The sequence below is a fragment of the Roseovarius nanhaiticus genome, assembly GCF_900156535.1.
In the GTDB taxonomy this organism is placed as follows: Bacteria; Pseudomonadota; Alphaproteobacteria; order Rhodobacterales; family Rhodobacteraceae; genus Roseovarius; species Roseovarius nanhaiticus.
On the sequence record NZ_FTNV01000002.1, the window covers coordinates 1 to 57,671 of the forward strand.

The following is a 57,671-nucleotide window of genomic DNA, read 5'->3' on the forward strand; positions in this document are numbered from 1 at the left end:
GCGAGACGCTTTGACGCGATATCTGGCAACCCACTCAGCGGGTAGTTTCCGTCTTCCATATCAGCGTCCCATTGTTCCAATGGAGTGCGGCCACCGAGGCCACGGTGCGGCGAGTTGTGGTAGATATCCACGACCCAACGCACCAGAATGAATGCGACATCCTCGGCGTTCAGGCAGGCCCTGTCTTGCGATTTGTAGTCACCGCGCTCGATCGAATTTGAGAAGGTGCGCCCCGACAGTCGCGGCATCAAATCGGTGCTGAAAGTGCCGAAAATCCGCTCACCTGTGCCGCGCATGCCCGGAACCCCCGCATGGGTCCGCAAAGTCTGAATGCGCAGATCAAGGCAACAATTGGTGAACGCCTCCGCTTTGAACGCCGGCCCATTGTCCGTGACCAGCACTTCAGGTTTCACGGCCATCGACCATGATGTTGGAGCGCCCGAGGCAGCGGCCAACTGGCCCTTATCACTCACGATCATGCGCAGACATTCCTGTGCCGCACTGGTGCAAGGGTTCCGCGTCAGTTTCATACCGAGGATGATTTTGGTCCGACAATCAATCGCCAGAACAAGCCACCAGCGCGCTTTGTCTCCATCAAGTCCGATTTGATCCAGAAGCTCGGCGCCGAAGAACTCTTTAAGATTGGCAGAATGGATGATCGACTGCAGGTCAATGCACCATTCATCCATTTCAACGCGTTCACCGGGGCGCGAAACCTCCAAGCCTGTGCCGACCGGACGCAGCTTCTTGATCGCATACTCCCGGCCGTGGCGGGCGATCATGACGCGCAAAGGATCCAGTTTCTTGATGGCGGTGCGGACAGCGTCGCGTCCGGGGACACGAAGAGCCAGTTCACCTTTTTTAAGGCCTTTATTTGCATTATGGAATGCCCGCTGGACATCAACAACGGTTGCTTTCAGCGTTTTCCGCTCCAGCGTCAGGTAGCTTGCACGGATCGTCGACATCAGAAGCGATTGCTCTGCCGGGCGAAACCCACTGCTCCGGTTTCCACACTTGGACAGCGTGTCAGCGAGGGCAGACAGGCCATGTTTTTGATACCGGTTGTAGAGTTTGCGGAGATAATCCGCTGAGTAGAGCACAACGCCGTTCTTGCTGCCGCCGCCGCGACCTTTGCGCACCGATTTCGCAACCGACTTCGGCAACTGTTGATGTTCCAAAGCATGATTCAACAGGTCGCGCTCGGTGACCTCTTGCCTCAAGTAGGCGGTCGCCCGGGTTTCAATCTCCTTCTCCGATGCCTCGATATCTGCCGCATTTGGAAGGATGAGACCTTCTGAAACCATGTCTTCAATTGCCATGATCTGGACATAGCGATTGTAAAACCTCTTCTTCTGAGAAGAGTTCAGATCTGACACCTGAAACAAAGCGCCTTTCGCCAAGGGCGCGGGCTTCAAGTCATCCGGCAGATAATACCCCACCTCATGCTTGATTGCCCCGGCCGCGCTGAGACGCGAGAGCATCCCCATGCTGAATTGCTCGGTCAACCCCTGCCCGTCCGCAGGTTGCAGAAAGATCGTGTCACCCGACTTGCCGGCCCAGTCGAAACGTTTGCCCTCGATTGTCAGGCGGTCGGCCTGCTCGATCCGAAAGCCAGATTTGACAGAGGTGGATTTTGCGAAGGTATCGCCTTTAACAATAGCGTTCATGACTGATGGCCTTTCCATTGGATGAGAGTATTGGGGGTCGTGCGCTCGTGGTGAACGGGCTGAAGTTCGCGCTTCGAGATCAACCGCAGGATCGCGCGATATCCGCGCTCCTTCAGGCCGACCTCATCTGTGAGGTTTTTGATGCTGATAGCGCCGCGGAGGGGACTCGCGACCTTGCGTACAGCGGCTTCCGCGTCGGGATCGCTGTCATGCAAAGCCGTGTTCAGGTTAGCGTTGTGCAGAGTGATGGGATCGATATCTGCCTCGGTCAGCAGACGCACCGAAGAGGCGAATTTCTTCTCCTGAACCCACCAGGCCACGACTTCCATCTTTCCGAGAAAGTCTTGCGACTCCAATCCTGACGTGGGCTTGACGGTGCATGCGACCCTCTCGCCGCTCGTCTTGGTGACCATCATGTCAAAGACATGGCGCTTCTCATTCCGCCAGCCGAACTTGAACAGAACCTGCTCGACGATATCCGCGACATCAGGCTGCGCATACTGGATTGACTGGTGATCCATCTCCAGCTTGCTTTCGCCCTGCATGCGGATGCCGGGGCCCGCCCCACGGACGGCATGCGTGGTGCAGTGCCACTTGGAAACGTTTTGAATTTTGCGGTCTGCCCGCGATGGTGCAGGCAATACGATGCCCTCCGAAAAAATCGGCATTTTTTGTCCTTTTCACATGACGATACCGCCCGACGGAGAGACCTCCGACGCTGCCCGCAGGCTGCGATATTGATTTTTGGTTTTGTGGGTAGAGCCGCTTGTCGTCAGGCGGCTCCGGGTGCAGATGTTACGTCCTGCGGGGTGTCTGCTGCGTTACCGCTGGGTTTCGACCATGTTCTTCTTCTCCTCGGTGGCCGGGTTCTTCCCATCGCCCGCCGGGATTCGACGCAGTCGATGATAAGGTTGGCCCAATGGCTATTTCTCGAAGTAAATTATGCGTCCTGCCGGGTAACCTCCGGCGCTCAGCCCTCGCTTGAGAACCAGAAACTACCCGTCAGACCCCATCGAACAACCGTTGATTTCGGCCAAAATTTATTTGCTGCGATCCTTTCCGTCCGCTGCGGAATGAACCCAGAGAAATTGAGGGGTAATTTAAGCATCTGGTAAATATAACCTTTTATGATATCCGATCATTCACCCTTCCAAGTGCCTGAAGGTTTTATGTTGCAGGGCCGACCGTTCATTCGAATTTGGCACAAAACCCCGCTTGTACGCGCGCCATTTTTGCAACGGATCAGTACGATCGAAATCCGGGGTGTAGGTTCGAAACACTGCCACAGGCCAAACGAGTGATTCGCAACATTGCTTCACGGGGGGCTTGAACCGTGGAAAGGCTATGCCAAGGCTTTGGCACACCCTGCGTCGAAATCTACGGCACGATGTCTCTTGCCATCGACGCGAAGGTCGCAGTGCCCAGTGTGCAATCACATGCGAGACCTTATCGCCTTGACCCTCCCTTTTTGAAGAACTAGCAGAGGGCCTGGCATACATACAAAAAATAAACTTTTCCGGTGCCGCTCTATCACTTCCATATATCTGACAGGACGGACGCACAGCACATGTCGGCCTTCTTGGAATTCCATTTTGCTTACGGAAAGGAGGCAAGCAAGCCGGTCAGTCTCGATTGAGTGACCCGGCGCAAAGACATTCGATGATCATCGCTGACCAACAGCGCGCTGTGGGGACTGATCACTCCCTCGATGCGATGATCTCCATGCCCAGGTGGCTGGAAGTCGAAATTCCAAGTGGAACCGAACCCGCTCAAATCCATCCCAGGAGACTGACCATGGCAGCCTCCGCCCCATCAACCGCCGACGAAGCGTCCCGATTTACACACAGTAGAGGCCTTCGACGAAAAAGAGAGCGAAGCAGACCCAGGAACTTCCGGAATCCCCTTACAACGCCGTCCACGATGCGAACGGCGCCTCGAGTCAATGCCTTGGCGCAGGGGTAAGCATGCTATCGGTGTCGAGTGACAGCGCGGACTGCCATAGCGGAGTCTTGAAGCACATGTGTGCTGCCCGCCGCTTTTCGGCTGTCTCATGGATGGACAACAAGCCAGACCATTCGAGAGGCTTCAGCACGCAATGAGAGAATGCTGCCACCTCCCGCCAGCCGTCATTGTCCCAATCAGAGTCCTCGCCATAAAATGCTTTGAAAAGGGCGCGCTCGCTGGCGCCGTTTTCCACTTCAAGATTCATGACATTCAGCCACACGTCCCAGCCGCCGACCGGGCGATCCTGCAAGCGCCCATATGATGCGTGATCGACGTCCAGAATGTAAAATGGGATCAGGTGCCGAAATAACGCGCCGGGTGCCTGTGCCATTTGCAGGCCCCGCTTCGTCAGCCGGAATTCCTCGCGGTAATGTCGCCCGAGCTTTAATTCGACAAGCAGGAAGTGAAGAAGCTCCAGCGGCGGGAAGTCATACTCGTTGAACACTTGTGATAGCGCATCAGGTCATCATAGCTTCTACCCGGCCACTCAAAATGCTCCGCAGCCCATCGTACAAAGTACCGCTTGAATGCCTTGGTCTTCGTGATGCCGATGGGTCCGGTCTCAACCATATAGCCCAGCGTCAACCGTGCCGCGCGAAGCAGCGGGGAGTAGATGAAATCCGGATGGTCGTCGGGCAACTGGCGAAAACTGATCATATGATTTTACTGCTCATGCTGTTCACCGGCGCCAAATCAGCCTCCCCTCCCCCCGCAAGGCCGCCACGTCGGCTGCGCAATGACCACTTTGCCAAACTAATCGATGTTGGCACCTGCTCCTTCTGTTCTATTCCGGCACTGCTACCGCCTTTCGACTGCGGGTATTGCCAATATTCCGCGGCGCATGCCGATGGGTCACACTAAGGAAACTCGTCTCACCTATGGATGCCACCGCACGTGACAGCCCGGGCCGCCACACGATCCCTCAGCCAACAATAACCAACATGGCAGCAAGATTGAGTTTGTCCTCAAGGAATTTGCTGACGTTACGAACAGAATTTACCGCGTGGGGAGGGAAAGGTATATCAACAGACATAGCCTCCCAGCGGCATGAAGGGCCTTGCTGTCAGCGCTGGTGATAGGGCGCACCTTCTGGATCCGGCGGATCGATACCGAGCTTATCTTGATATTTTCGTTAACCCTCTCTTCCAAGGCAATCTCCGATTTCAGAAGATGCGTCTAAGGTGAAGAGGACCATGTGAGGCGGATGCTAAACGAGTAGCCGCCAGACCATCACTTGGGCATGAAGGGCGGGAGGACTAAGCCGCTCCGCGGCATTGGCGTTCTTGGCTGATGGTGTGAATTTCCCCCAATGATGCGCATTTTGCGATCTTCCTGACCTGCCTGACGATTGGGGCCTTCTCACTCGATAGACAGGAGGCTTCCATGACAGAGGAAAAAGTAACACCGCTGCGTCAGCGGATGATCGAGGATATGAACATTCGGGGTTTGGCCGAGAAGACCCAGAAAGCTCATATCCGCAACGTGAAGCATTTCGCGGCGTTTCTCGGGCGGCCACCTGACACGGCCACGCCAGAGGAATTACGCTCGTATCAGCTCAAGATGACCGAGGACGGGGTGTCGGCCAGCACGTTCAATGTGCGTATTATCTCGCTTCGCTTCTTTTTCGGCACCACCTGCGGACGCGAAGACATGAAGCGGTTCATGCAGTTTCACCGCAAGCCCCGCAAATTACCCATCGTCCTAAGCGTCGAGGAGGTGGCCGATCTGTTGGCCCGCCGTTCCCGGGCCCGGGCTCAAGTATCGCGCTGCTCTCGGCATCAGCTACGGTGCAGGGCTGCGCGCCTCGGAGGTATGCCATCTCAAGGTCACCGACATCAACAGCGATCGGATGCTGATCCACGTCGATGACGGCAAGGGCGGACGAGATCGCAAGGCAATGCTGTCGCCCAACCTGCTTGCGTTGTTGCGCGAGTATTGGCGCGAGTCCCGCCCGGAGGGCTGGCTGTTTCCAGGCAAGCCCAAGATCAACCCGCTGTCGCCGCGGCAATTGAATCGGGCGTTCACCTCGGCAAAACAAATGGCGGGTATCAAGAAGGCCGCAACGCTGCACACGCTCCGCCACAGCTTTGCGACGCATCTTCTGGAGGCGAACACGGATGTCCGGGTCATCCAGGTTTTGCTCGGGCATGCCAAGCTGACCACGACGGCGCGCTATGCCCATGTGGCCACCAAGACGATCCGTAGCACGGTCAGCCCCTATGAGCAGATCAAATTGCTGCAAGACGAGACCCTTCGACGAGGGTTGGCATAACGCTCGGGGGCCGTGGCTCGGCCCAAGCTGGAGATCGCTGACATCTTTCGCGCTCATGGCCCTGCATGGCGGCGGGCCAATGCAGGGCATGTCAGCCTGTGTCAGCTCAAGGTAATGTCGGCGATCGAGGCCTGCCGGACCGAGGCGCTCGGCGGGCATGTGGCGGGCTGCACCAAATGCGGCCACCACCACATCGCCTACAATTCCTTCAAGAACCGGCACTGCCCGAAGTGTCAGGGGCCGGCGGCACGCGACTGGATGGATGCGCGCGCCGAGGATCTGTTGCCGGTCGAGTATTTCCATGTCGTCTTCACGCTGCCAGCAGAGATTGCCCGGGTCGCCTATTGGAACAAGCGGGCGGTCTACGGCCTGCTGTTCAAATCTTCGGCGCAAACGGTGATGACCATCGCCGCCGATCCCAAGCGCATGGGCGCGCGGGTCGGCATGACCAGCGTGTTGCACACCTGGGGATCGGCGCTGACGCACCACCCGCATGTCCACATGATCGTTCCCGGTGGCGGCCTGTCGCCGGGCGGGAGCCGCTGGATCGCCTGCCGCCCTGGCTTCTTCCTGCATGTGCGGGTGCTGTCCCGCCTGTTCCGGCGCCTGTTTCTGGATGGGCTAATGGACCTGCACCGCGCGGGCAAACTCACCTTCTTCGGTAATCTCGAAGGGCTGGCTGAAGCAGATACATTCGCTTCTTGGCTCGCCCCGTTCCGCAAATCCGAATGGGTGGTCTACGCCAAACCGCCCTTCGGTGGCCCCGAGGCGGTGCTGGCCTACCTGAGCCGCTATACCCACCGGGTGGCGATCTCGAACGCCCGCCTGGTCAGCGCTGATGCCGATATCGTGGCCTTCCGCTGGAAGGATTACCGCATAAAGCGCGGGGATCGCCAGAGGGTGATGCGGCTGGCCACCCACGAGTTAATCCGCCGCTTTCTCATCCACGTCCTCCCGAACGGCTTCCACCGTATCCGGCACTACGGCCTGCTGGCCAGTTCGACCCGCAAGGCCAACCTTCCGAAGATCCGCGCCTTGCTCTGCCTACAACGCCCAGAAGACACCGTTGCGCCAAGTGCCGAGGCGGAGGCCGCCCCGCTCACCCTGCGCGAGCCATGCCCCTGCTATGGCGGCCCCATGCGCATCATCGAGATCCTCCGGCGCGGGCAGAAACCGATGTCGCGCGCACCACCCAGGGAACGGTCCGCATGATAAATCTCCTGTCATCGATCCTCTTTTACAGAATGGCACCGGCTGCTCCCTGCAAACCCTGCCAGGCTGGATTGTGCCTGCCGTCACCGGCCAGGCCGCTTGGGTGCATTCGCCCCCAATCCCTCCGTGCTGTTGGAGCAATCAGAGGGCGGATCGGTCGCCAGCCACGCTATCAGCCGCAACCAGATCCAATGGTTGCCCCAAGCGTCCGCGCACTTTCCCCATAGGCTGATCCCAGACCCCCGCGGCTTCCTCCTTCCGAGGTTTGTCAACGCGGGCCGCCACTGCAGGATGGCCACCGGTGCGCCGCGGCCCGCATCGAAAAACCTTCAGGACAGCAGACCTTCGCTGCGCTCTGGACCAACGGCAGCTGTGCGCAGGGAGCGGACATTGGGTCAATCAGCATTTTGCGGATTGCCTTTTCCCGCTAGCAGGCGAACCTATTTTAAAGAGATGGACTTCAATACTTTTTGAAATTTAGGCCGCAGGGTCTGCTTCGTCCGCGTCACGGTCCTTGATTTGTGGAGGCAAAACCCACGAAGACCTAAGGAGGTTCGCGGCAGGTTTTTACAATTACAGGGCTGATCTTCCGCGAGCCACATGAGACCGACAATATGACGTTTATTGAGTCAATCAGCTATGCTGTTGCCAAGTCGTCACTCCGCAGGGATAAATGCAGACACCATTGGGAGCGTGACCCGGCTTTGTGCCTTGAGGGACTCGCAGCCGAACAAGTTCCATGCTGATAGCGCCTTCTCCGCCCTGGTCTTGAAATGAGTTCTCCATGATCGACAAACTTGAAATGTTCATTGCTCTCTCCAAGGAGAAGCACTTCGGAAAGGCCGCCGAAGAACTTGGGATCACACAGCCGACCCTGTCGACGGGCATCAAGAATCTGGAGGACCAACTGGGCGTTAAACTTGTCTTTCGTGGCTCGAAATTCGGGGGGCTGACACCCGAGGGCCACAGCGCGCTCGAGTGGGCGCGGCGGATCGTCGGCGATGCGCGGCAGCTGCGCGAGGAGATGCGATTCACAAGGAATGGGTTGTCCGGCCAGTTGCGCGTCGCGGTCATTCCGACCGCTCTTACCTGGGCCGCGCAGCTCTCGGCGCGGTTCAGCGAGAAGAACCCCAATGTGCGCCTCACGCTTTTGTCCCGCACATCCATCGAAATCCTGTCGATGATCGAGAATCTGGATGTCGATGCGGGCATCACCTATCTGGACAATGAGCCAACGGGCAGGCTGAGCACCGAACCGCTCTATCGCGAGCGCTACATGCTAGTCTGCAACAAGGCTTCGCAGTTCTACAGCCGCGACGCCGTCGGCTGGAAGGAGTTGGAGGGTGAGAGGTTGGCGCTATTGACACCTGAAAACCAGAACCGGCGGATCATCAACGGACATTTTCGCGACGCCGGTGCGACACCGGATGCCTGGATCGAATCCGATTCCGCCGTCGTGCTTGTCGCCAATGTCGAGCGGGGCGACTGGCTGACTATCCTGCCGGCCGATATCGCGCGTTTTCTCAGTCAGGGCAAGGCGTTGCGGCTGGTGCCGTTGTCGGGCAATCTGCGCCACCCGACCGTGGGTCTGGTCGCCCCCTACCGCGAGCCGCACACCCCGACACTTCAGGCGCTTCTCAGGCACGCGGCACAACTTGCCGAAACGAGTGATTGATTTTTTCAATCGGTAGACGGGAAACCGATATTGATTGGCTGACAAAGCTGCGCTTACCCTTGAGGCAACATAGCCAAAAGGTCAGCCATGCAAGAGACGCCCCCCCTCCCGAACGATGACGAGATCGACGCGATCCTTGCGCAGCACAAGCACCGCGAGGGCCCGCTCTTGCCGATGCTGCATAATTTGCAGGCCCGATACGGACACATTCCCGCCGGCGCGGTAGCGCGCATCGCCCATGTGCTGAACATGACCCGCGCCGAGGTGCATGGCGTAGTTTCGTTTTACCACGACTTTCGCGAACTTCCCGCCGGTCGCCATGTTATCAAGATTTGCCGCGCCGAGGCGTGTCAGGCTGTCGGCGGCGATGTCATGGCCGAAGAAACGCTGGCAAAACTGGGCCTTGACTGGCACGGGACCACCCCGAACGGCGCCCTGACGGTCGAGCCGGTCTATTGCCTTGGCCTGTGCGCCTGCGGACCCGCGGCGATGGTGGACGGCAATGTGGTGGGCCGTCTCGATGCCCCCCGTCTTGAACGCATCGTGACGGAGGCGGGCGCATGAAAATTTATGTTCCCATGGACAGCGCCGCCAAGGCGCTTGGAGCCGATGAGGTGGCGGAGGCCATCCGCGCCGAGGCAGCCGCGCGCGGCATTGACGTGACGCTGGTACGCACCGGCACGCGCGGGATGATCTGGCTAGAGCCGCTGGTCGAGATCGACCGAGGCGCAGGCCGCGAGGCCTTCGGTCCCGTCGGCGCGGATGATGTGTCGGCGCTGCTGGACGGGACGCTCGAAGGGCATGGACCGGTAGAGGGCATCCCCTTCTTCGCACGCCAGACGCGTCTGACCTTTGCGAGATGTGGCGTGATCGACCCGCTCAGCCTAGCCGACTACCAGGCGCATGGAGGCCTCGCCGGTCTGCGGCGCGCGCTTGCCATGACCGCGCCCGAAATTGTGGGAGAAGTCACGAATAGCGGGCTGCGCGGTCGCGGCGGTGCAGGCTTTCCCACCGGCATCAAGTGGAAGACAGTGCTGGAGGCCGAGGCGCCGCAGAAATACATCGTGTGCAACGCTGACGAGGGCGACAGCGGCACCTTTGCAGACCGCATGATCATGGAAGGCGATCCCTTTACCCTGATCGAGGGGATGGCGATTGCCGGTCTCGCCGTCGGTGCGACGCGGGGCTACGTCTATCTGCGCTCGGAATATCCCGACGCGATCGCCGTAATGAACGATGCGATCCGCATCGCGCGGCAGAAGGGTGTACTGGGCGCGAGAATCCTCGGCTCGGACCGCATCTTTGACATGGAGGTGCGCGTGGGCGCGGGCGCCTATGTCTGCGGCGAGGAGACGTCCCTGCTCAACTCGCTCGAAGGCAAGCGCGGGGTTGTGCGGGCCAAGCCCCCTCTGCCTGCGCTTGAGGGATTTCTTGGGCGTCCGACCGTTGTGAACAACGTCATCAGCCTTGCCACCGTGCCAGTGATCTTTGAGCGCGGTGCGAACCATTACGCAGATTTCGGCATGGGCCGCTCACGCGGGACCGTGACCTTGCAGATCGCGGGCAACGTGGCGCGCGGCGGCCTTTTCGAGACGGCGTTCGGCATCAGCCTCGGTGAGATCGTGAATGATCTGGCCGGCGGCACACGATCGGGTCGGCCGGTCAAGGCGGTTCAGGTGGGCGGCCCCTTGGGCGCCTATATCCCCGTCTCGAATTTCGATGCGCCACTGGGCTATGAGGAGCTGGACGCCAAGGGCGGGCTTTTGGGCCATGCGGGGCTGGTCGTCTTTGATGACAGCGCGGACATGCTGCGAATGGCGCGCTTTGCCATGGAATTCTGCGCCATCGAGAGTTGCGGCAAATGCACCCCTTGTCGGGTTGGATCGGTGCGCGGCGTCGAGACGATCGACCGTATCGCGCGCGGCGACGCCGACGCGATCCCGCTGCTCACCGACCTCTGCGAGACGATGACCGACGGCTCGCTCTGCGCGCTTGGCGGATTTACCTCGTTCCCGGTCATGTCGGCGCTGACCCATTTCCCCGATGACTTCGCCACCCAGAAGGAGGCAGCGGAATGAAAGATTTTATCATCCCCACGTCCAAGGACGACCGCGACATGGGCACGCACGCCAAGACCGGCGCGCCCGTCACCCTGACCATCGACGGCTTTTCGGTGACCGTGCCCGAGGGCACATCCGTAATGCGCGCCGCCGCCGAACTTGGAATGCAGATTCCCAAGCTCTGCGCGAGTGACAACTTGGAGGCATGGGGGTCGTGCCGCCTTTGCGTCGTCGAAATCGAAGGCCGCCGCGGCACGCCCGCCTCCTGCACCACGCCGGTCGCCGAGGGCATGGCCGTGCGCACCCAGTCCTCGAAGGTCAAGAAGATCCGTAAGGGCGTGATGGAGCTCTATATCTCGGACCACCCGCTGGATTGCCTGACCTGCAGCGCCAATGGCGATTGCGAATTGCAGGATATGGCCGGCGCTGTGGGTCTGCGCGATCAGCGGTTTGAAGCCGGGCGCAATCACTACGATCCTCTGGGCATCGGCACGCTGGCGGCGGGCGACATTCGCGCACGCGCACGCCCCGGCACCGGCGATTTGGGCAACCCCGAATACATCCCGAAGGATCAGTCGAACCCCTATTTCACCTATGATCCCAGCAAATGCATCGTCTGCTCGCGCTGCGTGCGTGCCTGCGAAGAGGTTCAAGGCACCTTTGCACTCACCATTGAGGGCCGCGGATTCGAGAGCCGCGTGTCGGCAGGTGCTGCGGGCGATGATTTCATGGCCTCAGATTGCGTCAGCTGCGGCGCGTGTGTGCAGGCCTGCCCCACCGCATCGCTACAGGAAAAATCCATCGTCGAGCTGGGTACGCCAGAGCGATCCGTCATCACCACATGCGCCTATTGCGGCGTCGGCTGCTCCTTCAAGGCCGAGTTGAACGGCGACGAGCTGGTGCGCATGGTTCCCTACAAGCACGGCAAGGCCAATCGCGGTCATAGCTGCGTCAAGGGACGGTTCGCCTATGGCTATGCAAATCACAAGGACCGTATCCTCAATCCGATGATCCGGGACAGCATCGACGAGCCGTGGCAGGAAGTCAGCTGGGACGAGGCGCTGAGCTTTGCCGCGCAGCGGATGCGTGGGCTGCAAGAGCGGTATGGCAAGAAATCTGTCGGCGTCATCACCTCCAGCCGCTGCACCAACGAAGAAACCTACCTGGTGCAGAAGCTGACCCGTGCGGTGTTTGGCAATAACAACACCGACACCTGCGCGCGCGTGTGCCATTCGCCCACCGGCTATGGCCTTGGCCAGACCTTTGGCACCTCCGCCGGCACACAGGATTTCGACTCGGTCGAGGATAGCGATGTCATCATCCTGATCGGCGCCAATCCGACCGACGCGCACCCCGTCTTTGCCAGCCGGATGAAGAAGCGCCTGCGCGCGGGGGCCAAGATCATCGTGATCGATCCGCGCAAGATCGACCTTGTGCGCTCGGCCCATATCGAGGCATCGCACCACCTCCCGCTGCGTCCCGGTACCAACGTGGCCGTCGTCTCGGCCATCGCGCATGTGATCGTGACCGAAGGGCTGATGGACGAGGCGTTCATCCGCGAGCGGTGCGACTGGGAGGAGTTCAGCGAATACGCCGAATTCATCAGCAATCCGCGCCATAGCCCCGAGGCAACCGAGATGCTGACCGGCGTTCCTTCTGCCGATCTGCGCGCCGCCGCGCGCCTCTTTGCCACCGGCGGCAACGGCGCGATCTATTACGGCCTCGGAGTGACCGAGCACAGCCAGGGCTCGACCACCGTCATCGGTATCGCAAACCTTGCCATGCTGACCGGAAATGTCGGACGCCGCGGTGTTGGTGTGAACCCGCTGCGCGGGCAGAACAACGTTCAGGGCTCCTGCGACATGGGGAGCTTCCCGCATGAATTGCCTGGCTATCGGCATGTCAAGAATGACGACGTGCGCGAAATCTATCAAGAAATCTGGGGCGTCCAGATCGACAACGAGCCGGGGCTGCGCATCCCCAACATGCTGGACGCCGCCGTCGACGGCACTTTCAAAGGGCTATATTGCCAAGGCGAGGATATTCTGCAATCCGACCCTGACACCAAGCATGTCGCCGCCTGCCTTGCCGCTATGGAATGCGTCATCGTGCATGACCTCTTCCTGAACGAGACGGCGAACTACGCGCATGTCTTCCTGCCCGGCTCGACCTTTCTCGAAAAGGACGGCACCTTCACCAATGCCGAGCGGCGCATCAACCGCGTCCGCGAGGTGATGAGGCCGCTCAATGGCTATGCCGATTGGGAGGTTACACAACTTCTTGCCAATGCCATGGGCGCGGGCTGGCACTACACGCATCCCAGCCAGATCATGGGTGAGATCGCGGCGACCACGCCCAGCTTTGCCGGCGTGTCCTATGACGTGTTGGAGGAGAAAGGCTCGGTCCAGTGGCCGTGCAACGAGGCGCATCCGGACGGCACGCCGTTGATGCATGTCGATGGCTTCATGCGGGGCAAGGGACGGTTCATCGTCACCGAATATGTCGCGACCGAAGAAAAGACCGGCCCGCGTTTCCCCCTCCTGCTGACCACCGGGCGGATCCTGTCGCAGTATAACGTGGGCGCACAGACGCGGCGGACGGCCAACAGTGAATGGCATCACGAGGATTTGTTGGAAATCCACCCGCATGACGCCGACGTGAGGGGTATCAAGGACGGGCAATGGATCAAGCTGGCGTCCCGCTCGGGCGAGACGACATTGCGCACAAAGATCTCCGAGCGGATGTCACCAGGGGTGGTCTATACGACCTTCCATCATCCCGACACACAGGCCAACGTCATTACCACCGACTATTCTGACTGGGCCACCAATTGCCCCGAGTACAAGGTGACGGCAGTGCAGGTCTCGCATTCTAACGGGCCGACCGACTGGCAGGAGGCGTATAACGCGCAGGCGGCACAATCACGCCGCATCCTGCCAGCGGCGGAATAGCGGCATGAGGGCGCACCACCTTATCCAAAGCGTGCCGGGCGTCACCGTCCGGCACGAGGGGATGCACGACATTCGGCGCAGCCTCCCCGAGGAAACGCCGACCGCGCTGGTCTTTGACGGCACTACCGCAGCCGTGATGATGACCAGCCCAAGCGATGTCGAGGATTTCGCGATAGGCTTTGCCCTGACAGAGGGATTCATCTGCAACCTTGAGGACGTGATGGATTTCGAGGTGGTAAGCCACGCGCATGGCATCGAGGCGCGGTTCTGGCTTGCGCCCGAGCGGGCCGAGGCGGTGCATCAGCGCCGTCGCAACATGCTGGGGCCGGTTGGCTGTGGCCTTTGCGGCATCGACAGTCTCGAGCAGGCCTTGCGGCCCCTGCCGGTGCTGCCGGCGGGGGGGCTTACATTCAGCTGCGCCACAGCGCGCCAGGCTACCGATGCGCTGCGCGTGCATCAGCCGTTGCATGACCAGACCCGTGCGGTCCACGCCGCCGGGTTCATGGATGCGAGTGGCATGATCGTGCTGGCCCGCGAGGATGTCGGGCGGCACAACGCGCTGGACAAGCTGATCGGCGCGATGCTGCGCAGGGGGATCGACCCCGCCACCGGCGCCATCGTGCTGACCTCGCGCGTGTCGGTCGAGATGGTGCAAAAGACTGTCATCGCCGGCTGTCCTGTGCTCATCGCCGTGTCGGCCCCCACTGCCCATGCGCTGCGACTGGCCGAGGGCGCGCGTCTTACGCTGGCCGCCTTTGCGCGCGGGGGCAGTTTCGACATCTACGCGCATCCCGAGCGCATCCAGACAGGAGCCTGCCATGCAGCCTGACAAACTGGTCATGATGGCCAACCAGATTGCCACCTATTTCGCCACCCAGCCCGGCACCGATCAAGCCGAATGCGTCGCGGCCCATCTGAATGATTTCTGGGAGCCGCGGATGCGAGCTGCCTTGGCGAATTATCATGAAAACGGGGGAACCGGCCTGTCAGAGCTTGCCAAAGAAGCGATGCCACTCATGAGAGTGCCTGCGGCCTAACTTGCGAGGCCGTCCGGTTCATAGTGGATCAAAGCATAGCGCGAGTTCCGCTGGGCCGTCATGTAGCGTGTCAAAGAGCGCCGAGCCGTCGGGCCACCGCATCGCTCGATGTGCTTCAAAATAGTCTCCGCGCGCGCAAGAAGCACTTTCGCGCTCTCAAAAGTTTGCAGGTTGAGACCCCCTGCGGATCTGGCCTCACAGATTTACGTCATGGAGGGGCTCGGAGACGCATTTGGCGACTTGGTGCATCGTTAGAACGATCGTGTCCAAATAGGTGGTATCGGACCTACTGTTCGACTTGAGGTGCCGACTATTTCGATCGTCATCATACAGACCATCGTCAGGTAAGATGTGCTGCGACGCGGCGCCGTCACCTCTTACAAAGGTCCGCTCTGGGCCGATCTCGAACAAAGATAAGGCTTTTAACTATCCTGCAAGGAGTTCAAAACGCCCCGAGCAGCATAGCTGCTTGGGGCGTTCATCATGTTTCTCATCTGTTCATGATGTCCAGCAGACACCGGTGCGCCGCAACTTGATCAAGCACACTGTCACGGCTGTTGAGGAAGTCCTGGAACAGGCATCGCAACTCAATGAGCTCATCGCCGCGATCAGAATAGACCGGCGTTTCACGGGTTTCGCCGTGCGGGCCAAATTCGTCGTACCCCGTCTCCTCGAAGCGGTCTTCGCTGCCGAGGCATTCGGCAGCGATACTGCGCTCCAGGATGTCCATGACGGCTGCGAAGCCGCCCTCGTCCGCCTCATCGAAGGGTTGGCGTTCTTTGAGCCGCGCGAGGCAGCGCGACACGAAAGCCACGTCTCTGGCATTGTCGCCAAGGTGGAGCGACTTGGCCCTGTCGGCTACCTGACGGCCCAGACCCACGGTCTCCGCAGCCAGGTCATCTATGTTTATTTTATTGGAAAGTAAGTGCATCGTCGGGAATCCCCATGGTTGATAGTCAATCGTTGGGGCGACCAGTTCGGCGGCCCCTTCAAGACAGCCGACCCTTGGCAGGGTCGGCTTTGGTTGGGGAATTCACGCAACTTGCGAGATGATGTGCGATGCTTTGCAGCGGATGTCGCTGGTAGGATCATTCTCAGCGATCAGCTTCAGCAATGCGCCGAGCTTGTCCGAGAGCAGACAGCACTCCGTGACAAATCCGGAAGCGGGGTCGATCTGGGCAAAAAGGCCGCTCTCAATCCGATCTGGATCGCCGACATGCTCCAGAGTCAGCAACCGGTGAAAATCGACCAGCTGACTGCTTTGTGCCCGGGTCAGGCGCCGTGTATGGCGCACGGCCTCACACAGCAAAAATACGCGGGCACTGGCCGCTGGGCCGCCGAGCCTGTGGGCGGCCTCGGCCAACGCCGTCCCGTGGTCACGCAGGAAACCGCGCACATGCTCCAAGTTCGGGCAAGGCAGCTTGGTGAGTGTTTGGTAATAGGTCATGGGTTTCGTCCCGGGGTTGCGCTGCACCAAAGCGGCAGCTTCAAGATGCCTGTCTCCTCCTTTCCAAAGGCAATCTGGCCAGGCCCGTTGTAGCAGCAACTGGGTCCGTCGGTCTGGCTCATGTTAATGTTTGTTTGGATTCCGCCGCACCGGAGTTTCCGGATCTGCGCGGCCTCATGAGAGGGCCCGCGCAAGATCTGGAAATCGGGTGACGCGGGGCGTCGTCCTACGACCCACCTTCAACGCTCGTTCTCTCGTCCTCGTTTGGACGAACCTCAGTATTGCATCGCCTTGCGCCATGCATTTGCAGGCCCGGCACTATCCGGGCCCGCCCGATGTGGAGGGGGACGGCGTTCGAGGGTTTCGTACAGCATGTCCAGCGCCATTCCGGAAAAGATCGCCAAGGAAATCCGATGATAATCCTCGGCGGCTGGTATCGTGGCGCGACCGCTTGCTTTCATCAATTGAAAAGCCAGCGAGTTTCAAATGCCGGAGCATCCGGCACCAGCACGCGATCTCTCAGGTGCTCAAACCGATCATCCACGACGGCGCAGGCAACTGGTGCCTCTTGAAGAACCTCCAGCGCGATGCCGTGGACGGCAGCGCTCTGAGGCGCCCAGTCAGCAAGATCCCAGCCCGGTGCAGGCCGGATCAACGTGCTCCAAGTCCGTACCTCGTCGTTTTCCAGCCATGACAGACCAACTTCGATTGGCCAGCTCTCTCGCGACAGGCTCGACGCTTCAAAGTCCAGGGTGGCGAACCTCTCCATGTCTGTATCTGGTTGCATTGCTGATCTTCCTCGAAAAATGTGATGTGCCAGTGTCACGCGTGCACGTTACCCAGACGCAATCCGCATCTCACCGCAGATTCCGGATCTGAGCGCTCTCACAAAGGGAGCCGCACAAGAACCGGGCATCTTGTGAATCATGGGACACAGAATTTGGCTGATTTCGATGCTGCGGCTTTGAGTGCCCGCAGTCATCGGCCCAATTTTTTACCGACTGGAAGCGATGGACACTGCGATATTTTCAACAGATCATGACCTCAGCGCCGCAGCCCGGGGTCATTCCGCGAATTTTGGCCGAAATATTTCGTTCGGCCAAAATCGTTCTAATTCAGGTTGTTAATGCCACGTGGCAAAACTAACCCCGCTTCGTGGCAAACCAAAACAGCGGTTTTGGCATAACTACGCCCGTCCCGATATAATCCTATGTGGCGGCAGTCATTGACATTTCGAATGACCGCAACTGGCGCATGTCATACAGCCCTCAACCATCCGCATCGCGTAATCGCCACAGCTGCTGCAGGCGGGACCCCGCCCGGAACCAAGGTTGACCACCTCTGCCGTGGGATCGGCTTTGAGGCCCAAGCCCTCGCCCGCAAGAAAGCCCGTCTTGACCATGTGCTGCTCCAAAATGCCGCCAATCGCCGCGAGGATCGAGGGCACGTATTTGCCCTGCATCCAGGCGCCGCCGCGCGGATCGAAGACGGCTTTCAGCTCTTCCACGACAAAGCTGACATCGCCGCCCCGCCGGAATACGGCCGAAATCATCCGCGTCAGTGCAACGGTCCAGGCGAAATGTTCCATGTTCTTGGAGTTGATGAAAACCTCAAAGGGCCGGCGGCGGCCGCCAAGGATCACATCATTCACGGTGATATAGATGGCATGGCTGCTATCGGGCCATTTCAGCTTGTAAGTCATCCCCTCCAGCTCGGTCGGGCGGTCCAGCGGCTCGGACATGTAGACGATCTCGGCGCTGTCGCCGGTCTGGTCCGCGATTTGCGCAGGCGCCTCACCCGGCGCCACATCGGCGCTCTCACTGACGCTCAGGACGCTGCCGGTTATGTCATTGGGACGATAGGTGGTGCAGCCCTTGCAGCCGCTTTCCCATGCCTGCATGTAGACATCCTTGAACGCATCAAAGCTGATATCCTCAGGGCAGTTGATCGTCTTGGAAATACTGCTGTCGACCCATTTCTGCGCCGCCGCCTGCATGCGCACGTGATCGGCGGGGGCCAACGTCTGGGCATTGACGAAATAGTCCGGCAGTTCGGCATCGCCGAAACGGTCGCGCCACATCTGCACAGCGTAATCGACCACCTCTTCCTCGGTCCGCGTCCCGTCCTTTTGCAGCACCTTGCGGGTGTAGCTATAGGCAAACACAGGCTCAATCCCGCTGCTGACATTGCCCGCATAGAGGCTGATCGTGCCAGTGGGCGCGATCGAGGTCAGCAGGGCGTTGCGGATGCCATGCTTGCCGACGGCGGCGCGCACATCCTCGTCCATGGCTTGCATTGTGCCGCTGGACAGATAGGCCTCGGCGTCAAAGAGCGGAAACGCACCCTTTTCCTTGGCCAGATCGACCGAGGCCAGATAGGCGGCCCGCGCGATGGCCTTCAGCCACGCCTCGGTCTGCGCCGCCGCCTCTTTCGAGCCATAGCGCTGCCCGACCATCAACAGAGCATCGGCCAGGCCGGTGACGCCCAGACCGATGCGGCGCTTGGCCTGCGCCTCTGCCTCCTGCTGCGGCAGCGGAAACTGGCTGGCATCGACGACATTGTCCATCATGCGCACGGCCGTGGCCACCAGGTCCGCCAGCGCATCCTCGTCCAGACCTGCGGTGTCGCCGAAGGGATCATTGACCAGCCGCGCCATGTTGATCGAGCCCAGAAGGCAGGCGCCATAAGGCGGCAGTGGCTGCTCGCCGCAGGGGTTGGTCGCGGCGATCGTCTCGCAATAGGCCAGATTGTTTGCCTGATTGATGCGGTCGATAAAGATCACGCCCGGTTCGGCGTAATCGTAGGTCGCCTGCATGATCCGATTCCAAAGGTCACGCGCCTGAACGGTGCGGTACACCTTGCCGTCGAACTCCAGATCCCAAGGCCCATCCGCCTCGACGGCGGCCATGAAAGGATCCGTCACCAGAACGCTCAGGTTGAAATTTCGCAGCCGTGCCGCATCACTTTTGGCGGCGATGAACTCCTCGATATCGGGATGATCGCAGCGCATGGTCGCCATCATGGCCCCGCGGCGCGCGCCCGCGCTCATGATGGTGCGGCACATCGCATCCCAAACGTCCATAAAGCTGAGAGGCCCACTTGCATCGGCGCCCACGCCCTTGACCACCGCACCCCGCGGGCGGATGGTCGAGAAATCATAGCCGATCCCGCCGCCCTGCTGCATGGTCAGCGCGGCCTCGCGCAGCGCGTCGAAAATGCCGCCCATATCGTCCGGCACGGTCCCCATAACGAAGCAGTTGAAGAGCGTGACCTTCCGCTCGGTCCCCGCGCCGGCGGTGATGCGCCCGGCGGGCAGGAACTTGAAATCCTCAAGCGCGCCATAAAAACGGTCTTCCCATTTCTCGGGCTCCGCCTCGGGCGCGGCCAGCGCGCGGGCAATCCGGCGCCAGCTATCCTCGACACTTGCATCGCCGCGCTTGTCCGCGCTGCCGTCCTCGCCAGGCTGGAACCGGTACTTCATGTTCCAGATCTGTTCGGAAATAGGGGCAGCGAAACGGCTCATGGCACGGGACCTCGGCAGGGGAATAAAGGCGAAAATGGGCGAAGCCTCACACTACGCCCGGCACCCCGCCCGGTCAACGGCACAAGCGGGCAAGAACGCCCTGCCCCAGCGGCAGGATCGCACGCCGCTGAGCGTACTCTCCGCCCGGCAGCGCGCTCTTTTCATCTTAGCAAAAATACTCAAATCTCGCCACGGCCAAAACACGCTGGTCGCGCCGCAATCCGCGCCCCATTGAACATCCCGCAGAGCGCCATAGAATAGGGGCATGACACCCGCCCCCCTTAATCTGATCAAGCTCAGCGTCGGCTCGGACAGCGTTGAAAGCATGGTCGCCTGGCAATCGACGCGCCGCGCACAGGGCGCTGATGGATTGCCGCGCCACGTGACGCGCATGTGGCCCAAGCGCGAGGCTGAGCTGATAGAGGGCGGCGGCTCGATCTACTGGATCATCCAGGGCGTCCTGCAATGTCGCCAACGTATCCTGCGACTCGACGAAACGGTGGGCGCCGACGGAATCAGGCGCTGCGCCATCGTGCTCGATCCGCACGTCATACGCACGGCTACGGCCCTGAAACGGCCCTTTCAGGGCTGGCGCTATCTTCCGGGCGCTGATGCGCCCGCGGATTTACCCGCGCAGCGACAGAACGAAGAGGCACTTCCCCCCGATCTCAGCGCGGCCCTGTCGGAGATAGGTGTGCTTTAAAGGCAACAGCCGCGCGGACTCGCGCGGCTTTCCGCACGTCCTGATCTGGCAGGTCAGGCACTTTGCCGCCGACCCCCAAAAGCCAGCATAGCCCTGTAATTAAAACACAAAAACGTCCCAACCACCCTTTTTGGAACGTGCGGTTTTGAACTTGGCAATTTACCGCCGACCTCATTCACATTTTCTTGAAACCAAGCGATTGCGCAAGTCGTTGCATCCGGTAAGCTGATCCTAAATAGGGGCTTATGAGGCGCGTGTCCGGCAGTCCCGCTGGCGCGTCTGAGACAACGAAAGGACGATCACATGAAATATCTGCTCTCCGCAGCCGCAGCTTCGGCCCTGATGGCCGGCACCGCATTCGCAGGCAACATCGAGCCCGCGCCCATGGAGCCCGTCATCGCACCGGCACCTGCGCCTGTCTTCACGTCGCCCAACTGGACCGGCTTCTACGTCGGCGGCCAGCTCGGCTATGCAAATGTCGACACCAGCATCGCCAACGTTGACGGCGACGGCCTCATCGGTGGTCTGACCGCCGGTTACGACTATGACCTCGGCAACTGGGTCGTCGGTGCAGGCCTTGACTACGACTGGACCGATGTCACGCTCAGCGGCGTCAACCTCGACGTCGAGAACGTGTTCCGCGCCAAGCTGCGCGGCGGCTACAAGCTGGGTGATGGCCTGCTCTATGCAACCGCCGGTTACGCCAATGTCGACGTCCAGACCCTGGGCAACGAAGACGGCTATTTCGTCGGCGCCGGCTACGAGCACCTGATCACCGAGAACATCTCGCTCGGCGGCGAAGTCCTGTACCACGAGTTCGACGGCCTGCCCGCCGGCGGCGTGAACACGGACCCCGACGCGACGACTGCTCAGGTCCGCGCGACGTTCCGCTTCTAATTCAGCAGCCGGGCCTTCTGGCCCGGCATACTGCCAAACCAAGAACGCGCGGCCCTATCGGGTCGCGCGTTTTTTTTCGTCCCACCAGCCTGGCTCTGCGTCAATCCACGCCAAGCTTGGCGATCAATTCCGACATCACACCGCGCTCGGCATCGCTCAGCTCGGCTCGGCGCGCGCGAAAGAGCGTCGCCTGACTGCGCAGGATCACACCGTCGTCCAGCAATTTCAGATGGTTCGCCCGCAGCGTGTCTCCGGTCGAGGTGATGTCGGCGATGGCCTCCGCCGTCTCATTCTTGACCGTACCCTCAGTCGCTCCCTGGCTGTCGATCAGCCGGTAATCAGCCACGCCATGCTCGCGCAGGAAATCCCGCACGAGGCGGTGATACTTCGTTGCGATGCGCAGGCGATGTCCGTGCACCTCACGAAACGCCGCCGCGACTGCATCCAGATCGTCTAGCGTCCCCACATCGACCCAGGCCTGCGGCACCGCCAGCACAAGGTCCGCATGGCCGAAGCCCAGCTCGGCCAGCGGCTCAACCCGCGTATCCCACTGCGCCAAGGTCTCGCGCACCAGATCTGTGCCGGTGACGCCCAGATGGATATTACCCAGCGCCAGTTCGCGCGGGATCTCTCCTGCGGAGAGCAGGACCAACTCCACATCACCCGCGCCCTCGACGATGCCAGCATATTCGCGCTCGGACCCGGTCCGGCCCAGCGTCACGCCGCGCGCCCCGAACCAGTCAAAAGTCTTCTCCATCAGCCGCCCCTTGGACGGCACGCCCAGACGCACACTCATGCCGCACCCTCCGCGCTGAGACGCGCGACAAGGCCGGGACGGATCACACCGCCCACCGCCGGAATCTCGCGCCCGGCCCCCAGCCGCCGGGTCAGCGCATCATAGCGCCCTCCCGAGGCGACGGGGGGCAGATCGGGATGCGCCGCGCTCGAAAATCCAAAAACGAAACCATCGTAATATTCCATTTGCGCGCGGCCATAGGAAGTCTCGAAAGGCAGCGCCGCGATATCGACGCCGCGTGCCTCCAGCGCCTCCAACCGCGCCGCAAGCGCGGCGACGGCGCCTGAGATGGCGGGCATGTCCACCGCGATATCGCGCAGGCGTTCCAGTGCGTTGGGGCATGTCTCGCGCACTGACAGCACCGCCGACAGCAATGCAACCTCACCCTCGGCGATGGGCGCTGCCTCGGCATCCGCGCGCAAGGCCTCGATGCGCGCGGCGATCTCGGCCTCGCTGCGCAGACCGATCAGCGGGCCCGCATCGGCCATGGGATCCTCCATCGCCAAGAGTGCCGCACGGCTGGCGGGCACCGGGCTGCGACCCGAGAAACGTTCGATCAACGCGCGAAACCGGCGCGGGCGCCAAACATGGCGGCGCAGCGCCGCCTTGCGCGCATCGGTCGTGCGCAGACCGTCGATGGCGGCCATCAAGATGCCGATATCGCCCGTTGCAGGCGTCACGTTCAGCGGGGCAAGAATGCCCTGCATCAGCGCAAACACCTCGGCATCCGCCTCGGCCGGGGTGGCCGCGCCCATGATCTCGTAGCCGACCTGGAAATACTCGCTGGCGCGGCGCGGGTCGTCCTCCTGCCGGCGAAACACCTCGCCGGAATAGGTATAGCGCGCGGGCTCGGCAGCGCTTTCCATATGCATCTGCACCACCGGCACCGTGAAATCCGGGCGCAGCATCTGCTCGCCCTTCAGCGGGTCCGAGGTGACGTAGGCACGTGCGCGAATATCCTCGCCATAGAGATCCAGCAGAATCTCGGCTGGCTGCAAGATCGCCGTATCGACCACCGCGGCGCCTGCCGCCTGGAAAACGGCCTCGATGCGCGCAGCCTCGGCACGAATTGTGGCGCGGCTGGACGGCTGGGCCAAGTCACTCACTGGCCGTACCGCTCAGTATCTCGCGGACCTTGGCCACCATATCCGCGCGCGGCACCTCGAATTGGCTGGGCCGCTCTTTCCATTCCTCCAGTGTCGCGCTCTCGGCAATCTGCGCGCCCAGGACCAGATCCTTGATCTGCACCATGCCTGCCGCCTGCTCGTCCGCGCCCTCGATGATGGCGATAGGGCTGCGGCGCTTATCGGCGTATTTCAACTGGTTACCGAAATTTTTGGGATTACCCAGATAAACCTCGGCACGGATGCCCGCCGCCCGCAACTCGCCCACCATCGCCTGATAGTCTGCCATGCGGGCGCGGTCCATCACGGTGACAACAACCGGTCCAACAGCGTCGGCGCCCGCGCGCCCCTGAGCGCGGAGCGCAGCCAGCAGCCGGTCGACACCGATACTGACGCCCGTGGCCGGCACCGCCTGCCCGGTGAAACGCTTGACCAGATCGTCATAGCGCCCGCCGCCCGCGACGCTACCGAACTGGCGCTTGTTGCCATCCTCATCGAGGATGTCAAAGGTCAGCTCGGCCTCGAAGACAGGGCCGGTGTAATAGCCCAGACCGCGCACGACGGAGGGGTCAATCTCAAGTCTATCCTGCCCATAGCCTTGGGCCGCCACCAGCGCCGCGATCTCTTCCAATTCGTCGACACCCTCGGCACCAATGGCCGAGCCTTCGACTGCGCGGCGCAAATTGGCCAGGGTCTCTGCCGCATCCGCCCCTTTCGAGGTCAGGAATGCGATCACCGGCTCAGCCTGCGTTTCGGTCAGGCCTACTCCATCGATATACGCCCCCGAGGCATCCAGCCGCCCCTTGCCCAAAAGCTGGCGCACGCCATCACTGCCGACCTTGTCGAATTTGTCGATGGTGCGCAGAACGGCGTCGCGCTGTCCTTGATCATCCAAGCCCATGATTTCGAGCACACCGTTCAAAACCTTACGGTTGTTCACCCGCACCACGTAATCGCCGCGGGCGATCCCCACCGTCTCGAGGCAATCGGCCAGCATCGCGCAGATCTCGGCATCCGCCGCGACCGAGGGCGCGCCCACAGTATCCGCATCGCACTGATAAAACTGGCGAAACCGCCCCGGCCCCGGCTTCTCGTTGCGCCAGACAGGGCCCATCGCATAGCGGCGATAAGGCGTCGGAAGATCCTCTTTATGCTGCGCATAGACCCGCGCCAGCGGCGCCGTCAGATCATAGCGCAGCGCGAGCCAATCGCCCGGCTTCTCGCCCTCATCCTCCTGCCATGCGAAAACGCCCGCATTCGGGCGCTCGACATCGGGGAGGAACTTGCCCAGCGCCTCGACCGTCTCGACAGCCGAGCTGTCCAGCGCATCGAAGCCGTAGTGATGATAAACGCGCGCAATGGCTTCCAGCATGGCCGCGCGTTCGACAACCTCGGCGCCAAAATAATCCCGAAAGCCCTTCGGCGTCTGCGCCTTTGGGCGCGGCGTCTTCTTCTGCTTGGCCATCTCATCGTCTCCCGGAGGTCGCATGACTTGCCGCGCGGTCTAGCCCAAGCACCGCAGGTCGGCAAGGGAAGGCGCCCGGCCCATGTTTCACCTTGTCGAAATACTCAATCGACGCCCGCCACCGGCGCGGCGCTTGACGCGGCGCGCAGCGCGGGCCAAACCGAGCCTATGGAACAGCTCGAAGAACAGATCGCCCATCTCACCCGCGCCGTCGATGATCTGTCGGATACGGTCGCGCGGCAAGATACCGAGATCGCAACGCTCACCCGCCGGGTCGAGATGCTGATGCGCCGCGAGGCCGCGCGCGACAGCGATGGCGGCGGCTCGGTCACCTTGGGCGATGAGCGCCCGCCGCATTACTGAACGCGAAGGAAGCCTGCAGTGATAAAGTATATCTATCCAGACGGCACCCATTGCTACCGCGCGCTGCACACGACCCATGCGGTATTCCGCGACGACGAGGGCAGATTGATTGCCCGCGCCGAGAAGGCGGACGGCACGCTTTACGAGTTTGAGATCAAGGCTTTCGAGTTGCTCAAGCCGGGTCGCCAATATAGCTGACGCGCAGCGCGCACCGAAGATTTGCAATCAACAACCTGCGTTCGGCGTCCCGCGTCACAGGTCTTGCACATCCATAACACCATCAAGGCTCTTTATCGCGCCCTTGATCTGAGGCGTTACCGGATAGTCGCGCCCAGCCGAAAGTTCTACCTCGCCGGGCAGGCCATCGGCCATGAGGCAAAAACGGATCGGACCCGGACGTGCCGCGCGGGCCGCCTGCGCCGCGCCGTCCAGCACCCGCGCGACCGAGGCAATGGCGCCCGGCTCCTCGACAAAGATCATCAGCCCAAGGCTACCGGCATCCGCGACCACGCCGTCGATGGGCGCGACCGAGCGGGCCAATAGCTTCAGCTGCTCGGCCTCCATCGTCGCCTCGACCGTCACCACCACCTGCGCGCCCGTCTCGATATGCTCGCGCGACTTCTCGAGCGTTTCCGAAAACATGGTGACCTCGTAGCCGCCCGTCGTATCGCTCAGCTGGACAAAGGCGAACCGGTTGCCGCGCGCCGATTTGCGCTCCTGCCGGCCCGCGACGACGCCCGCCATCTTGACCACGCAGGGCGCGCGAGCGGCCTGCACCATCACCTCGTCCAACGTCTTGACCTGCTTGCGCCTGAGCGCGGCCATGTAATCATCCAGCGGATGGCCCGAGAGGTAGAAGCCGACGGCCTTGAATTCCTCGGTCAGCCGCTCGGCGGGCAGCCAGTCGTCGACGGGTTGCAGGCGCGGCTCGGGCAGGTCCTCGCCCGCCTCGCCGAAGAGCGAGACCTGCGCGGAATTCTTCTGATCGTGAATCGCCGCCGAGTAATTCATCAGCGGCTCGATCGCGTCAAAGACGCGGCGGCGATTGCGGTCGATCTCGTCGAACGCGCCCGAACGGGCGAGCATTTCCAGCGGCCGCTTGCCGATCCGCTTGATATCCACGCGGCGCGCGAAGTCATAAAGCGTGGCAAAGGGCCGCCCCTCGCGCCCCTCGACGATCAGCTTCATCGCCTCGACGCCCACGTTTTTCAGCGCGCCCAGCCCGTAATGCAGCACGCCCTGACGCACCACGAACTGCGCGTCCGAGCGGTTGACGCAAGGCGGGGCCCAGTTCAGCTCCAGCCCCTTTTTCACTTCCTCGAAATAGACCGACAGCTTGTCCGTCAGGTGAATATCGCAATTCATCACCCCGGCCATGAATTCGGTCGGGTGGTTCGCCTTCAGCCATGCCGTCTGGTAGCTGACCACGGCATAGGCCGCCGCGTGGGATTTGTTGAAGCCGTAATTGGCGAATTTATCCAGAAGGTTCCAAACCTCCAGCGCCTTGGCGTCATCAACGCCGTTCTCCTTGGCGCCCGCGATGAATTTGGGCCGCTCTGCGTCCATCGCTTCCTGGATCTTCTTGCCCATGGCGCGGCGGAGCAAGTCGGCGCCGCCGAGGCTGTAGCCCGCCATTTCCTGCGCGATCTGCATCACCTGTTCCTGGTAGACGATGATGCCCTGCGTCTCGTCCAGGATATGGTCGATCGAGGGATGCAGCGTGTCGCGCTCGCTCAGCCCGTTCTTGACCTCGCAGAACTTGGGGATGTTCTCCATCGGGCCGGGCCGGTAGAGCGCCACGAGCGCGATGATATCTTCGATGCAGTCGGGCTTCATGCGCTTTAGCGCATCCATCATGCCCGAGCTTTCCACCTGAAAAACCGCTACCGTCTTGGCGCGGGCATAAAGCGCGTAGGTCTTGGCATCATCCAGCGGGATCTGTCCGATATCGTTTTCGGCGCCCTCGAATGGCTCGTAGATGGTGTTGCCATCCGCAGCGACATGCAGATCGCGGCCCTCGCCGTGGATCTGCTCGATCGCGTTCTGGATCACGGTCAGCGTCTTGAGGCCGAGAAAATCGAACTTCACGAGGCCCGCCTGCTCGACCCATTTCATGTTGAACTGCGTCGCCGGCATGTCCGAGCGGGGGTCCTGATAGAGCGGCACCAACTCGTCCAGCGGCCTGTCCCCGATCACGACGCCCGCCGCGTGGGTGGAGGCGTTGCGCAAAAGCCCCTCGACCTGCATGCCGTATTTCAGCAGCCGGTCGACGACCTCTTCATTCCGGGCCTCCTCGCGCAGGCGGTCTTCCTGGATCAGCGCCTGCTCGATGCTGACAGGCTTGACGCCCTCGACCGGGATCATCTTGCTGAGGCGGTCCACCTGCCCGTAAGGCATCTGCAAGACGCGGCCGATATCGCGGACCGCGGCCTTGGACAAAAGCGCTCCGAAGGTGATGATCTGGCCCACCCGGTCACGCCCGTATTTCTCCTGCACGTATTGGATCACCTCCTCGCGGCGATCCATGCAGAAGTCGATGTCGAAGTCGGGCATGCTGACCCGCTCGGGATTCAGGAACCGCTCGAAAAGCAAGCTGTAGCGCAGGGGGTCGAGGTCGGTGATGGTCAGCGCATAGGCCACGAGGCTGCCCGCGCCCGAACCACGCCCCGGCCCCACCGGAATGTCGCGGTCCTTGCCCCATTTGATGAAGTCGGCAACGATCAGAAAATAGCCGGGAAAGCCCATGCCCTCGATGATGCCCAGCTCGAATTCCAGCCGCTTTTCGTATTCATCGACGCTCACCGCATGGGGGATCACGGCCAGACGCGCCGCCAGCCCCTCCTTGGCCTGCCGGCGCAGCTCGTCCACCTCGTCATCGGCGAATTTCGGCAGGATCGGATCGCGCCGATAGGCGGCAAAGGCGCAGCGGCGAGCGATTTCCACGGTGTTCTCGATCGCCTCGGGCAGATCGGCAAACAGGGTCACCATCTCCTTGGGCGTCTTGAAATTATGCTGGGGTGTCAGGCGGCGGCGCGGCGCGGACTGATCCACATAGCTGCCTTCGGCGACGCAGAGCATGGCATCATGCGCCTCGTACATCGCGGATTTCGGGAAATAGACATCATTCGTGGCCACCAGCGGCAGGTCCATCGCATAGGCCATCTCGACATGGCCGCGCTCGCTGAGGCGCTCGGCCTCGGGCAGGCCGTCCTCGCCCGGATGGCGCTGCAATTCGACATATAGTCGGTCGCCATAGATCTCGGCCAGCTGGCGCATCATCGCCTCGGCCGCGTCCCGCTGGCCCGCGCGCAAGAGGCGCCCTATGGGCCCGTCCGGCCCACCTGTAAGGCAGATCAGGCCGCCGGAATATTCCGCCAGTTCCATGCGCGTCACATGCGGCAGCGATCCGTCGCCACGCAGATAGAGGCAGGAGTTGAGCTTCATCAGATGCTCATACCCCTCCTCGTTCTGGGCCAGCAAAACGATGGGCGCCGGTGCGGCGGGCCGCTCGCCCGCGCGCTCGATCGGCGCGGCCTCGACATATTCCAGATCGATCTGACAGCCCATGATGGGCTGGACGCCCGCCCCCGCTGCCGAAACGGCGAATTCCAGCGCCGCGAACATGTTGTTCGTGTCTGTGACAGCGACGGCGGGCATGCCCGCATCCTGGCAAAGCCCCGGCAGCTTTTTCAGGCGCACGGCGCCTTCCAGCAGGGAATATTCGCTGTGAACGCGCAGGTGAATGAATCGGTGGGGGCTAGTCATGGCGCCACTCTAGGCGAGCGCGCAGCGCATCGCCAGAGGACATGGCCTGATCCGCACAACTGCCGCAAGGTCACGATGTTTCGTGACAGGCGCGCCGTTTCTTGTCACTCTGCAGGGGCGCAAGGAAGGAGGGCCCGATGCCCCACCGCACCCAACTGCCGCCCAATGCTTCGAACGCGACACCCGACACAGGCGCGCGCCTCAGCGCCCCTGCCGCCGTACGAAATGCCGCCGTGATCGCGGAAATGTTGGCGGTGCATGGCCCGCACGAGGGCCGCGCGCTGGAGCTGGCAAGCGGCACGGGGCAGCACGTCGTCGCCTTCGCGGCGCATCTGCCGCATATCGAATGGCAGCCCAGCGACATCGATCCGGATCGCCGCGCCAGCATCGACGCCTGGGCAGATGCATCCAACATCCTGCCCGCGATTGACCTCGATGCGACCGCCTCGGGATGGGGTGCGCGGCACAAGGGCCAGGACATGATCGTCTTGGTGAACCTCATGCACCTGATCAGCGAGCGCGAGGCGCATATTTTGCTGCACGAGGTCTCGGACGCGCTCAGACATGGCGGGCTCTTCGCACTCTACGGCCCGTTCCTGCGCGAGGGGCGACCCGTGTCAGATACAGATGCCGAATTTGACGCCAGCCTGCGCGCCAGCGACCCCGAGATCGGGTATAAGGACGTGGATGCCATAATGCGCTGGATGCGAGATGCGGGCCTGCACCCCACAACGCCGCTGCCCATGCCCGCGAACAACCTTATGATCCTGGCACATCAGCCGCTATAGGTGATTTGCCCGCCGCAGATGGTGACCATGGCGCGGGCGGTATGGATCTGATCCGGCGCCAGCGCCTCGATATCGTGCGTCAGCACCACGACATCGCCCATCTGTCCGGGCACCAGTTGACCCTTCCGGCCCTCGTTGAACTCTACCCAGGCATTGCCCGACGTATAAGAGGCCAGCGTATCCATCAGCGATTGAGGCCGCACGTCCCAAGGCGCGCCCGGGTCCAGCGGCGCAACGGCGCACTGAATGCTGCGCATCGGATCGACGGGGATGACCGGCCAGTCGGTCGAGAAGATGACGGGCGTGCCGGTGTCGCGGATGCGCTGCCAGGCGAAGGCATAGGGATATTGGTCGTCATGCAGCAATGTGCCTTGCGGGATCAGCGGAAAATAATCGCCCAGCGCCGAATGGCGCGGTTGGAGTGAGGCGACGACATCCAGCTCCTTCAGGCGCGGCAGATCGTCCGGGTGGATCACCTCGATATGCTCGATCCGGTGGCGCGCATCGCGCCTGCCATTGGCGGCGCGTGCGGCGGCATAGCCGTCGAGCACGCGGCGCGTGGCCAGATCACCGATGGAGTGCACGCTGATCTGCAGGCCCGCCGCGTCGATGCGGCGGCACGCCTCGTTGAAATGTTCGGGCTCGAAGACAGGCTCGCCCACAGTGTCCGTGCCGGGATAGGGCCGCGTCATCCAAGCGGTATGCGTGTCGATCACCCCGTCCATGAACATCTTGACCCGCCCCGACCAGACGCGATCGCCGGTATAGCGCCGGTGCATCTCGGCGGCCTCCTCCAGCCGGTCCAGCGGGTCATAGTTTTTCAGGTGGAACGGCACCTGCATCCGGCATTTCAGATCGCCCGATGCGTCCAGATCGCTGAGCAGCTCCAGCTGATAGAAATTGCCGTCCATGTTGTGCATCGTGGTGATGCCGTGGCTGGCCGCATGGTCCAGCCCCTTGGCAATGAGGCGGCGGTCGGCGGCGCGCTCTTCTTCCGTGGCGGGCGGCTCGGGCTCGGTCCCGGTGACATAGCCCAGCATGTCGCGCCCGCCGGTGCGGTTCAGCTTGAGGATCGGACCGAACGCGCCGGTTTCCTGCAACTCGCCCGTGGCGTTGCCGCCCGCCTCCATCACGATCACGCTGCCCTCGGGAACAGGCGCGCCATGCAGAAGGCCCGCCTGACGCAGCGCCAAAGTATTGGCCCAGACCGTGTGGATATCGGGCGAGAGCAGCGCAAGGGGCCGGTCCGAGAGGATGGCGTCCAGGTCGTGGCGCGTCGGGTTGCGCCCGTCCATCAGCCCGTAAATGGTGCTGACGGCAAAGATCATCGGCTCGTCCGGGTTGGCACCCGCGTAGGCGCGAATGGTGCGGGCGGCCTCATCCGCTGTTTCCGCGCCGCTCATATCCATGAATTCCAGCGCGGCGGAGCCTTGAAACAGATGCACGTGGCTATCGATAAAGCCGGGCATCACCGTGCCGCCGGCTGCGTCGATCACGCGCGCGCCGGGCGCGGCCAGCGCGCGGATGTCCTCGGTGCTGCCGACCGCCAGAATGAGCCCGCCCGCCAGCGCCACGGCGCTTGCGCGGGGCCGCGCGCTATCCATCGTCAGAACCTTGCCGTTCAGGATCACCAGATCCGCCTTTGCCGCCATCTTGTCGCCCTCTCGGAGATATGCCCTGCCGCGCGCCGCGTGAGGCCGTTATCGGCGCCCAATCTGGGCCATGATCGGGCCATGGTAAATACCCCTCGCGGCCCGGCTCGACGGCTCTGCCGCCGCTGGAGACTGCGCAGATGGCCCCTTTACCTTTCGGCCCGCACCGCCCTAGTCTACCCCAAAGTGCCCGGCGCGGAATCGCGATCAAGGCCTGAAAACAGGGAAAAATGCTTATGGCAAAGCAGGCCAAAGCCGCCGATCCCGGCGCCACGACCGCCAGCGACGTGATGATCCACGCAGGCAAGGTGACCAAGACCTTCGGCCAAGGCGCGGGCAAAGTCACCGCGCTCGACGCCGTATCCGTCGACATTCGCAAGAACGAGTTTTTCACCCTGCTCGGCCCCTCGGGCTGCGGCAAGACAACCCTTTTGCGCCTGATCGCTGGATTCGAGCTACCCGATGGCGGCCAGATCCTGCTGGACGGTCAGGAAATCGGGCATCTGCCGCCCTATAAGCGGCCCGTGAACACCGTTTTCCAGTCCTACGCGCTTTTTCCGCACATGAGCGTCGCGCGCAATATCGGCTTCGGCCTCGAGATGCAGGGCCGCCCCAAATCCGAGATCAAGGAGGCGACAGACCGCATGCTGGCGTTGGTCCAGATGGAGCATTTGGCGGATCGCCGCACCGATCAGCTCTCGGGCGGTCAGCAACAGCGCGTGGCGCTGGCACGCGCGCTAGCGCCGAAGCCGAAGGTACTTTTGCTGGACGAGCCGCTGTCGGCGCTGGACCTCAAGCTGCGCAAGGAAATGCAGATCGAGCTGAAGCGGCTTCAGGAAGAGACCGGCATCACCTTCGTCTTTGTCACCCATGACCAGGAAGAGGCGCTGACCATGTCAGACCGCATCGCGGTGATGAAGTCGGGCGCGATCCTGCAGGTCGGCGCGCCCAAGCAGATCTACAACAATCCCGCGCGCCGCTTTGTTGCGGATTTCATCGGCGATATCAACATACTGGACGGCAAACTTGCCGAAAACGGCGCCAAGGTGGTGCTGCCCGGCGGCGCCAGCGTGGGCGCGCTTCTGGCCGAGGGCGCGGCCCGCGACGGGCGCGTTTCCGTCGCCATCCGCCCCGAGAACATGGGCCTCACGGCGCCGGACGCTACGGATGCGGCGCTCAAGGGCCGTGTCAGCAATATCGTCTATTTCGGCGCGGGCCATAACCTGCATGTCCAGTTGGACGGCGGCGGCGAGGTCATGGTGCGCCGCGCGCAGTCCGAAGCTGAAATCGGTGCGCCCGTGGGCCTGACAGTGCCGGATGCGGTTCAGGTATTGGTGGACTGATGACGGATATCTCATCCTCGCACACCGATAGTCGACTGGCGGCCGCGCGCGCCGAGGTCGAGGGCGCGGCCCGGCGGCGGCGCTGGTTGCTGCTCGCGCCTGCGCTGATCGCAATCGGCCTTTTCGGGATTTTCCCGCTGTCGATCACGCTGATCTACAGCTTTCTCAGCCCCGGCACCTATGGCGGCGTCACATGGGAATTTTCGACCGACGCCTATGTGCAGTTCCTCTTTGACCGCGATATCTTCGACGATACTCTGCAATTCTCGGGCACTTACCTCAGCATCTATGGCCGCTCGATCGGTCTGGCCTTCGGGGCCACCGTCGGCGCGCTTCTGATCGGGTTTCCGACCGCGTATTTCATCGCATCAAAGCCGCTGGAGCAGCGCAATTTCTGGCTTTTCCTCATCACCTTGCCCTTTTGGGTGAACCTTCTGATCCGGACCTACGCAATCTTGCTGATCCTGCGCGACGAAGGGTTCATCAACATCGCCCTGATGAATATCGGTATAATCGACAGCCCTATCGGCATGCTTTACACCGATTACGCCGTCTTCGCCGGCCTGATCTACAGCTACCTGCCCTTCATGGTGCTGCCGCTCTATGCCTCGCTGGAAAAGCTGGATTTCCGCCTCGTCGAGGCCGCCTACGACCTCTACGCCAGCCGCTTTCAGGTGCTGCGCCATGTCATCATCCCGATGGCCAAGCCGGGCATCGTCGCGGGCTGCATCCTGGTGTTTATCCCCGGCCTCGGCGCCTATATCACGCCCACCCTTCTGGGCGGCGGCAAGGAGCTGATGATCGGCAACCTGATCGAGCTGCAATTCTCCAGTTCGCGCAACTGGCCCTTCGGCTCGGCGGCGGCGCTGATCCTGATGGTCGTCGTGATGGCGTCACTGATCGTTTACGTGCGCTATTCCGGCAAGGAGGCACAGGGTCATGGCTAAGCCCACGCAAACACCCGCCACAGCGGCAAGCCCCGATCCCGCGGCGCCGAAGAAGCGGCGGATGAAGGATCTGCGCAAGCAGCCCGGCTTTGACACGCTGGCCTGGGTCTGCCTCTTTTTCCTTTACGCGCCCATCGTCGTGCTTATCGTCTTCTCGTTCAACGACAACCGGTCGGTCGTCAAATGGACCGAATTCAGCCTGCGCTGGTACAAGGCCGCGTTCGAGAATGACGGCATCCGCGAGGCCACGATGGTGTCATTGCAGGTGGCGGTCGTGGCGATGGTGTTCTCCACCATCTTTGCCACCATGGCCGCGCTGGCCACAACACGCGTGCGCCCCTTCAAGGGCCAGACGATGGCCTATGCGGTCATCAATCAGCCCCTTATGGTGCCCGAGATCGTCACCGCCGTCGCACTTCTGGCGCTCTTCGGCTTGATCAAGCAGTCGACGGGCGTGACCGGCATTGGCTATCTGATGGTCGCACATACGGTCTTCTGCATCCCCTTCGCCTACATGCCCATCCGGGCGCGGCTGGAGGATATGAACCTGACGCTGGAGCAGGCGGCGGCAGACCTTTACGCCACGCCCGTGCAGGTGTTTCGCAAGGTCACGATGCCGCTGATGGCGCCGGGCATCGTCGCGGGCGCGATGCTGGCTTTCGTGGTGTCGCTGGACGATGTCATCATCACGCTCCTGGTGGCCGGTCCGGGCGAGACGACCCTGCCCGTCTATATCCTGACGCAGATCCGCCGCGGCATCACACCCGAAATCAACGCCGTCTCGACCGTCCTTCTGGGGCTGTCGGTGGTGCTGGTCTCGATCTTCTTTCTGATCGGGAACAAAAAACGGGCCTGAGCGCCCGCAACAATTCAATCAACTGGAGGGAATTCCGATGACGACATCCACCAAACATACGGCCGCGATCCTCGCCGCCGCCATCGCGGCGGCAGGCCCCGCCTGGGCCGAGGGCGAGCTGAACATCTATAACTGGGGCAACTACACGAACCCGGACCTGATCGAGAAATTCGAGCAGGAATTCGACGTCACGGTCAATCTCGACGACTACGACAGCAACGAGACGATGCTGGCCAAGGTCCGCGAGGGCAATAGCGGCTACGATATCGTCGTGCCCAGCGACTCGACGGCGGCCATCATGATCGATCAAGGCCTGCTGGCCGAGGTCAAGCCGAACGAGATGGAGAATTTCTCCAACATGGATCCCCGCTGGATCGACGTCTATTGGGACGAAGGCCGCAACTACACGGTGCCGTGGCAGTGGGGCACGACCTCCTTTACGGTCGACACAGCCGTTTATGACGGCGAGATCAACACCCTCGGTCTTCTGTTCGAGCCGCCAGAAGTGCTTCAGGGCCGCATCAACATGCTCAACGATATGGGCGAAGTGATCAACGCCGCGCTGCGCTATCGCGGATACGAGCGCTGCAACTCGAACACCGAAGAGTTGCGTGACGTGACAGAACTGCTGATCTCCGCCAAAGAGCACTGGCGCACGATGGACTACGCCGCCATCGAAAAGTTGACATCAGGTGATGTGGATATCAGCCATTCGTACAACGGGGCGGCCATTCGCGCGCGCGACCAGCGCCCGACGCTGCAATACGCCTACCCCAAGGAAGGCTTTACCGGCTGGATGGACAATGTTGCCGTGCTGGAAGGCGCGCCAAACATGGAAAATGCAAAACTTTTCATGAACTTCATCATGGAGCCCGAGAACGCTGCGATGATCTCGAACTTCGCACGGTATGCAAACGGGATCTCCGGCAGCACAGAATTCATGGATTCCGATATTCAGGATGCGCCTGAATTGACCCTGCCCGCGGATGCACCGGCCCCCGATTTCGTCAAGCCCTGCCCGCAGGAAGTGACGGATCTCTACAACCGCATCTGGACGAAGCTGAAGCAATAAGGCACTGCAGCGGGGGCGGGGCGCATACCGGCGCCCCGCCCTTTTTCGTGCCTGCCCGTCTGTTGCAGCATTCCGCGCCCGCAAACCGGCCCAAACTCCGAGGATACCCCGCATGACGCCCCCCAACGCCACCCCGCCCAAGGCCGCACCGACCAAGGTTGCCAAGACGTCGCAGGGCCATGACGCACACGGGCCGGCCGGCGCGGCAGCACATCATGTGGCGCCCCACCCGGCGCAGCCGCCCAAGGCGCTGACGGCGCGCGAGCAAGGCATCATGCAAGGGTATCCCCCCGCTCCCGAGGCGATACCCGGCGCCAGCAACTGGGATCTGCCGCCCTTCAACCGGTGGTCCTTCAGCAACATGCGCAACCTCTTTCCCACCGCCGACGTGCCGCGCGGCGCAGGCCCCGTGCGCGATCTGCCCGCCGCCCAGCAAGAGCTGCGCGCGATCCGCTTTGACACGCTGGCCGGTCCGCAGCAAAGCGTGGGCGACTGGCTGGACAGCAGCTATACCGATGGCTTCATGGTGATGAGCCGCGGGCGCGTGGTGCATGAAAGCTATTCCGAGGATATGGGTGCGCTGCAGCCGCATCTGTCGCAATCGGTGGCCAAATCGGTCGTCGGCACGCTGGCGGGCGTTCTGCATGGCGAGGGCCTTCTGGATCTCGAGGCGCCGATGCCCAGCCTGGTGCCCGAGCTGGCCCATTCCGGCTACGCCGGCGCGACGTTGCGCCAGGTTCTCGACATGCGCTCGGGCGTGCGCTTCAACGAAGATTACGGCACCCCCGGCTCGGACATGACGCGCATTGACATTGCCAGCGGCTGGCGCCCGCCCGAGACCGACCACCCGCCCGCCACCATCCGCGACGTGATCCTCACGCTGCCGCAAGAGCGCGGCCATGGCGAGGGGTTCAAATACCGCTCGATCGAGACGGACGTCGTCGCCTGGGCGCTGGAACGTGCGGCGGGCGCGTCCCTGGCCGAGCTGCTCTCGGACCGCATCTGGACCCGCATGGGCGCCGAGCGGGACGCCTATTTCACAGTCGACGGCGCCGGGACCGCGCTGGCCGATGGCGGATTTAATGCCACGATGCGCGACTATGCCCGGCTGGGCCTTCTGCTGCTCGAGGGCGGCGCCTGGAACGGCCAGCAGATCATCCCCGAGGATTGGATCCGCGCCAGCGCCACCGGCGACCGCGCCGTCTTTGGCGAGCCTTACACCGCCACCTCGCCCAAGGGCGCCTACAGCCGCCAATGGTGGATCCACGACGCGGCGCGCGGCGATTTCATGGCGCGCGGTGTCTTCGGCCAGCTGATCTATATCGACCCAAAGACCGACTTTCTGGCCGTCAAGATGTCCAGCTGGCCGGATTTCCTGATCCACAGCTACACCGTCGACATGCTGACCGCCGTCACCGCGATCCGCGACGCGCTGGCCCCGGCCTGAGGCGATTGCACCCCGCGCCGCGCCCTGCCAAACTGAGGCAGGCGCGGCATCGGCGCGGCAATTTCAGGGGCGGCCCATGCGCATCATTCACACCGCCGACTGGCATCTGGGCCACAGCCTGAACGGCTGGGCCCGCGAGGACGAACATAGCCTTTATTTCCGGCGCCTCGCCGATGTGATCGAGCAAGAAGAAGCCGATGTCCTGCTGGTCGCGGGCGATATCTTCGACAGCTCCAACCCCTCGGGCGAGGTGCAGCGCCTTCTTTACGACGCTTTGGCGTCGTTCAAGCGCCGCCGCCCGAACCTCATCACCGTGATCAGCGGCGGCAATCATGACCCTGCCCAGCGGCTGGAGGCGCCGATGCCGGTGCTGCGCGCACTAGATGTGCATGTGGTCGCCACGGTCCAGCGCCGCGGGGGGCGGATCGACATCGACCGCCATCTGGTGCCCATCCCCGGCCCGGATGGCACGCCCGCGCTCTATGTGCTGGCCATCCCCTTCCTGCGCGCTTCCGACCTCACCGGCCTCAACGACGAGGGCACAGACCCGGTGGTGGATGCCGCCCGCCGCTTCTACGCCGAGATCACCGCGCAGGCCGCCGAGATCGCCGGCGATGTGCCGATCATCGCCACCAGCCACCTGCATTGCGCCGGCGGGCTGGAAAGCGAGGGCGCCGAGCGGCGCATCCTCATCGGCGGCGCCCATGCCGTACCGCCAAGCATCTTTCCCGATAGACTTGCCTATGTCGCACTCGGCCACCTGCACGGGCAGCAAACGCTCAAGGGTGGGCGCGTGCGCTATTCCGGCGCCTGCTTTCCGCTGTCCTCGTCCGAGATCCGGCACGACCACGGCGTCACCCTGATCGAGTTGCTGAATGGCGCGCTCACACACCGCCACATCTCGATCGAGCGGCCCGCGCAGATGCTGCGCCTCCCCGCCAGCGGCACCATTGCGCTGGACGACCTGCCAGCGGCGCTGGGGCAGATCGCGTTTGACGACACCTTGCCCATGGGCCTGCGTCCGCTTGTCTATCTGGAGCTTGCGCCCACCGATGCCGCCTCGGTCCTCATGGCCGATGCCGCCCGCTGCGTGGCCGAGCGTGGCCTGCGCCTGGGCGGCGCGCGCGTGCAGCGGCAGGAGCGGCATGAGGGCGAGGAGATCCCGCCGCCACCCGCCAGCCTGCGCGAGACCGACCCCGAGACGCTCTTTGTGGAGGCGTTCCGCGCCAGTGCCGGGATCGAGCCCGAGGCGCGGCACCTCGATGCCTTCCGCGACATCATCGCGGGGGAGTAAGCGATGGATATCCTCCAGATCCGCGGCGAAAACATCGCCAGCCTCGCGCGCCCTTTCGACATCAGCCTTGATGCGCCACCACTCGACGGTGCGGGCCTTTTCGCGATCACCGGCCAGACCGGCTCCGGCAAGTCCAGCCTCTTGGATGCCATGTGCCTCGCGCTTTATGGCGAATGCCCCCGACTAAGCAGCGCTGGCGTCAGCGACACGGTGCCCGATATCAGCGGCGAGGCGCTGGCCTCATCGGATCCGCGCACACTTCTCAGGCGCGGCGCCGCGGCGTCAGGTTATGCTATCGTCCGGTTCCGCGCGCGCAGCGGCGAGGATTATGAGGCGAGCTGGTCCGTGCGGCGCGCCTATGGCAAGGCGTCGGCCCGCCTTCAGGCGGTGGAGCGCAGCGTCACGCGCCTCTCGGACGGCACGGTTCTTGAGAACCAGAAGACAGCCGTCAATGACCGGATCGTTACCCTGACGGGCCTCACCTATGACGAATTCCGCCGCTCGGTACTATTGGCGCAAGGCGATTTCGACAGCTTCCTCAGCGCGCGCACGTCCGAGCGGGCGGCGATCCTCGAAAAGGTGACGGGAACGCAGCTTTACCGCGATATCTCGAAACGCGTCTTTGCCGCGCATGGCGAGGCCGAGCGCGCGGTCGAAGACCTGGAGATGAAGCTAGGCGAGCACAGCGTGCTGACTGAGGAGGAGCGCGCCGATATCGAGGCCGAGCTGACCGCGCTGGACACCGCCCGGCGCGAAGCCGCCGAGGTGCTAAAGGCGACGATCCGCGATATCGACCGGCACGAGGCGCTGATCGCCGCACGGACCCGCAGCATCGAGGCCGCCGAGACCGAAGCCCGCGCGCGCGCCAACTGGGAGGCCCGCAAAGACGACACCGCAGAGCTGGCCCGCCTGCGCCGCGCCGCCCGCATTCGCGCCGAAGAGGCCGAGCGACGCGCCGCCGCCGAGGCCAAGGACTTGGCCGAGACAGCCATCGATGAGGCCGCGCGCGCCGTGGACGCCGCGCGCGCCGTCAAGGATACCGCCGAGGCAGACTGGACCAAGGCCAGCGCCGCGCAGCAACAAAGCGAGGCGCGCTTTGCCGAATTGGGTCCGATTTGGACCCGCGCCACCACGCTCGACGCGGAAATAAAGCGCGCCGCCGAGGAAGAGGCCACCGCCGCCCGAGCGGCCGAGGAGGCCGGCGCCGAGGCTGCCGAAGCCAAAAACGCGCTGGAGCGCGGCGAGGCCGATCTAACCCAGCGCGCTGCCCGCATCACGGACTTGCAAGCCGCCGGCGACGCCGACGCCGAGGGTGATGCGCTGGTCGCGGGTTGGCCGATCCTCAGCGACCGGCTGGAGCGGCGCATCGCCGCCAGCCACGCTGGCGCCAAGGCCCTTGAGGAGGTGCAGCGCCTGAAAGCGGGCCTCGCTGGCGCCGCCGAGCGCAGCGCGCAGATCACGGAGGCGACCTTCGAGGCACGCGCCGAAAGCGCCCGGATCGAGGAGGGCCGCACCGCCCGAACGCCCCGCCGGGACGCGCTGCGCAAGGCCGCCCCGTCCGAGCGTTTGACCCGCCTCGCGCGCAGCCGCGACACCCTCCGCACGCTGGCCGATCTGGCGCGGCAGCATGACGAGGCGGCGCGCGACGCCGCGACGTGCGCACGGGACGAGGCGACCGCCGCAGAGACGATCCATAGCAGCGAGGCCGCGAAAACCGCCGCCGAGCAGGCACAAGGCCGCGCCACCGCGCAGATCGAGGCGCTGGAGGCGCCCGCCGGTCTGGCCGAGGCGGCGCTGTCGTCCGAGGCGGCGCGCCTGCGCCTGCATCTGGTGGACGGCCAGCCCTGCCCGGTCTGCAACGCGGTCGAGCACCCCGTGCATGAGGATGACGCGGCGCGCCAGCTGGCGGACGATTTGCGCAGCCGCCTTGGCGCCGCCCGCACCGCCGCGCGCGAGGCAGCCCAAGAGATCGCGGCCGCGACTGCGCGCATCGGCGCAGCGCAGAGCCTTGCCCAGACGTCGGCGGAGCGGCGCGTGGATACCGAGGCGCGGCAGGCCCGACTTGCGGCCGAGTTCCATGAGGCGCGCAGGGCCGAGGCTGAAGGCCCGCTGGGTGGCACCCTGCCGGACACACCGCAAGATGCCGGGCCGGCTTTGGAGCAACTGGCGCAACGGTTGGATGGCTGGCAGAAAAGCCTCGAGGCGGATCTGGCCGAGCTGGAGGATCTGGACAGACGCGCGCAGGAAGACGAGGCGCGCATCGCGGCGCTGGCCGCGAGCATGCGCGCCCTGCAGGACGAGCAAGCGGGCCTCGATGCGCAGAACAAATCCGCCGAACGCGCCTTGGGTACGGCGCAAAGCGCCGCAGCCGCGCAGGCCGAAACCGTCGCCGACCTCGACCGCATGCTGGAGCGCGACTTCGCCGGGCTCCGCCTCGATTGGGCGCAATTCGGCGCGGATGGCGCGGATGCGCTCGATGCGGTCAGCACACGAAAGGAGGCCCATTCAAAGGCACGTGCCGCGCTGGAGGCGGCACTGGCCGAGCGCGATGAGGCCAAGCGCCGGCAAGAGACGCTGGAGGTCGGCCACAGCGCTGCGCAAACCGCATGGGAGAAAGCCCGCGCCGCGCATGATGTCCGCGCCGACAAGACGAAGGCCCTGCGCGCCGAGCGCGCGCCATTGCTGGGCGGAGAGGACACATCCGCCCACCGGACATACTTCAACACCCGACGCAAGGCATTGCAAGAGCAGGAAAAAACGGCAAACGAGGCGCGCAGCGCGGCGGCATCCAAACTGTCGAGCGCAGAGGCGTCTTTGAAAGCCGCACAGGACACGCGGGATCGCGCGGTTGCGCGTAGTGCAGCGGCGGAGGCCGCTTGGCAAGGCGCACTGGCGCAGGCCGGGCTGGACGCTGAAACCGCGCAGGCGCTGCTGGGGTGGAGCGACCCGGATATCGCCGCGCTGGAGACCGCCATCGACACCGCCCGAACCGCGCATCTGCGCGCCGCCGAGGCGCGCGATCAACGCGCCTCCGACCTTGCCAAGCTGGAGGCCGAAGGCGTTCCCGAAACGCCCCTGCCCGAGCTGCAAGCGCGGCGCATTGCCCAAGAGGCCGCGCAGACGCAGCGCATCGAGGACGAAGCAGGCCTGCGCGGACGCCTCAAATCGGACCGGGACACGCGCGCGAAAATGGCCGCACTGGTCGCGCAAATCGCCAAGGCCAAGGCGCGGCTGGACACGCTGGCCGCGATCAACGCGGCCATCGGCTCGGCCAGTGGCGATCGTTTCTCGACCATCGCGCAGGAGGTGACGCTGGCCATTCTGGTCGAGCAGGCCAACCACCACCTTACCGATATCAAGCCGCGCTATCGGCTGGCGCGCGGTCAGGGCAAGCTGTCGCTCCATGTGGTGGATGACGACATGGCGGGCGAAATCCGCTCGACCCGCAGCCTGTCGGGGGGCGAGCGGTTCCTCGTGTCGCTGGCCTTGGCGCTGGCGCTGGGTGCGGTCGGCGGCACCGGGACGATTTCGAACACGCTTTTCATCGACGAGGGCTTCGGCACGCTCGATGCAGGCAGCCTCGACATGGCGATCGACGCGCTCGAAGCGCTGCAGGCGCAGGGCCGCACCATCGGCGTCATCAGCCACGTGCAGGCGATGCAGGACCGCATTCCGGTGCAGATCCGCATCAAATCCCGCGGCGCGGGTGCAAGCGAAGTGGTGCTGGACGCGGGCTGAGAGTTACCTTTCCTCCGCCAGCCACAGCCATGAGCCGTCGGCAAGCCCGCGCTCCAGCGCAGTCAGCAATGCGCCATGTGCCTTGATCGCATCGCACCTGCCGGCCTGTGCCGCGTCCAGCGCTGCGCGCACATCTTCGCGCGGCGTCTCGTCTGCACTGCGCGAGACGGCGAAGCGAAAGTAATCGCAGCCAGAGCCGGAGAGCGGCGCATTGATGTTGTCCGCGGCGCTGGCCGGCTCCTGCCCCGTGGGGGGCGCAAAGCGCGCAAGATGGTTCAGCGCATCAAGGCGCGCCTGAATTCCGTCCCGCAGCATGGGCGCACGCCAGTCCCGAACGGGCGTGGGCGCGCCCGCGGGCCGGCCCGGCGCCAGAACGTTGGGCGCAAACTCGGCGCGTTGCATGGGGCCGAAGCGTGTGATGCGCGTCGGGCTATAGGCATGCCGGGCCTCGGCGCGCGGAAAAGCGAGGGCCAGCGTCAGCGGACGGGTCGCATCGACCCGAAAATCACGCCAGATGCGCGGCTGCTGAACCTCGCCCCGAATGCCGTGGATCACCTGCAGGCGGTCCAGGACCGGATCGACGCCGTTCCAGTCAAACCGCGCGGCGGGCGTCAGGCGCCGGGTTTTGCCGTTCCAGATCACGCTCCACTCGCTGATCGGCAAGGCGGCGGCATCACCCGAGGGGATCGCGGTGCCCGGCCCGGTCATGCCGCTGGCCATAGGCGCAAAGATGGTGAATGCGCCTTCCTCGTAAAGGATGTGCAGATGCGGGAAGATCCACTCTTCCTTGCACCCGCTCGGCGACAGCCGCGTGCCGGGCAAGACCAGATCGGGCACCGACCCCATGGGCAATGCGCTCGGCGCGCAGCGCGAGGCGGTCAAGTCGTAATCGATGGGCAGCACCGCCGCCATCTCGCAAAACCGCGCGCCGGGCGGGCGGGCGCCGCCGGGCGGGATCACGGCGCATTCCTGCACCGCCTCGATACGGCGCGGCGCGCGCGCATGCCCGCGCGCGGCATCCCAGATCATGCGCGCGCTGCGGCCGAATGCGAATTCCGCGACCGGGCCGATCACGGCCTCCTCGGGCCGGCTGCTGCGCTGGTCCTGATGCAGGAGCGTGACCTTCCCTCCCAGCACCGGAAATCCTGTTTCGGTATCAGGCGGTTGGCGCAGTCCCACGCCGGTCGGCGCCACTCCGTTCAACTCGTAGCGCAGATTCAGCACCGAATAGGCAGCACTGCCGAGGGCGGATTCCTCTGACCTGAGCCGTGCATACTCGGGGTCGCTCCGGTCGTCGGGATCGAGGCCACGCGCCTCGGCATAGGCCATGCTCGCCGCTGTCGCCTCCTGATGGAGGGCCGCCGCCTTTTCATGGGCGGTGTCGATTGCCTGATCGAGGTGGCGCAGGATGAACGCATCCGCATCGCCCACGCTCGCGCTATCGCGGCCCGGATCGAAAAGCGCGTCCAGATCCGCCGCCGCCGCCGTCAGCCCGTCGCCCAGCAGATCATAGGCCACTGCCCGCCGGCTCATCATGTAGAGTATCGAGCCGGCCCGGCCCGGCACGTCACCGATGCGAAACGCCTCGGCACGCGCGGCGGCCTCCGCGATGTCATCGCTGATGCGGCGCTGCATTTCGGCGCGGTCGATCCGGCCCAGCGACCACAGCCATGGCTGCGCCTCGCTCAGATCGCCGAAGTCCATGCCGGTCCGCCCCGCATCACCGGAAGGGGCGGCCAGCACATCCAGATAGCTGAGCGGCGTCCGGATCGGCGGCACCTCGCGCCCCGTCAGCCGCATGGATGGCAAGAACGCCTCGCAGGCAATGATGAACGCGGCCGCCCCCGCCCATAGGGACGCGCGGCGCCATGTGGGCCACTCGCGCTTGGCCCGCGGGGCGCGCTGCGCAGCCGCCGCGCGGCGCGTCCAGACCCGCCACATCAGGATCAGCATGCCAATCAGAAAACCGAGGACCAATCCCATGTCAGACCACCAGGCGCCACAGGATCTGGGCGGCGCGGTAGCCCAGATAGGCGATCAGCAGGTTGCGCGGATCGCGGAATGTCCAGGCCCAGAGATTGTATTTCGAGGGCGGCTGCGGCGCCGGAACATGGGCCGCAGCCGCGACCTCGCGGAACTGGGGCGTGTCGCTACCGATGCGGATGTCGCGGGCCAGAACCTTGTGCAGCCACTCGTATTGCTGGCGCTGCCACATCTGCCGCCCAAATTGGTGGCTCCAGCCGAAATGCGTATCAAGAAGCCGCGCCAACTGTGGCCGCCACCAAGCGGGATAGACGGGATGCTTGGCCTCGCTCTGCCAGCCGGTGGCGGCGCAGATATGCTGGCGCAGGCGGGCGTCCAGATCCTGAAACTCATCGAGCGCCTGCAGCTCTTCGCGGTTCAGGATCGCGCGCACCACGTCGATCATGTCCCACATGTTACGGTCGAACGCCGCCTGAAGATCCTCCATCGCGCGGCTCACCGGCGAGCGGTCGACCCAGCGCCGTGCCTGCCGGTCATAGTAGGAGCCGTGCGCGTCGCCGCGCGCGGCGGTCTCCTCGCGCTCGATCATCGCGTCGATATCGGCCGGCGCGGGCAGCGCCTCGGCGGCGTCCGGTGCCTCTTGCAGCATCTCGCGGACAGCGTTGAAATCCCGCCCGCGCCAGGCGTCGGAAGGCCGCCAACGCAAGAGGCCCAGATCATCGCGCAGGACGGCGGCCACTTCGGGCGTCAGCCAGTCTGGCGGGTCAGTCGGCAGCGGCTGCCATAAGGGGGTGCTGTGGCGCGTCTCTTCGGGGTCCGCAGCGCAGGCTATGAAGGTGAGCACGTCGGCCCGGAAGGCCGCGCCATCGACGCCGCCCGCGATCAGCGCCTCGCTCGCCTCGGCGGCGAAGGCGCGCGGTTCCGGCCCCCCGGCCAGCATCCAGCGGATCGTCTTTTCGATCAAAATGCCGGTGGGGCTGTCGCTGAAATTCCATTTCAGCGCGGGGTCGTAGTACCATTTGACCTCGGCAGCGGGTGCGGGTGGCTGAGGCGCGGGCGGGGTATCAACCGCAGCCGGATCCTCGCCTTCGTCCTGCTGGGCCTGCGCCTCGGCGCGCCGCGCGTCGGAGCCTTTCGCGATGCGCCGCGCCGCGTCGAAATTCTGCCGCAGCGCCATGAAGGCGGCGCGGTCATCCTCGGGACGCGTGACCTTGAGCAGACGCGCGTAGGCCGCCTTGACATCGGCCTCGGTCGCATTGCTGCGCTTCAGCCCCAGCGCCTTGAAGGGATCAGTCGAAGACACCGGCGCTTTCCAGCGATTTCAGAGCATCCGCCGTGCGGTCCCGCGTCTGGGCGATGTGCCGTTTGTCATGGGTCGCCAACGCCGCGTGGAACGAGCTGAGCAGCATGCCGATCTGGTTGCGCCGCTGGCCCAGCGCGTTCTCATAGGCCGCCGTCAGGCGGCTGATCATCGCCTCGTTCACCGCCTCGTCGCGCGGGTGGATCTTGATTTTCTCCAGCTCCTTGAAGCGTTTGGCAATGGCCTCGGGGCTCATCGCGCCGGGCGAATTCTCGATGATCAGCGTCTTGGCGACGCCGGTGGACAGCGTGGTGGCCAGCACCTCCAGAACGCCCGAACTGTCATAGGTGAAGCGCACGTCCACCTTCTCATGCTCGGTCATGTTCGAAGGCAGAGACACGTTGTAGGACCCGATGCGGATGTTGTCGCGCACATAGGGCGCCTCGCCCTGATAGATGTTCAGCGTGATGCGCGTCTGGCCCAGCTGCACGGTCTCGACCTCCTGGCTGCGGCTGGCCGGGATGGTGGTGTTTCGCTCGATCAGGGGCACGAAGATGCCGGTCTCGTGCTGATCCCCCGGCCCGGTGCGGCGCGAGGATTCGAAGCCCAGCGTGAAAGGGCAGACATCCGTCATCACCACGTCGTCCAGCGCCTTGTCCCGCGCGATCAGCCCCGCCTGCACGCCCGCGCCCAGCGCGACCACCGTGTCGGGGTCAAGCGCGTGTTCCGGGAACCGCTTGAAAAGGCGCGTGATCAGGCTGCGCACCGGGGCCATCCGCGTGGCCCCGCCCACCAGCACGATACGGTCGATATCGCCTGCCGTCAGGTTTGCGTCGCCGATGGCGCGTTGCAGAGGCACCTTCATCCGCGCGGTCAGATCCTCGGTCAGCGTCTCGAAAAGATCACGCGACAGGCTCAGCTCGCGCTCTTCCTCGCCATGGCGATAGATGACGCTGGCGCGCGGCTCGTCCGAGAGGCGATGCTTGGCCAGATCGGCCAGCGCGCGCAGACGCGACAGATCCTGCGGACCGAGCGCATCCATCTTGGTGCCCAGCTGCTCGGCGAAATGGGCGGCGATGCGGTCGGTGAAATCCTCGCCGCCCAGAAAGGCGTCCCCCGCCGAGGAGCGGACCTCCATCACGCCCGAGAACATCTCGAGGATCGACACGTCAAACGTGCCGCCTCCCAGATCGACGATCAGAAAGGTATTCTCGGCCTCCTTGTCTTGCAGGCCATAGGCCAGGGCGGCTGCCGTCGGCTCGTTGATCAGGCGGCGCACCTTGAGGCCCGCGAGGGTGGCGGCGTGGATCGTCGCCTTGCGCTGGATCTCGTTGAAATAGGCGGGGACGGAGATGACCGCCTCTGTCACCGTCTCGCCCAGATAGGCCTCGGCATCGGTCTTGAGCGTGCGCAACACCATGCTGGACAGATCCTCGGGCGTGTAATCCTTGCCCTTGAGGCGCGTCACCTTGTCGGTGCCCATCAGCCGCTTGAACCGCGCGGCGGTCGCGTCCGGTCGGTTGATCAGGTGATCGCGCGCCGAGGCGCCTACGATCAGCGCGCTCGCCTCGTCCATGTGGACCGCCGAGGGCGTCAGGGAAGAGCCCAGCGCGTTCGGTATCAGCACGGCGCCGTCATCGGTAAAGACCGAGACCAATGAATTGGTCGTGCCCAGATCGATTCCAATGATCATCGCGCCTGCCCTGCTCTTGCGTGAATTTCTGAGTATATCCGGCGCGCCCGCCGCACAACGGCAAAGGATCGCGCTTTGCGCGGCGCCCAAAGGCGTTGAATATCGCCTTCTGCGCGGTAAGGTCGTTTAAGCTGTGCATGTCGCAGCCCCCGGAATACCCCCACCCCCTTGCGATAAGGCCCCGACCATGAGCCGCGACCCCCTGCTGCAGCCCTACCAGCTGAAACACCTGACGCTGAAAAACCGGATCATGACCACCAGTCACGAACCCGCCTACCCGGTGGACGGCATGCCGACCGAGCGCTACCGCGCCTATCACGAGGAGCGCGCCAGGGCGGGCGTGGCGTTGACGATGACGGCAGGATCGGCCGTGGTCAGCCGCGACAGCCCGCCGGCCTTCAACAACGTGCTGGCCTACAAGGACGAGGTTGTGCCGTGGATGGCCGAATTGACCGATGCCTGCCATGCCCATGGCTGCGCCGTGATGATCCAGCTGACGCATCTGGGCCGGCGCACCGGGTGGAGCAAGGGCGATTGGCTGCCCTCGGTCGCGCCCTCGCATCACCGAGAGCCGGCGCATCGCGCCTTTCCGAAACAGCTGGAGGAATTCGACATCGCGCGGATCGTCAGCGACTATGCCGACGCCGCCGAGCGAATGCAGAAAGCCGGCCTCGACGGGATCGAGCTGCAGGCCTATGGCCATCTGATCGAGCAGTTCTGGTCACCCCTGACCAACACGATGGACGCGCCCTATGGCGGCGATCTGGAGAACCGGATGCGCTTTGGGATGGAGGTGCTGGACGCGATCCGCGCCCGCGTGGGCCCCGATTTCATCGTCGGCCTGCGCTATACCGCGGATGAAACCGCGCCGGGCGGCATCACCGAGGCCGAGGGGCTGGAAATCGCGCGCCGCCTCAAGGCGACGGGCCAGGTCGATTTCCTGAACGTGATCCGTGGCCAGATCCACACCGATCCGGCCATGACGGATGTGATTCCGGTACAGGGCATGCGCTCGGCGCCACATTTGGATTTCGCGGGCCGCATCCGGGCCGAGATCGGTCTGCCCACCTTCCATGCGGCGCGCATCCCCGATGTGGCGACCGCGCGGCACGCCATATCGGCGGGCCTTCTGGATATGGTCGGAATGACGCGGGCGCATATGGCCGACCCGCATATCGTCGCCAAGATCGTTGCCGGGCGCGAGGCCGATATTCGCCCCTGCGTGGGCGCCACCTATTGCCTCGACCGGATCTATCAGGCGGGCGAGGCGCTGTGCATCCACAACCCGGCCACCGGGCGCGAGCTGTCTCTGCCGCATGTCATTACCCCATCCCCCGCGCGCAAGCGCGCCGTGATCGTCGGCGCGGGTCCGGCGGGGCTGGAGGCCGCGCGCGTCGCCGCCGAGCGTGGGCATGACGTGACCGTCTTCGAGGCGGCGAAGGATCCCGGCGGTCAGGTGCGCCTTTGCGCCCAGTCGCGCCGCCGCAGCGAGATGATCGGCATCATCGACTGGCGCATGGCGCAGTGCGCCGCGCGGGACGTCACCTTTCATTTCGGCACGTTGGCCGAGGCCGAGGATATCACGGGGCTGGGCCCCGATGTGGTGGTCATCGCCACCGGCGGCCTCCCCGACATCACGGTCCTGGACGAGGGTGCAGACCTTGCCGTCTCGGCCTGGGACATCCTGACCGGTGACGCGCAGCCCGGGGAGAATGTGCTGATCTACGACGATGCGGGCGATCATCCCGCCCTGATGGCCGCCGAGGCGATCACCGCGGCGGGCGGTCGTGTCGAGATTATGACACGCGACCGCAGCTTTGCCCCCGAGATCATGGGCATGAACCTGGTCCCCTATATGCGCAGCCTGCAAGGCAATGGCGCCACCTTTACCGTGACGCGCACCCTCAAGGGTCTGCGCCGCGCGGGCAACATGATCGAGGCGCGCATCGGCACGGATTACTCGCCGCTCGAAGAGACGCGGCAATACGATCAGGTCATCGTCAATCAGGGCACGATCCCGCTGAGCGATCTCTATTTTGATCTGAAGCCCCTGTCGCGCAACAACGGCGCGCTGCGCGAGGCGGCAGTGGTGGCCGGGTCCGGCCCGCTCTTCGAGACGATCCGGCCCGAGGGCGGCTTTGATCTCTACCGGATCGGGGATGCGGTATCGTCCCGCAATATCCACGCGGCGATCCATGACGCGCTGCGCGCCGGGGTGCAGTGGTAGGGCGCCGCGCCCAAGCGGCGCGCCCTACTCCGCCTTAAGCCCCGCATAGATATGCCACGACGCATGGCCCAGCCACGGCAGCACCACCAACAGGCCAAGGAACGCAGGCAGCATCGCCAGCACGAGAAGGACGGCGATGAAGGCCGCCCAGCCCAGCATGATCGCCGGATGCGCCATCACCACCCGCACGCTGCGCGCGGTTGCCGTGATGCAATCCACTTCGCGGTCCAGAAGGAGCGGCAGGCCGATCACGCAGATCGAAAAGAGAAAGAGCGCGAAGCCTGCACCGACGGCTGTACCGAAAGCCAGCATCATCAGGCCATTGGGGCTGAGGAACACCTCGCCCGAGGACATGATGTTGGTCATCGGCTTGAGCCCCAGAAAGAGCGCAAAGATCATATGTCCGAGGAAAAACCAGAACAGCAGCATCACCATCATCAGCGCGCAGAGCATCGGCAGGTGCCGCCCGCCCTCAGTCCAGAGCGCGCGGAAAACGCGGCCAATGCTGGGCGCCTCGCCAAGCCCGCGCAGGCGCGAAACCTCATAGGTGCCCAGCGCGGCGAAGGGCGCAATCAGAGGAAAGCCAAAGACGCCAAGAACCAGCCAGAAGGTATGACCGGCCCAGACGGTGAGCGCAGTCATCCCCCAGCCCGCCAGCAGGCAGAGGGTCGAGACCAAAAGGCCGAAGGCGGGCGCCGCCCGAAAATCCTGCCAGCCCGCTGCCAGCGCGCGGCGCAACAGCGCCGGGGTCGGCTGGTTCAGTTCCGGCACCCCATGGGCGCGTCCTGCGGTCGTTTCCATCGCTTATTCCCCTCGCATTGCTGGCCGCGCCTGCGGCCAAGCAGCCCGCTCATGCCACTGCTGCGCAAGGCGCAGCAGCAATCCATCACTGCCCCGTGGACCGATCATCTGCAAACCCGCAGGGAGGCCCTCTGCACCGAAGCCGATCGGCAGGTTTACAACCGGCAGGCCGATCAACCCTGCGGGCACGACCACCTGCATCCAGCGGTGATATGTGTCCATCGCGCGGCCCGCAATCTCTTCGGGATATGTCCAATTAACGTCAAATGGCCAGAGCTGCGCCGAGGGCAAAACCAGCACATCATGCTGCGCGAACAGCTGCGCGGTGCGGCGGAACCAGTCCGAGCGGATCTCGCTCGCGCGCTGCACCTCGCGCGCGCTCATCGCGAGGCCGCGCTCGATTTCCCATAGGGCGGCCGGCTTGAGAAACGGGCGGCGCGCCGGATCGCCATGGATGGCGCCCAGACTGCCCGCCACCGCGAATGAGCGCAGCTGGGTCCAGGCGTGCCAGATCGCCTCCGCGTCAAACGGCGCCTGCAGCGCCTCGACGCTGTGGCCCATACCCTCCATCTGGCGCAGCGCGGCTTCGGAGATCTCGGTAATGCCCGGCGCATAGGGAAAGGCGCCACCCCAGTCGCCCAGCCAACCGATGCGCAGCCGCTCCGGCGCCGCATCAATGCCGCCCAGCGTCTTGGAACCCTCAGCGCTTAGCGGCTGGCGCGGATCGGCGCCGGTCATCGTATCCAGAAGCGCGGCCAGATCGCCGGGCGTGCGCGCCATCGGCCCGTTCGTTGACAGCTGGTGAAGATACATGTCGCCCATCGGCTCGGACGGGACCGTGCCCCATGTGGGGCGCATACCATAAACGTTGTTCCAACCCGCCGGATTGCGCAGGCTGCCCATCATGTCCGACCCGTCGGCAATCGCCAGCATCCCAGTCGCCAAGGCCGCCGCCGCCCCGCCCGAGGAGCCACCCGCCGAGCGGGTGAGGTCGTAGGGGTTGCGCGTCGCGCCATGCACCGGGTTGAACGTGTGCGATCCGAGGCCGAATTCAGGCGTGTTCGTCTTGCCGATCACGATTGCACCTGCCGCCCGCAAGCGTGCTACCATAATGTCATCGGCCTCAGCCACCTCACCCGCAAACAGCGGTGAGCCACGCGAGGTAGGCAGCCCGGCAGCATTGGCAAGGTCCTTGATGGCGATAGGAATGCCGTGGAGCCAGCCCGCACGCGGCGCCGCGTCCGCCGCGTGCGCTTCCGCCATCAGCTCGGCTCCGTCCCGAAGGCTGACAACGGCGTTGACGCGTGGATTGACCGCCGCGATCCGCGCCAGTGTCGCCTCCATCAGCTCGGCCGCGGACAGATCGCCCTTCGCCAAGGCCGCGGATTGGCCGCGCGCGTCCATGTTCAAGATATCCATGCGGCAATATGACCGCGACGGACGCGAAGGTGCAATATGTCAGATGCGCTGGACGATCCCAGCATGCAATTTCGCGGCAAAGCGCCAGATGCCGCGGAGCTATGACGTGCTATGGACTGGGGATAATGGCGGAGCGACAGGGATTCGAACCCTGGAGACGGTCTCCCGCCTACACACTTTCCAGGCGTGCGCCTTCGACCACTCGGCCACCGCTCCGTTGCGCCTCTTTAACGGGCGCGCGGGCGGCAGATCAAGCGGATAATGGCGCTTTTCAGTTATCGAGGTGCAGATAGACGCGGCGGTTCTGACGGCCCTTCTTTTCGATCTTGCCAATGCGCATCTGGCCGATCTCGCCGGTGCGTGCGACATGAGTGCCGCCGCATGGCTGGCGATCCACAAAGGCCGGCCCGTTCCCGATCTGCACCAGACGGATGCGCCCCGCGCCGCGGGGCGGGGCGACCGACATCGTCTTGACCAGTTCGGGGTTGGCATCCAGCTCGGCGCCGGTGATCCAATCCTCGGTTACAGGCAGATCCGCATCGACCAGCGCATTGAGCGCCGCCTCGAGCGCGTCGGGATCCTCGGGCGCCTCGGGCATGTCGAAATCAAGTCGGCTGCGCGCCTCCGCAATGGCGCCGCCCGAAACGGGCAACGGAATCACGACAGATAGCAAATGCAGGCCAGTATGCATCCGCATCAGGCGATGGCGGCGCGGCCAGTCCAGCACCTGCTGAAGCTGCATTCCGACGGGCGGCAATGCCTGCGGCGCAGCAGGGACAAGCACGATGGCGTCCGCATCGCCCTTGACCGTTGTCGCCACATCCAGACCGCCGCCAGCCCAGCTGACATGACCGCTATCGCCCGGTTGCCCGCCCCCCGTGGGGTAGAAAATCGACCGGTCGAGAACGATGCCACCCTCGGCAGTATGCGCAACGACGCGGCCGGGTGCGTCTGCACAATAGGGATCGTCCAGGAAGATAGGATGGGTCATCGCCCGTCTCCGCCAGCGCCGCCCGCGCCATCGGCATCATCCATACGCTGCGCCTCCTGCGCTTTGGTCGGACCCTGCGCAGCCACCTTTTCGGCGCCGTCTTCGCGGGTTTGATTGCGATCGCCCGCCGCATCGCTTTGGGCGTCGCCCTTGGATGCACCGGTCAGAGCCTCGGGGTTGCGCAGCCAGATATCGCGTTGCTGGAACGGGATCACGATACCCTCCTCGTCGAAACGCTTGGCGATCTCATGGTTCATGTCCGAGCCGACATTCATGATGAAATTCACGTCGCGCAGGATTGCGCGGATCTCGAAATCATAGGAATCCGTTCCGAAACCGCGAAAGAGGATCGTCGGCTCGGGATTCATGAGCACCATCGGGTGGGCAGTTGCGACTTCGTGCAGGATCGCCTCGACCCGCCGGGTGTCAGTCCCGCGGGCCACGCCCACCTTGACGATCACGCGGCCGACAGTGCTGCCCTTGGTGTAGTTGGTAACGACTCCGCTGACGAGGTCCGAGTTGGGAATGATCAGGTCCGAGCGATCGAAGGTCTCGATCCGCGTCGAACGCACCGAGATTTCGCGCACAGTGCCGTGCTGCCCGTTCACCTCGATCCAATCGCCCTGCCCGATGGGCCGCTCGATCAGCAGGATGATGCCCGAAACAAAGTTCGACACGATGTTCTGCAGGCCAAAACCGATACCAACCGACAGCGCACCGGCAACGATGGCGAGGCTGCTAAGGTCGATGCCCGCGCTGGTCACCGCGATCAGGGAGGCCAGAAAAATACCGATATATCCGACACCCGACACGATCGCATCGCGTGCGCCCATTTCCATCCGCGTCTTGGGCAAGAGCGAATTTTTCAGGGTGCCCTGCAAGAGCCGCGTGATCAAGAAACCGATGGCGAAAACCACGGCAAATGTAAGGAAGATCGTTGGCGAAATGGTCAGATCGCCCAAAGTCACGCCGCGCTTGAAGCGGACCCAAAGCTCGCTCAGATCCGCGACGCGTGCCCCCCAGGCGAGGGCAAAGAAAGGCAGCGACATAAGCGCCAGAACGAAACCCGCCAACATCGGAAAGAGGTCATCGGACGAGCCTTCGCTCTTGCGCGTGGCCAGAACGTAGATTTCAACGACAACACCGCGCAGCACGAGGATGACAGCCAGCAGCATCAGCGACAGAAGCGACGGTATCAAAAGGCCGACAGCCGCCTTGTAATACCCGATACTGGCCAGAAGCGGCGCCCCGATCGCCACCGCGACGAGCAGCTTGACGAAGAGATTGCCGATCCGGCTGCGATACCCGCCCGACTCCGCACCCGCATCTTCGGCATCTTCCGCCGAGCTGCGGTAATGCTTGGCCAGGATCCGCGACAGCCGGATCAGAAGCAGGCCAGCCAGAACCATGACAGGGAACACCATGACGACACGCGCTTCGGGTGACCAACCTCCGCCATCCGCCAACTCGCGGATGAAATGCATAACCGCGATGATGACGCCCAAGAGGCCACCGTAAAGCCGCCCCGCCTTGCGATCGCTTGCCTCCAGCCTCAGCAAAAGGCGATTGTCGTCCTCCCGCGGAAAGAGGCGCTGCGCGAGCCAGCGCGCCACCAGAAATATCAGGACCGTCGTCAGCAGGATGTCGAGCACCCTGGCCGAATGCTCCTCGAGAAAGCCGGACAGCACATAGCCCTGGACCATCAGCAGAACGCCGATGAAGGGCATCAGGATCTCGCCAAGCGACATGACGAACCGGATCAGCCATTTGCCCGAGGTGACGGCCTTCGGCATGATGAGGCGCACCAGAAACTCGGCCCAGAACCGCCCGCGCACCAATAAAATGAGACCAATAAGGCCCAACACGATGGCGGCAGGCAGACGCGGCGAGACATCTGATCGGCGAACCGGGTCATATAGCGCGCCGGACATTTCGGCGCGGACATTTTCGAAAGTCGTGTAGAGCGCACTTAGCCCATCAGACCAGTTGGCAGGATTAAGCGGCGAAGGCCCGCGCTCGAGAAATTCCTCGGCCTGCCGCTCGCGGATGATGCGATCGACGTTGCGGATCATCTCGTCGGCTTCGCTGTAGGCCAGCTCGGCCTGCCGCACCGGCGCCCGCAATTCGGATAGCTGCTTGTTCAGCGCCTCGCGCTGTGACGCGATATCGGCGCCTTCGCTCTCGCCATCGGCGGGTGCGGGGCCCAGCGCGCGGATTTGGGCCTCAAGCGTTGAAATCGCACTTGAATTGATACTTTCCGCATTGGCAAAGACGCTGCGCCATTCGGCCAGTTGTTCGCGCAGCGCCTCGAATGACGCGAGCGAAGCGCGCTGATTTTCGATGGCGTCCGCGGCGCGGCCCGCCAGATTGTTCCACGCATCGTAATCGGGCGCCGATGGCGGCTGCTGCGCATGGGCAGCGCCCGGCACCGCGACAATGGCCGTCCCGACCACGCCCAGCGCAGGCATGAATGCCAGCGCCAGCACCAGAGCCAGATGGCGCAGCAGTGCCATCATTCCGCGAACACACCCGGGATCGAGCGCGGCGCGCCCGTCATCCAATCCGGTACCGGCAGGTTTTTGCTGCGCAGGAACTCCGGATTGTAGAGCTTGGACTGATAGCGCGAGCCGTAATCGCACAAGATGGTGGCAATGGTATGCCCCGGCCCCATTTCCTTGGCGAGCCGCATCGCGCCCGCAACGTTCACGCCGGTCGACGCGCCCATGCAGAGCCCCTCTTCATGCAGAAGATCGAACACGATCGGCAATGCCTCATGATCCGTGATCTGATAGGCGAAATCGGGCGTGAACCCTTCGAGATTGGCGGTGATGCGCGCCTGCCCGATGCCTTCGGCAATGCTCTCGCCTTCGCTCGCCAGCTCGCCGGTGGTGTAATAGCTATAGAGTTTGGCGCCCATAGGATCGGCCAGCGCCACCTTTACGCCCTTGGGCTGGAGCGCCATGCCGACACCCGCCAGCGTGCCGCCCGAGCCGACCGCACAGCAAAAGCCGTCCAGCTTGCCGCCCGTCTGCTCCCACAATTCCGGGCCGGTCGTCTCGATATGGGCAAGGCGGTTGGCGGTGTTGTCGAACTGGTTCGCCCAGATGACGCCCGCTTCGGTCGTCTTGGCCAATTCCTTGGCCAGCCGCTCGGAATAGCGCACGAAATTGTTTGGATTGCTGTAGGGCGCGGCAGGCACCTGCACCAGCTCGGCGCCGGCAAGGCGCAGCATGTCCTTTTTTTCCTCGCTCTGCGTCTCGGGGATGACGATCACGGTCTTGAACCCCATCGACGCACCCACAAGGGCGAGGCCGATGCCGGTGTTACCCGCCGTCCCCTCGACAATGGTGCCGCCGGGTTTCAGCTCGCCGCGCTGCACCGCATCGCGAATGATATAGAGCGCAGCGCGATCCTTGACCGACTGGCCCGGATTTAGGAACTCGGCCTTGCCCAGAATGGTGCAGCCGGTCTCCTCGCTGGCGCGGCGCAGCTTGATCAAAGGGGTGTTACCGACTGCGTCGGCCAGATCCTCGGCAATGCGCATGGCGCGTCCTTTCAGCTTGAAGCGTTGGGAGAACACTTAGGCTTGATACGTCTTGGACTCAAGGCGTCCGGCGGAGCGTCGCGCGCTCCCGCGCGAGCCATAATAGCGACAGGATCAGCGGCCCGTTATCGGCCTCACCCGTTTCGATAAGACGCATTGCATCCGCAAAACCTATCAGATGAATGCGGATATCCTCGGCTTCGGACGCAAGCCCGCCAAGGCGCGGCAAGTCGTCCGGCAGATCGGCAAGACCCACGAAATTGTGAAAATATTCCGTGGAGTAGCCGGGTGTGCAGTAATAGCTGGCAATCGGCTCCAGCGCGCTGAGGGCGATACCCGCCTCCTCCTCGCACTCACGGCGCGCGGCCTCCTCGGGCGTCTCGCCGGCGTCGATGCGGCCCGCCACCGGCTCCAACATCCAAGGGCGCGGATCGCCCCGGCCATAGGCGCCCATGCGAAACTGCTCGACCATCAGCACACGGTCCCGGACCGGATCATAGGGAAGCACCATGACGGCGTCGGTGGCCACCACCATCTCGCGGCGCACTTGCTGATCCGCGCCGGACGCAAACGTCGGATGGCGCAGGCGTTGCGTCTCGAACCGGTAGAAGCCGATATGGTTTACCTCGGTCTCCAGCGTCTCTACGGCGCGGCTGGGCGTGTCGCTGCGGATCCGCGCAGGCACGCCCTCTGCCGCCGACAGCCGGGCCGACGCCCGCGCACGGATCATCGGCATCCGCGCGGCGAGCGTGTCGGCGTCAAGGCGCCCCAAGTAACCCATCGCCTCCTGCGCGGCGGTACGGCTGAGCGCACCATGCCGGTCCTGCCAATCGCCTAGATCAAAGGGCGCGCCGGGCGGCACAGCGCCCGGGCGCGGGAAATAAACGCGCGCGGGTCGAGGCATGCCCGCGTGATCCCGCACCTCCACCGGGGCCAGATCGTAGCCAAAGCCACCCTCATAGAAATCGAGCCGCGCAAGCAGCGCAGCATCAGGCGCGTTCAACAACAACCCCGGCGCCGCCGCGCCTGACTGATTGACGATTGTGGGATAGATCTGTCCCTCGGCCCAGAATACCGCGTGATCGGGCAGTATCGCCTGGATCACCGGCGCTTCGGCGCCCAGCACGATGTTCCGCAATTCGGTGTCACGAAGTGTGCCGTAGAGAAAGATATCCTCCACCCGGCTCAGCTCCAGCGTCTTGACGCTGCCTCCGCCAGAACACCGCACAGCATCCCGCCGATCAACAGAACGCCGATCAGCATCGGGTCGATCAGATATTGGGCATAATCCACGGCATTGTCGAAAATGCCGATAATCGCCTCGGCGGGGCCATCATACCGATTTTCCATGGACTGCTTGAGCATCAGATTGAGGCTTTGCAGGAAAAAGGCCCAGATGATCAGCGCCAGGACCCCGGTCAAACCATTGGCCAGCGCGTCGACCATGCCGCGCCCCGCCCGGCTCCCAATCACGATCCAGCCGCAAAGAAGGCCCAGCACCGCATTGACGTAATTGAACCAGCCAAAGGCAGTGCCCTCGGGCATAAGGGGGCGCACCAGATCAGAGGCAAACCAGCCCAGCGCACCCAGCGACAGGGCCGCGACAAGGCGGGCG

The 57,671-nt window shown here is 63.7% G+C and carries 42 protein-coding genes, 1 tRNA gene and 1 pseudogene (1 of these 44 running past the window's edge); 21 read left to right on the top strand and 23 right to left on the bottom strand.

Annotated elements, in window-relative coordinates; genetic code table 11:
- From BW975_RS10260 to BW975_RS10270, 3 genes are all read right to left on the bottom strand, one after another.
- On the bottom strand, nucleotides 1–1,667 hold a 1,667-nt coding region (locus BW975_RS10260), incomplete at its 3' end, for a DDE-type integrase/transposase/recombinase (protein WP_076533665.1).
- Nucleotides 1,664–2,335: a hypothetical protein gene (locus tag BW975_RS10265; protein WP_076533667.1), complete on the bottom strand. Its 672-nt coding sequence runs from the start codon at nucleotides 2,333–2,335 to the stop codon at nucleotides 1,664–1,666. The genes BW975_RS10260 and BW975_RS10265, both read right to left, overlap by 4 nt.
- A gap of 1,271 nt (nucleotides 2,336–3,606) precedes the next feature.
- Nucleotides 3,607–4,116: a hypothetical protein gene (locus BW975_RS10270; RefSeq protein WP_335743499.1), complete on the bottom strand. Its 510-nt coding sequence runs from the start codon at nucleotides 4,114–4,116 to the stop codon at nucleotides 3,607–3,609.
- 938 nt (nucleotides 4,117–5,054) lie between these two features.
- On the opposite strand from BW975_RS10270, the pseudogene BW975_RS10275 reads away from it, so the two are divergent.
- The 8 genes and pseudogenes from BW975_RS10275 (at nucleotide 5,055) to BW975_RS10310 (ending at nucleotide 14,878) form a co-directional block, all read left to right on the top strand.
- Nucleotides 5,055–5,943 (top strand): annotated as a pseudogene (locus BW975_RS10275) (tyrosine-type recombinase/integrase).
- Nucleotides 5,944–5,955: 12 nt separating this feature from the next.
- On the top strand, nucleotides 5,956–7,155 hold the full coding sequence (locus tag BW975_RS10280) for an IS91 family transposase (RefSeq protein ID WP_076533669.1): 1,200 nt from the start codon (nucleotides 5,956–5,958) through the stop codon (nucleotides 7,153–7,155).
- 784 nt (nucleotides 7,156–7,939) lie between these two features.
- A complete protein-coding gene (locus tag BW975_RS10285; RefSeq protein ID WP_076533671.1) occupies nucleotides 7,940–8,830 on the top strand; it encodes a LysR family transcriptional regulator in 891 nt (296 codons plus the stop codon).
- Nucleotides 8,831–8,917: 87 nt separating this feature from the next.
- On the top strand, nucleotides 8,918–9,394 hold the full coding sequence (locus BW975_RS10290; RefSeq protein ID WP_076533674.1) for a formate dehydrogenase subunit gamma: 477 nt from the start codon (nucleotides 8,918–8,920) through the stop codon (nucleotides 9,392–9,394).
- Entirely contained in the window at nucleotides 9,391–10,908 is a 1,518-nt protein-coding gene (locus tag BW975_RS10295; protein ID WP_076533677.1) for a formate dehydrogenase beta subunit, read from the top strand. Before BW975_RS10290 ends, BW975_RS10295 begins: the two co-directional genes overlap by 4 nt.
- Entirely contained in the window at nucleotides 10,905–13,841 is a 2,937-nt protein-coding gene (gene fdhF, locus BW975_RS10300; RefSeq protein ID WP_076533680.1) for a formate dehydrogenase subunit alpha, read from the top strand. Before BW975_RS10295 ends, fdhF begins: the two co-directional genes overlap by 4 nt.
- A 4-nt stretch (nucleotides 13,842–13,845) precedes the next feature.
- Nucleotides 13,846–14,670 (top strand): formate dehydrogenase accessory sulfurtransferase FdhD, encoded by an 825-nt coding sequence (gene fdhD / locus BW975_RS10305; protein ID WP_076533683.1) that lies wholly within the window; start codon nucleotides 13,846–13,848, stop codon nucleotides 14,668–14,670.
- On the top strand, nucleotides 14,660–14,878 hold the full coding sequence (locus BW975_RS10310; RefSeq protein WP_076533686.1) for a formate dehydrogenase subunit delta: 219 nt from the start codon (nucleotides 14,660–14,662) through the stop codon (nucleotides 14,876–14,878). Before fdhD ends, BW975_RS10310 begins: the two co-directional genes overlap by 11 nt.
- Before the next feature lie 490 nt (nucleotides 14,879–15,368).
- On the opposite strand, the gene BW975_RS10320 is transcribed toward BW975_RS10310, so the two are convergent.
- The 4 genes from BW975_RS10320 to BW975_RS10335 all read right to left on the bottom strand — a co-directional run bounded on the left by BW975_RS10320 (nucleotide 15,369) and on the right by BW975_RS10335 (nucleotide 19,848).
- The gene (locus BW975_RS10320; RefSeq protein WP_076533692.1) at nucleotides 15,369–15,809 is read right to left on the bottom strand and encodes a hypothetical protein; all 441 of its coding nucleotides are present in this window, start codon (nucleotides 15,807–15,809) and stop codon (nucleotides 15,369–15,371) included.
- A 102-nt stretch (nucleotides 15,810–15,911) separates the two neighbouring features.
- Nucleotides 15,912–16,325 carry a hypothetical protein gene (locus BW975_RS10325; protein ID WP_139194262.1) on the bottom strand — a complete coding sequence of 138 codons (414 nt, stop codon included), beginning with the start codon at nucleotides 16,323–16,325 and terminating at the stop codon, nucleotides 15,912–15,914.
- Nucleotides 16,326–16,785: 460 nt separating this feature from the next.
- Nucleotides 16,786–17,112, bottom strand: a complete 327-nt coding sequence (locus BW975_RS10330) for a 3'-5' exonuclease (RefSeq protein WP_076533697.1) — start codon at nucleotides 17,110–17,112, stop codon at nucleotides 16,786–16,788.
- A gap of 435 nt (nucleotides 17,113–17,547) precedes the next feature.
- Complete coding sequence (locus tag BW975_RS10335) at nucleotides 17,548–19,848, bottom strand: adenosylcobalamin-dependent ribonucleoside-diphosphate reductase (RefSeq protein ID WP_076533699.1); 2,301 nt, start codon at nucleotides 19,846–19,848, stop codon at nucleotides 17,548–17,550.
- A 265-nt stretch (nucleotides 19,849–20,113) separates the two neighbouring features.
- On the opposite strand from BW975_RS10335, the gene BW975_RS10340 reads away from it, so the two are divergent.
- Nucleotides 20,114–20,551, top strand: coding sequence for a DUF1489 family protein (locus tag BW975_RS10340; RefSeq protein WP_076533701.1), 438 nt, complete (start codon nucleotides 20,114–20,116; stop codon nucleotides 20,549–20,551).
- 303 nt (nucleotides 20,552–20,854) lie between these two features.
- A complete protein-coding gene (locus BW975_RS10345) occupies nucleotides 20,855–21,448 on the top strand; it encodes an outer membrane protein (RefSeq protein WP_076533703.1) in 594 nt (197 codons plus the stop codon).
- A 100-nt stretch (nucleotides 21,449–21,548) separates the two neighbouring features.
- Here BW975_RS10345 and hisG read toward each other — a convergent pair whose 3' ends face one another.
- Genes hisG through hisS form a run of 3 tightly spaced genes read right to left on the bottom strand, consistent with a single transcriptional unit; the run spans nucleotide 21,549 to nucleotide 24,833 of the window.
- Nucleotides 21,549–22,244, bottom strand: a complete 696-nt coding sequence (hisG, locus tag BW975_RS10350) for an ATP phosphoribosyltransferase (RefSeq protein ID WP_076533705.1) — start codon at nucleotides 22,242–22,244, stop codon at nucleotides 21,549–21,551.
- Nucleotides 22,241–23,341, bottom strand: a complete 1,101-nt coding sequence (locus BW975_RS10355) for an ATP phosphoribosyltransferase regulatory subunit (protein WP_076533707.1) — start codon at nucleotides 23,339–23,341, stop codon at nucleotides 22,241–22,243. The genes hisG and BW975_RS10355 overlap by 4 nt, the downstream gene beginning before the upstream one ends.
- A 1-nt stretch (nucleotide 23,342) precedes the next feature.
- Nucleotides 23,343–24,833, bottom strand: coding sequence for a histidine--tRNA ligase (gene hisS, locus BW975_RS10360; RefSeq protein WP_076533709.1), 1,491 nt, complete (start codon nucleotides 24,831–24,833; stop codon nucleotides 23,343–23,345).
- A gap of 168 nt (nucleotides 24,834–25,001) precedes the next feature.
- On the opposite strand from hisS, the gene BW975_RS10365 reads away from it, so the two are divergent.
- Both BW975_RS10365 and BW975_RS10370 read left to right on the top strand, forming a co-directional pair.
- On the top strand, nucleotides 25,002–25,196 hold the full coding sequence (locus BW975_RS10365) for a SlyX family protein (RefSeq protein WP_076533711.1): 195 nt from the start codon (nucleotides 25,002–25,004) through the stop codon (nucleotides 25,194–25,196).
- Nucleotides 25,197–25,214: 18 nt separating this feature from the next.
- On the top strand, nucleotides 25,215–25,394 hold the full coding sequence (locus BW975_RS10370; RefSeq protein WP_076533713.1) for a hypothetical protein: 180 nt from the start codon (nucleotides 25,215–25,217) through the stop codon (nucleotides 25,392–25,394).
- 54 nt (nucleotides 25,395–25,448) lie between these two features.
- Here the strand turns inward: BW975_RS10370 and dnaE are convergent, their stop codons facing one another.
- Entirely contained in the window at nucleotides 25,449–28,961 is a 3,513-nt protein-coding gene (dnaE, locus tag BW975_RS10375) for a DNA polymerase III subunit alpha (protein WP_076533715.1), read from the bottom strand.
- A gap of 137 nt (nucleotides 28,962–29,098) precedes the next feature.
- Between dnaE and BW975_RS10380 the strand changes: the two genes are divergently transcribed.
- Nucleotides 29,099–29,749: a DUF938 domain-containing protein gene (locus BW975_RS10380; protein ID WP_076533717.1), complete on the top strand. Its 651-nt coding sequence runs from the start codon at nucleotides 29,099–29,101 to the stop codon at nucleotides 29,747–29,749.
- On the opposite strand, the gene BW975_RS10385 is transcribed toward BW975_RS10380, so the two are convergent.
- A complete protein-coding gene (locus BW975_RS10385; protein WP_076533719.1) occupies nucleotides 29,737–31,401 on the bottom strand; it encodes an amidohydrolase in 1,665 nt (554 codons plus the stop codon). The genes BW975_RS10380 and BW975_RS10385 overlap by 13 nt on opposite strands.
- Before the next feature lie 290 nt (nucleotides 31,402–31,691).
- On the opposite strand from BW975_RS10385, the gene BW975_RS10390 reads away from it, so the two are divergent.
- From BW975_RS10390 to BW975_RS10420, 7 genes are all read left to right on the top strand, one after another.
- Complete coding sequence (locus BW975_RS10390) at nucleotides 31,692–32,744, top strand: ABC transporter ATP-binding protein (protein ID WP_076534712.1); 1,053 nt, start codon at nucleotides 31,692–31,694, stop codon at nucleotides 32,742–32,744.
- Entirely contained in the window at nucleotides 32,744–33,691 is a 948-nt protein-coding gene (locus BW975_RS10395; protein WP_076533721.1) for an ABC transporter permease, read from the top strand. Before BW975_RS10390 ends, BW975_RS10395 begins: the two co-directional genes overlap by 1 nt.
- Nucleotides 33,692–33,752: 61 nt before the next feature.
- Entirely contained in the window at nucleotides 33,753–34,547 is a 795-nt protein-coding gene (locus BW975_RS10400) for an ABC transporter permease (protein ID WP_076534714.1), read from the top strand.
- 37 nt (nucleotides 34,548–34,584) lie between these two features.
- On the top strand, nucleotides 34,585–35,619 hold the full coding sequence (locus tag BW975_RS10405) for an extracellular solute-binding protein (RefSeq protein ID WP_076533723.1): 1,035 nt from the start codon (nucleotides 34,585–34,587) through the stop codon (nucleotides 35,617–35,619).
- Nucleotides 35,620–35,731: 112 nt separating this feature from the next.
- A complete protein-coding gene (locus BW975_RS10410; protein WP_092746276.1) occupies nucleotides 35,732–37,066 on the top strand; it encodes a serine hydrolase domain-containing protein in 1,335 nt (444 codons plus the stop codon).
- Between the two features lie 76 nt (nucleotides 37,067–37,142).
- Nucleotides 37,143–38,360, top strand: a complete 1,218-nt coding sequence (gene sbcD / locus BW975_RS10415; RefSeq protein WP_076533725.1) for an exonuclease subunit SbcD — start codon at nucleotides 37,143–37,145, stop codon at nucleotides 38,358–38,360.
- Nucleotides 38,361–38,363: 3 nt separating this feature from the next.
- Nucleotides 38,364–42,098: an AAA family ATPase gene (locus tag BW975_RS10420; RefSeq protein WP_076533727.1), complete on the top strand. Its 3,735-nt coding sequence runs from the start codon at nucleotides 38,364–38,366 to the stop codon at nucleotides 42,096–42,098.
- 3 nt (nucleotides 42,099–42,101) lie between these two features.
- On the opposite strand, the gene BW975_RS10425 is transcribed toward BW975_RS10420, so the two are convergent.
- The 3 genes from BW975_RS10425 to BW975_RS10435 are packed head-to-tail and all read right to left on the bottom strand — an operon-like array spanning nucleotide 42,102 to nucleotide 47,074.
- Nucleotides 42,102–44,081, bottom strand: a complete 1,980-nt coding sequence (locus BW975_RS10425) for a hypothetical protein (RefSeq protein ID WP_076533730.1) — start codon at nucleotides 44,079–44,081, stop codon at nucleotides 42,102–42,104.
- A 1-nt stretch (nucleotide 44,082) separates the two neighbouring features.
- A complete protein-coding gene (locus BW975_RS10430; protein WP_076533732.1) occupies nucleotides 44,083–45,384 on the bottom strand; it encodes a hypothetical protein in 1,302 nt (433 codons plus the stop codon).
- Nucleotides 45,371–47,074 (bottom strand): Hsp70 family protein, encoded by a 1,704-nt coding sequence (locus BW975_RS10435; RefSeq protein ID WP_076533734.1) that lies wholly within the window; start codon nucleotides 47,072–47,074, stop codon nucleotides 45,371–45,373. The genes BW975_RS10430 and BW975_RS10435 overlap by 14 nt, the downstream gene beginning before the upstream one ends.
- A 187-nt stretch (nucleotides 47,075–47,261) precedes the next feature.
- On the opposite strand from BW975_RS10435, the gene BW975_RS10440 reads away from it, so the two are divergent.
- Nucleotides 47,262–49,301, top strand: coding sequence for an NADH:flavin oxidoreductase (locus tag BW975_RS10440; protein WP_076533737.1), 2,040 nt, complete (start codon nucleotides 47,262–47,264; stop codon nucleotides 49,299–49,301).
- 24 nt (nucleotides 49,302–49,325) lie between these two features.
- Here the strand turns inward: BW975_RS10440 and BW975_RS10445 are convergent, their stop codons facing one another.
- From BW975_RS10445 to BW975_RS10480, 8 genes are all read right to left on the bottom strand, one after another.
- Nucleotides 49,326–50,102, bottom strand: a complete 777-nt coding sequence (locus tag BW975_RS10445) for a DUF2189 domain-containing protein (protein WP_076533740.1) — start codon at nucleotides 50,100–50,102, stop codon at nucleotides 49,326–49,328.
- Nucleotides 50,103–50,105: 3 nt separating this feature from the next.
- Nucleotides 50,106–51,521 (bottom strand): amidase, encoded by a 1,416-nt coding sequence (locus BW975_RS10450; protein WP_076533747.1) that lies wholly within the window; start codon nucleotides 51,519–51,521, stop codon nucleotides 50,106–50,108.
- A 126-nt stretch (nucleotides 51,522–51,647) separates the two neighbouring features.
- A tRNA-Ser gene (locus tag BW975_RS10455) sits at nucleotides 51,648–51,737 on the bottom strand.
- A gap of 55 nt (nucleotides 51,738–51,792) precedes the next feature.
- Nucleotides 51,793–52,512, bottom strand: coding sequence for an alanyl-tRNA editing protein (locus BW975_RS10460; RefSeq protein WP_076533752.1), 720 nt, complete (start codon nucleotides 52,510–52,512; stop codon nucleotides 51,793–51,795).
- The gene (locus BW975_RS10465; protein ID WP_076533754.1) at nucleotides 52,509–55,028 is read right to left on the bottom strand and encodes a DUF3772 domain-containing protein; all 2,520 of its coding nucleotides are present in this window, start codon (nucleotides 55,026–55,028) and stop codon (nucleotides 52,509–52,511) included. The genes BW975_RS10460 and BW975_RS10465 overlap by 4 nt, the downstream gene beginning before the upstream one ends.
- Nucleotides 55,025–56,056, bottom strand: a complete 1,032-nt coding sequence (locus tag BW975_RS10470; protein WP_076533756.1) for a cysteine synthase A — start codon at nucleotides 56,054–56,056, stop codon at nucleotides 55,025–55,027. Before BW975_RS10470 ends, BW975_RS10465 begins: the two co-directional genes overlap by 4 nt.
- Nucleotides 56,057–56,114: 58 nt before the next feature.
- Nucleotides 56,115–57,284 carry an NUDIX domain-containing protein gene (locus BW975_RS10475; RefSeq protein WP_083687076.1) on the bottom strand — a complete coding sequence of 390 codons (1,170 nt, stop codon included), beginning with the start codon at nucleotides 57,282–57,284 and terminating at the stop codon, nucleotides 56,115–56,117.
- Nucleotides 57,242–57,671: the 3' portion of a TrgA family protein gene (locus tag BW975_RS10480; RefSeq protein WP_083687077.1), read on the bottom strand. The gene runs 29 nt beyond the window's last position; 430 of the gene's 459 nt are visible here — the last part of the coding sequence; its start codon lies beyond the right edge, outside the window; its stop codon occupies nucleotides 57,242–57,244. The genes BW975_RS10475 and BW975_RS10480 overlap by 43 nt, the downstream gene beginning before the upstream one ends.

Bases quoted from the DNA above. Each gene is read 5' to 3' on its own strand.
- BW975_RS10265 (WP_076533667.1), bottom strand. From the start codon at position 2,335: ATGCCGATTTTTTCGGAGGGCATCGTATTGCCTGCACCATCGCGGGCA.
- BW975_RS10285 (WP_076533671.1), top strand. From the start codon at position 7,940: ATGATCGACAAACTTGAAATGTTCATTGCTCTCTCCAAGGAGAAGCAC.
- BW975_RS10290 (WP_076533674.1), top strand. From the start codon at position 8,918: ATGCAAGAGACGCCCCCCCTCCCGAACGATGACGAGATCGACGCGATC.
- BW975_RS10295 (WP_076533677.1), top strand. From the start codon at position 9,391: ATGAAAATTTATGTTCCCATGGACAGCGCCGCCAAGGCGCTTGGAGCC.
- fdhF (WP_076533680.1), top strand. From the start codon at position 10,905: ATGAAAGATTTTATCATCCCCACGTCCAAGGACGACCGCGACATGGGC.
- fdhD (WP_076533683.1), top strand. From the start codon at position 13,846: ATGAGGGCGCACCACCTTATCCAAAGCGTGCCGGGCGTCACCGTCCGG.
- BW975_RS10310 (WP_076533686.1), top strand. From the start codon at position 14,660: ATGCAGCCTGACAAACTGGTCATGATGGCCAACCAGATTGCCACCTAT.
- BW975_RS10320 (WP_076533692.1), bottom strand. From the start codon at position 15,809: ATGCACTTACTTTCCAATAAAATAAACATAGATGACCTGGCTGCGGAG.
- BW975_RS10325 (WP_139194262.1), bottom strand. From the start codon at position 16,325: ATGACCTATTACCAAACACTCACCAAGCTGCCTTGCCCGAACTTGGAG.
- BW975_RS10330 (WP_076533697.1), bottom strand. From the start codon at position 17,112: ATGCAACCAGATACAGACATGGAGAGGTTCGCCACCCTGGACTTTGAA.
- BW975_RS10335 (WP_076533699.1), bottom strand. From the start codon at position 19,848: ATGAGCCGTTTCGCTGCCCCTATTTCCGAACAGATCTGGAACATGAAG.
- BW975_RS10340 (WP_076533701.1), top strand. From the start codon at position 20,114: ATGACACCCGCCCCCCTTAATCTGATCAAGCTCAGCGTCGGCTCGGAC.
- BW975_RS10345 (WP_076533703.1), top strand. From the start codon at position 20,855: ATGAAATATCTGCTCTCCGCAGCCGCAGCTTCGGCCCTGATGGCCGGC.
- hisG (WP_076533705.1), bottom strand. From the start codon at position 22,244: ATGAGTGTGCGTCTGGGCGTGCCGTCCAAGGGGCGGCTGATGGAGAAG.
- hisS (WP_076533709.1), bottom strand. From the start codon at position 24,833: ATGGCCAAGCAGAAGAAGACGCCGCGCCCAAAGGCGCAGACGCCGAAG.
- BW975_RS10365 (WP_076533711.1), top strand. From the start codon at position 25,002: ATGGAACAGCTCGAAGAACAGATCGCCCATCTCACCCGCGCCGTCGAT.
- dnaE (WP_076533715.1), bottom strand. From the start codon at position 28,961: ATGACTAGCCCCCACCGATTCATTCACCTGCGCGTTCACAGCGAATAT.
- BW975_RS10380 (WP_076533717.1), top strand. From the start codon at position 29,099: ATGCCCCACCGCACCCAACTGCCGCCCAATGCTTCGAACGCGACACCC.
- BW975_RS10385 (WP_076533719.1), bottom strand. From the start codon at position 31,401: ATGGCGGCAAAGGCGGATCTGGTGATCCTGAACGGCAAGGTTCTGACG.
- BW975_RS10390 (WP_076534712.1), top strand. From the start codon at position 31,692: ATGATCCACGCAGGCAAGGTGACCAAGACCTTCGGCCAAGGCGCGGGC.
- BW975_RS10395 (WP_076533721.1), top strand. From the start codon at position 32,744: ATGACGGATATCTCATCCTCGCACACCGATAGTCGACTGGCGGCCGCG.
- BW975_RS10400 (WP_076534714.1), top strand. From the start codon at position 33,753: ATGAAGGATCTGCGCAAGCAGCCCGGCTTTGACACGCTGGCCTGGGTC.
- BW975_RS10405 (WP_076533723.1), top strand. From the start codon at position 34,585: ATGACGACATCCACCAAACATACGGCCGCGATCCTCGCCGCCGCCATC.
- BW975_RS10410 (WP_092746276.1), top strand. From the start codon at position 35,732: ATGACGCCCCCCAACGCCACCCCGCCCAAGGCCGCACCGACCAAGGTT.
- sbcD (WP_076533725.1), top strand. From the start codon at position 37,143: ATGCGCATCATTCACACCGCCGACTGGCATCTGGGCCACAGCCTGAAC.
- BW975_RS10420 (WP_076533727.1), top strand. From the start codon at position 38,364: ATGGATATCCTCCAGATCCGCGGCGAAAACATCGCCAGCCTCGCGCGC.
- BW975_RS10425 (WP_076533730.1), bottom strand. From the start codon at position 44,081: ATGGGATTGGTCCTCGGTTTTCTGATTGGCATGCTGATCCTGATGTGG.
- BW975_RS10435 (WP_076533734.1), bottom strand. From the start codon at position 47,074: ATGATCATTGGAATCGATCTGGGCACGACCAATTCATTGGTCTCGGTC.
- BW975_RS10440 (WP_076533737.1), top strand. From the start codon at position 47,262: ATGAGCCGCGACCCCCTGCTGCAGCCCTACCAGCTGAAACACCTGACG.
- BW975_RS10445 (WP_076533740.1), bottom strand. From the start codon at position 50,102: ATGGAAACGACCGCAGGACGCGCCCATGGGGTGCCGGAACTGAACCAG.
- BW975_RS10450 (WP_076533747.1), bottom strand. From the start codon at position 51,521: ATGGATATCTTGAACATGGACGCGCGCGGCCAATCCGCGGCCTTGGCG.
- BW975_RS10460 (WP_076533752.1), bottom strand. From the start codon at position 52,512: ATGACCCATCCTATCTTCCTGGACGATCCCTATTGTGCAGACGCACCC.
- BW975_RS10465 (WP_076533754.1), bottom strand. From the start codon at position 55,028: ATGATGGCACTGCTGCGCCATCTGGCTCTGGTGCTGGCGCTGGCATTC.
- BW975_RS10470 (WP_076533756.1), bottom strand. From the start codon at position 56,056: ATGCGCATTGCCGAGGATCTGGCCGACGCAGTCGGTAACACCCCTTTG.